General features: G+C 61.7%; 53 protein-coding genes (1 of these 53 running past the window's edge). 20 read left to right on the forward strand and 33 right to left on the reverse strand.

From position 1 onward, the window contains the following. From B5P46_RS13145 to B5P46_RS13170, 5 genes are all read left to right on the forward strand, one after another. Positions 1-724, forward strand: the 3' portion of a protein-coding gene (locus B5P46_RS13145; RefSeq protein ID WP_129419028.1) for an ABC transporter ATP-binding protein. Its footprint begins 263 nt before the window's first position; the window shows 724 of its 987 coding nt (coding positions 264-987); the start codon falls outside the window, past its left edge; the stop codon is at positions 722-724. Then, entirely contained in the window at positions 721-1,683 is a 963-nt protein-coding gene (locus B5P46_RS13150) for an ABC transporter permease (protein WP_129419029.1), read from the forward strand. The genes B5P46_RS13145 and B5P46_RS13150 overlap by 4 nt, the downstream gene beginning before the upstream one ends. Then, on the forward strand, positions 1,673-2,485 hold the full coding sequence (locus B5P46_RS13155) for an ABC transporter permease (RefSeq protein WP_063475283.1): 813 nt from the start codon (positions 1,673-1,675) through the stop codon (positions 2,483-2,485). The genes B5P46_RS13150 and B5P46_RS13155 overlap by 11 nt, the downstream gene beginning before the upstream one ends. A gap of 12 nt (positions 2,486-2,497) precedes the next feature. Further along, positions 2,498-3,925, forward strand: a complete 1,428-nt coding sequence (locus tag B5P46_RS13160) for a gamma-aminobutyraldehyde dehydrogenase (protein ID WP_129419030.1) — start codon at positions 2,498-2,500, stop codon at positions 3,923-3,925. A 410-nt stretch (positions 3,926-4,335) separates the two neighbouring features. Next, positions 4,336-4,509: a DUF1328 domain-containing protein gene (locus B5P46_RS13170; RefSeq protein ID WP_003552965.1), complete on the forward strand. Its 174-nt coding sequence runs from the start codon at positions 4,336-4,338 to the stop codon at positions 4,507-4,509. A 113-nt stretch (positions 4,510-4,622) separates the two neighbouring features. Here the strand turns inward: B5P46_RS13170 and B5P46_RS13175 are convergent, their stop codons facing one another. The 3 genes from B5P46_RS13175 to tal all read right to left on the reverse strand — a co-directional run bounded on the left by B5P46_RS13175 (position 4,623) and on the right by tal (position 6,923). Beyond that, a complete protein-coding gene (locus B5P46_RS13175) occupies positions 4,623-5,072 on the reverse strand; it encodes a DoxX family protein (protein WP_206735347.1) in 450 nt (149 codons plus the stop codon). A gap of 124 nt (positions 5,073-5,196) precedes the next feature. After that, positions 5,197-5,865 (reverse strand): DUF1345 domain-containing protein, encoded by a 669-nt coding sequence (locus B5P46_RS13180; RefSeq protein WP_129419032.1) that lies wholly within the window; start codon positions 5,863-5,865, stop codon positions 5,197-5,199. A 92-nt stretch (positions 5,866-5,957) separates the two neighbouring features. Then, on the reverse strand, positions 5,958-6,923 hold the full coding sequence (tal, locus tag B5P46_RS13185; protein WP_129419033.1) for a transaldolase: 966 nt from the start codon (positions 6,921-6,923) through the stop codon (positions 5,958-5,960). A 425-nt stretch (positions 6,924-7,348) separates the two neighbouring features. On the opposite strand from tal, the gene B5P46_RS13190 reads away from it, so the two are divergent. Continuing rightward, positions 7,349-8,374 carry a sugar-binding transcriptional regulator gene (locus tag B5P46_RS13190; RefSeq protein ID WP_017962183.1) on the forward strand — a complete coding sequence of 342 codons (1,026 nt, stop codon included), beginning with the start codon at positions 7,349-7,351 and terminating at the stop codon, positions 8,372-8,374. A 35-nt stretch (positions 8,375-8,409) separates the two neighbouring features. Here B5P46_RS13190 and B5P46_RS13195 read toward each other — a convergent pair whose 3' ends face one another. Further along, the gene (locus B5P46_RS13195) at positions 8,410-9,282 is read right to left on the reverse strand and encodes a methylated-DNA--[protein]-cysteine S-methyltransferase (RefSeq protein WP_129419034.1); all 873 of its coding nucleotides are present in this window, start codon (positions 9,280-9,282) and stop codon (positions 8,410-8,412) included. A 79-nt stretch (positions 9,283-9,361) separates the two neighbouring features. Then, positions 9,362-9,859 (reverse strand): DUF2244 domain-containing protein, encoded by a 498-nt coding sequence (locus B5P46_RS13200; protein WP_129419035.1) that lies wholly within the window; start codon positions 9,857-9,859, stop codon positions 9,362-9,364. Here B5P46_RS13200 and nth point away from each other — a divergent pair. Then, positions 9,858-10,664, forward strand: coding sequence for an endonuclease III (gene nth / locus B5P46_RS13205; protein WP_206735348.1), 807 nt, complete (start codon positions 9,858-9,860; stop codon positions 10,662-10,664). The two genes, B5P46_RS13200 and nth, sit on opposite strands and share 2 nt — an antisense overlap. On the opposite strand, the gene B5P46_RS13210 is transcribed toward nth, so the two are convergent. After that, positions 10,629-11,207, reverse strand: coding sequence for a TetR/AcrR family transcriptional regulator (locus tag B5P46_RS13210; protein WP_129419037.1), 579 nt, complete (start codon positions 11,205-11,207; stop codon positions 10,629-10,631). The two genes, nth and B5P46_RS13210, sit on opposite strands and share 36 nt — an antisense overlap. Positions 11,208-11,292: 85 nt before the next feature. Here B5P46_RS13210 and B5P46_RS13215 point away from each other — a divergent pair, with 85 nt between their 5' ends. Continuing rightward, positions 11,293-11,718, forward strand: coding sequence for a VOC family protein (locus tag B5P46_RS13215; RefSeq protein ID WP_129419038.1), 426 nt, complete (start codon positions 11,293-11,295; stop codon positions 11,716-11,718). A gap of 3 nt (positions 11,719-11,721) precedes the next feature. Here B5P46_RS13215 and B5P46_RS13220 read toward each other — a convergent pair whose 3' ends face one another. Next, the gene (locus B5P46_RS13220; RefSeq protein WP_129419039.1) at positions 11,722-12,435 is read right to left on the reverse strand and encodes a sulfate transporter family protein; all 714 of its coding nucleotides are present in this window, start codon (positions 12,433-12,435) and stop codon (positions 11,722-11,724) included. 234 nt (positions 12,436-12,669) lie between these two features. On the opposite strand from B5P46_RS13220, the gene B5P46_RS13225 reads away from it, so the two are divergent. Beyond that, positions 12,670-13,524: a MurR/RpiR family transcriptional regulator gene (locus tag B5P46_RS13225; RefSeq protein WP_129419040.1), complete on the forward strand. Its 855-nt coding sequence runs from the start codon at positions 12,670-12,672 to the stop codon at positions 13,522-13,524. Positions 13,525-13,597: 73 nt separating this feature from the next. Here the strand turns inward: B5P46_RS13225 and B5P46_RS13230 are convergent, their stop codons facing one another. The 9 genes from B5P46_RS13230 to B5P46_RS13270 form a co-directional block, all read right to left on the reverse strand. Beyond that, positions 13,598-15,181 carry an FGGY-family carbohydrate kinase gene (locus B5P46_RS13230; RefSeq protein WP_129419041.1) on the reverse strand — a complete coding sequence of 528 codons (1,584 nt, stop codon included), beginning with the start codon at positions 15,179-15,181 and terminating at the stop codon, positions 13,598-13,600. Further along, on the reverse strand, positions 15,181-15,870 hold the full coding sequence (locus B5P46_RS13235; RefSeq protein WP_129419042.1) for an HAD family hydrolase: 690 nt from the start codon (positions 15,868-15,870) through the stop codon (positions 15,181-15,183). The genes B5P46_RS13230 and B5P46_RS13235 overlap by 1 nt, the downstream gene beginning before the upstream one ends. Positions 15,871-15,969: 99 nt before the next feature. After that, a complete protein-coding gene (locus B5P46_RS13240; protein ID WP_129419043.1) occupies positions 15,970-17,451 on the reverse strand; it encodes a mannitol dehydrogenase family protein in 1,482 nt (493 codons plus the stop codon). A gap of 84 nt (positions 17,452-17,535) precedes the next feature. After that, positions 17,536-18,534, reverse strand: a complete 999-nt coding sequence (locus B5P46_RS13245; protein ID WP_129419044.1) for an ABC transporter ATP-binding protein — start codon at positions 18,532-18,534, stop codon at positions 17,536-17,538. Between the two features lie 18 nt (positions 18,535-18,552). Continuing rightward, on the reverse strand, positions 18,553-19,383 hold the full coding sequence (locus B5P46_RS13250; RefSeq protein WP_017989488.1) for a carbohydrate ABC transporter permease: 831 nt from the start codon (positions 19,381-19,383) through the stop codon (positions 18,553-18,555). Between the two features lies 1 nt (position 19,384). Further along, positions 19,385-20,257: a carbohydrate ABC transporter permease gene (locus B5P46_RS13255; RefSeq protein WP_129419045.1), complete on the reverse strand. Its 873-nt coding sequence runs from the start codon at positions 20,255-20,257 to the stop codon at positions 19,385-19,387. Positions 20,258-20,398: 141 nt separating this feature from the next. Next, positions 20,399-21,709: an ABC transporter substrate-binding protein gene (locus B5P46_RS13260; RefSeq protein ID WP_129419046.1), complete on the reverse strand. Its 1,311-nt coding sequence runs from the start codon at positions 21,707-21,709 to the stop codon at positions 20,399-20,401. 146 nt (positions 21,710-21,855) lie between these two features. Further along, entirely contained in the window at positions 21,856-22,809 is a 954-nt protein-coding gene (locus B5P46_RS13265) for a sugar-binding transcriptional regulator (protein WP_129419047.1), read from the reverse strand. 150 nt (positions 22,810-22,959) lie between these two features. Then, a complete protein-coding gene (locus tag B5P46_RS13270; RefSeq protein WP_245274032.1) occupies positions 22,960-23,529 on the reverse strand; it encodes an exopolysaccharide biosynthesis protein in 570 nt (189 codons plus the stop codon). A 411-nt stretch (positions 23,530-23,940) separates the two neighbouring features. Between B5P46_RS13270 and B5P46_RS13275 the strand changes: the two genes are divergently transcribed. Beyond that, entirely contained in the window at positions 23,941-24,858 is a 918-nt protein-coding gene (locus B5P46_RS13275; protein WP_129419049.1) for an ROK family protein, read from the forward strand. Here B5P46_RS13275 and B5P46_RS13280 read toward each other — a convergent pair. From B5P46_RS13280 to B5P46_RS13325, 10 genes are all read right to left on the reverse strand, one after another. Continuing rightward, on the reverse strand, positions 24,855-26,765 hold the full coding sequence (locus B5P46_RS13280; RefSeq protein WP_129419050.1) for a beta-N-acetylhexosaminidase: 1,911 nt from the start codon (positions 26,763-26,765) through the stop codon (positions 24,855-24,857). The genes B5P46_RS13275 and B5P46_RS13280 overlap by 4 nt on opposite strands. 228 nt (positions 26,766-26,993) lie before the next feature. Continuing rightward, positions 26,994-30,137: an efflux RND transporter permease subunit gene (locus B5P46_RS13285; RefSeq protein ID WP_129419051.1), complete on the reverse strand. Its 3,144-nt coding sequence runs from the start codon at positions 30,135-30,137 to the stop codon at positions 26,994-26,996. Between the two features lie 29 nt (positions 30,138-30,166). Beyond that, positions 30,167-31,306 (reverse strand): efflux RND transporter periplasmic adaptor subunit, encoded by a 1,140-nt coding sequence (locus tag B5P46_RS13290; RefSeq protein ID WP_129419052.1) that lies wholly within the window; start codon positions 31,304-31,306, stop codon positions 30,167-30,169. 50 nt (positions 31,307-31,356) lie between these two features. Continuing rightward, entirely contained in the window at positions 31,357-31,965 is a 609-nt protein-coding gene (locus B5P46_RS13295; protein ID WP_129419053.1) for a TetR family transcriptional regulator, read from the reverse strand. A gap of 260 nt (positions 31,966-32,225) precedes the next feature. After that, positions 32,226-32,657, reverse strand: a complete 432-nt coding sequence (locus B5P46_RS13300) for an OsmC family protein (protein ID WP_027668652.1) — start codon at positions 32,655-32,657, stop codon at positions 32,226-32,228. Positions 32,658-32,807: 150 nt separating this feature from the next. Continuing rightward, on the reverse strand, positions 32,808-33,587 hold the full coding sequence (locus B5P46_RS13305) for an SDR family oxidoreductase (RefSeq protein ID WP_129419054.1): 780 nt from the start codon (positions 33,585-33,587) through the stop codon (positions 32,808-32,810). Then, positions 33,588-34,478: an aldose 1-epimerase gene (locus B5P46_RS13310; RefSeq protein ID WP_129419055.1), complete on the reverse strand. Its 891-nt coding sequence runs from the start codon at positions 34,476-34,478 to the stop codon at positions 33,588-33,590. Then, positions 34,475-35,425: an L-arabinose ABC transporter permease AraH gene (araH, locus tag B5P46_RS13315; protein WP_077979412.1), complete on the reverse strand. Its 951-nt coding sequence runs from the start codon at positions 35,423-35,425 to the stop codon at positions 34,475-34,477. The genes B5P46_RS13310 and araH overlap by 4 nt, the downstream gene beginning before the upstream one ends. Before the next feature lie 121 nt (positions 35,426-35,546). Further along, positions 35,547-37,052, reverse strand: a complete 1,506-nt coding sequence (gene araG / locus B5P46_RS13320) for an L-arabinose ABC transporter ATP-binding protein AraG (protein ID WP_129419077.1) — start codon at positions 37,050-37,052, stop codon at positions 35,547-35,549. A 70-nt stretch (positions 37,053-37,122) separates the two neighbouring features. Next, positions 37,123-38,106 (reverse strand): arabinose ABC transporter substrate-binding protein, encoded by a 984-nt coding sequence (locus B5P46_RS13325; RefSeq protein ID WP_129419056.1) that lies wholly within the window; start codon positions 38,104-38,106, stop codon positions 37,123-37,125. Between the two features lie 211 nt (positions 38,107-38,317). Between B5P46_RS13325 and B5P46_RS13330 the strand changes: the two genes are divergently transcribed. The 4 genes from B5P46_RS13330 to B5P46_RS13345 all read left to right on the forward strand — a co-directional run bounded on the left by B5P46_RS13330 (position 38,318) and on the right by B5P46_RS13345 (position 41,642). Continuing rightward, positions 38,318-39,073, forward strand: coding sequence for a FadR/GntR family transcriptional regulator (locus tag B5P46_RS13330; protein ID WP_129419057.1), 756 nt, complete (start codon positions 38,318-38,320; stop codon positions 39,071-39,073). Between the two features lie 66 nt (positions 39,074-39,139). Beyond that, a complete protein-coding gene (dgoD, locus tag B5P46_RS13335; RefSeq protein ID WP_129419058.1) occupies positions 39,140-40,288 on the forward strand; it encodes a galactonate dehydratase in 1,149 nt (382 codons plus the stop codon). A gap of 95 nt (positions 40,289-40,383) precedes the next feature. Further along, positions 40,384-40,785, forward strand: coding sequence for a DoxX family protein (locus B5P46_RS13340; protein WP_129419059.1), 402 nt, complete (start codon positions 40,384-40,386; stop codon positions 40,783-40,785). A 77-nt stretch (positions 40,786-40,862) separates the two neighbouring features. Next, positions 40,863-41,642: an SDR family oxidoreductase gene (locus B5P46_RS13345; RefSeq protein ID WP_129419060.1), complete on the forward strand. Its 780-nt coding sequence runs from the start codon at positions 40,863-40,865 to the stop codon at positions 41,640-41,642. A gap of 16 nt (positions 41,643-41,658) precedes the next feature. On the opposite strand, the gene B5P46_RS13350 is transcribed toward B5P46_RS13345, so the two are convergent. Both B5P46_RS13350 and B5P46_RS13355 read right to left on the reverse strand, forming a co-directional pair. Further along, a complete protein-coding gene (locus tag B5P46_RS13350) occupies positions 41,659-42,876 on the reverse strand; it encodes an adenylate/guanylate cyclase domain-containing protein (protein WP_129419061.1) in 1,218 nt (405 codons plus the stop codon). Between the two features lie 64 nt (positions 42,877-42,940). Beyond that, positions 42,941-43,966 carry a LacI family DNA-binding transcriptional regulator gene (locus B5P46_RS13355; protein WP_129419062.1) on the reverse strand — a complete coding sequence of 342 codons (1,026 nt, stop codon included), beginning with the start codon at positions 43,964-43,966 and terminating at the stop codon, positions 42,941-42,943. A gap of 94 nt (positions 43,967-44,060) precedes the next feature. Here B5P46_RS13355 and B5P46_RS13360 point away from each other — a divergent pair, with 94 nt between their 5' ends. The 3 genes from B5P46_RS13360 (at position 44,061) to B5P46_RS13370 (ending at position 47,170) form a co-directional block, all read left to right on the forward strand. Then, positions 44,061-45,248, forward strand: a complete 1,188-nt coding sequence (locus B5P46_RS13360; RefSeq protein ID WP_129419063.1) for a phytanoyl-CoA dioxygenase family protein — start codon at positions 44,061-44,063, stop codon at positions 45,246-45,248. A gap of 93 nt (positions 45,249-45,341) precedes the next feature. Next, positions 45,342-46,163 (forward strand): SDR family oxidoreductase, encoded by an 822-nt coding sequence (locus B5P46_RS13365; RefSeq protein WP_129419064.1) that lies wholly within the window; start codon positions 45,342-45,344, stop codon positions 46,161-46,163. A 95-nt stretch (positions 46,164-46,258) separates the two neighbouring features. After that, a complete protein-coding gene (locus B5P46_RS13370; protein WP_129419065.1) occupies positions 46,259-47,170 on the forward strand; it encodes an SMP-30/gluconolactonase/LRE family protein in 912 nt (303 codons plus the stop codon). A 1-nt stretch (position 47,171) separates the two neighbouring features. Here the strand turns inward: B5P46_RS13370 and B5P46_RS13375 are convergent, their stop codons facing one another. The 5 genes from B5P46_RS13375 to B5P46_RS13395 all read right to left on the reverse strand — a co-directional run bounded on the left by B5P46_RS13375 (position 47,172) and on the right by B5P46_RS13395 (position 52,269). After that, positions 47,172-47,921 carry a ThuA domain-containing protein gene (locus B5P46_RS13375; protein WP_129419066.1) on the reverse strand — a complete coding sequence of 250 codons (750 nt, stop codon included), beginning with the start codon at positions 47,919-47,921 and terminating at the stop codon, positions 47,172-47,174. 57 nt (positions 47,922-47,978) lie between these two features. Then, positions 47,979-49,061, reverse strand: coding sequence for an ABC transporter ATP-binding protein (locus B5P46_RS13380; RefSeq protein WP_129419067.1), 1,083 nt, complete (start codon positions 49,059-49,061; stop codon positions 47,979-47,981). Between the two features lie 19 nt (positions 49,062-49,080). Further along, entirely contained in the window at positions 49,081-49,992 is a 912-nt protein-coding gene (locus tag B5P46_RS13385; RefSeq protein ID WP_003543164.1) for a carbohydrate ABC transporter permease, read from the reverse strand. 1 nt (position 49,993) lies between these two features. After that, positions 49,994-50,881 (reverse strand): carbohydrate ABC transporter permease, encoded by an 888-nt coding sequence (locus tag B5P46_RS13390; RefSeq protein WP_129419068.1) that lies wholly within the window; start codon positions 50,879-50,881, stop codon positions 49,994-49,996. A 95-nt stretch (positions 50,882-50,976) separates the two neighbouring features. Further along, the gene (locus B5P46_RS13395; protein WP_129419069.1) at positions 50,977-52,269 is read right to left on the reverse strand and encodes an ABC transporter substrate-binding protein; all 1,293 of its coding nucleotides are present in this window, start codon (positions 52,267-52,269) and stop codon (positions 50,977-50,979) included. A gap of 203 nt (positions 52,270-52,472) precedes the next feature. On the opposite strand from B5P46_RS13395, the gene B5P46_RS13400 reads away from it, so the two are divergent. From B5P46_RS13400 to B5P46_RS13410, 3 genes are all read left to right on the forward strand, one after another. Continuing rightward, entirely contained in the window at positions 52,473-53,477 is a 1,005-nt protein-coding gene (locus tag B5P46_RS13400; protein WP_129419070.1) for a Gfo/Idh/MocA family protein, read from the forward strand. A gap of 12 nt (positions 53,478-53,489) precedes the next feature. Then, positions 53,490-54,488: a LacI family DNA-binding transcriptional regulator gene (locus B5P46_RS13405; RefSeq protein ID WP_129419071.1), complete on the forward strand. Its 999-nt coding sequence runs from the start codon at positions 53,490-53,492 to the stop codon at positions 54,486-54,488. A 101-nt stretch (positions 54,489-54,589) separates the two neighbouring features. Next, positions 54,590-56,833 (forward strand): glycoside hydrolase family 2 protein, encoded by a 2,244-nt coding sequence (locus tag B5P46_RS13410; protein ID WP_129419072.1) that lies wholly within the window; start codon positions 54,590-54,592, stop codon positions 56,831-56,833. Positions 56,834-56,843: the final 10 nt, after the last annotated feature.

Raw genomic sequence — 56,843 nt, forward strand, 5'->3', positions numbered from 1 at the left:
TCCGCATCTGAACATCCTCGACAATGTTGCCTATGGGCTGATGGTCAAGGGCGTCGGCAAGGCGGAGCGGATGAAGGCGGCAGGCGATGCCCTCGAGCTCGTCAAGCTGCCGGGCTACGGCGCCCGCCGTCCCGGCCAGTTGTCCGGCGGCCAGCGGCAGCGCGTGGCGCTCGCCCGCGCGCTCGTCAATAAGCCGAAGGTGCTGCTGCTCGACGAGCCGCTCGGCGCGCTCGACCTGAAGCTGCGCGAACAGATGCAGGAGGAATTGAAGAGCCTGCAGCGCGCGCTCGGCATCACCTTCGTCTTCGTTACCCACGATCAGGGCGAGGCGCTGTCCATGGCCGACCGCGTCGCCGTCTTCAACGATGGCAATATCGTCCAGCAAGGCACGCCGCAGGATATCTACCGCTGCCCGAAGACCCGCTTCGTCGCCAATTTCGTCGGCTCGTCGAACGTCATTGCGCCTGAGCTGATGGCCTTGCTCGGCGGCGAGAAACGCTGGGCGAGCCTGCGCCCCGAGGCGATCCGGCTGGCAAGCGATGGCGTCGAGGCGAAAGTTGAAAATGCAAGCTTCCTCGGCGCCGCCACCCGTCTCAGCGTCGATCTCAACGGCAGCCGGCTGCATGTCATGCTGCCGGCGGGCGCGCCTGTGCCGGATCTCGGCGCCGGTATCCGCCTCGCCTGGCAGCCGGCCGATATCCACTACATGGATGATGCGGCATGACGGCGCTCACCATGTCAGGCGGCAAGACTTCGATCCTTCCGGGCCGCGGCGGTTTCTTCGGCCAACTGTCGGATACCTTCTGGCGGCACCCGAAGCTGCTGCTCTTCCTGATGCTGACGCCGCCGCTGCTGTGGCTCGGCATCATCTATATCGGCTCACTGATCGCCCTACTTCTGCAGAGCTTCTTCTCGATCGACGATTTCTCCGGGCTGGTGAATACCGAATTCACCCTCTCGACCTATGCCCAACTGCTGAATCCTGCGAATTTCGACATCATCATCCGTACCCTGGTGATGTCGGCGCTGGTCACCCTCGCTGCCGCCCTGATCGGCTTCCCGATCGCCTATTATGCGGCGCGTTATGCGCAAGGCAAATGGAAGGCGCTCTTCTATCTCGGCGTCATGCTGCCGCTTTGGTCGAGCTATCTCGTCAAGATCTACGCCTGGAAGCTGATCCTCGCCAAGGAGGGCATCCTCACCTGGATCTTTGAGAAGCTCCATCTCTCCTGGCTGCTCGATGCCATCCTGAACCTGCCCGTCATCGGCGGAAACTCGCTGTCGGTGAGCTACCTCGGCACCTTCATCGTCTTCGTCTATATCTGGCTTCCCTATATGATCCTGCCGACGCAGGCGGCCCTTGAGCGTGTGCCCGGCAACCTGATCGAGGCCTCGGCGGATCTCGGCGCCACGCCGCGCCAGACCTTCCGTACTGTGCTCCTGCCCTTAGCGCTCCCCGGCATCGTCGCTGGTTCGATCTTCACCTTCTCGCTGACATTGGGTGATTACATCATCCCGCAGATCATCGGCTCGTCCAGGCTCTTCATCGGCCAGGCGGTCTATGCCCAGCAGGGAACGGCCGGCAACGTGCCGCTCGCCGCCGCCTTCTCCGTCGTGCCGATCGTCATCATGGCGCTTTACCTGTCGCTCGCCAAGAAGATGGGGGCCTTCGATGCGCTCTGACCTCAAGACATCGCCGCTGGCTTTGAAGATCGCCGCAGCCGTCGGACTGCTCTTCCTGCACCTGCCGATCCTCTTGATCTTCGTCTATGCCTTCACGACCGAGGAAAAAAGCTATCAATGGCCGCCGCCGGGGCTGACGCTGCAATGGTTCCCCGTTGCCTGGAACCGGCCGGACGTCTGGTCGGCGCTCAGCCTTTCCGTGCAGGTCGCCGTCATCGCCACGGCGATCGCGCTGGTCCTCGGCACGCTCTGTGCGGCAGCCGTCAGCCAGACGAAGTTCTTCGGCCGCGAGGCGATCTCGCTGCTGGTAATCCTGCCGATCGCCCTTCCCGGCATCATCACCGGCATTGCGCTCCGCTCCGCCTTCAGCCTGTTCGATATTCCGTTTTCGGTCTGGACGATCGTGCTCGGCCACGCCACGTTCTGCGTGGTCGTCGTCTACAACAATGCGGTCGCCCGCTTCCGCCGCACCTCCGGCTCGCTGATCGAGGCCTCGATGGATCTCGGCGCCGATGGCTTCCAGACCTTCCGCCATGTCATCCTGCCGAATATCGGCACCGCCCTTCTTGCCGGCGGCATGCTTGCCTTCGCGCTGTCCTTCGACGAGGTCATCGTCACCACCTTCACCGGCGGCCAGCAATCGACCTTGCCGATCTGGATGCTCGAAGAACTCATCCGCCCGCGCCAGCGCCCCGTCACCAATGTGGTCGCCATGGTCGTCGTGCTCGTCACCTTCCTGCCGATCCTGGCAGCCTATTACCTCACCCGCGATGGCGACCAGATCGCCGGCGCCGGCAAATAAAGGGAGAACATCATGGATATCCAAATGCTGATCGGTTCCCGCTTCGAAAAAGGCACGGAGACGGAAGAGCACATCTTGAACCCGAAGACGGGCGAGACGGTGATCGACCTTGCCGAAGCCTCCCTTACCCAGGTCGACGCCGCCGTCGATGCCGCCGAAAAAGCCTTCGCAAGCTGGTCGCAGACGACGCCGGGCGAACGTTCCGGCTACCTATTGAAGATCGCCGATGCGATCGAGAAGGACGCCACAGGCTTCGCTACATTGGAGGCTTTGAACTGCGGCAAGCCTATCAATGCCGTGCTGAACGACGAGATCCCGGCGATCGTCGATTGTTATCGCTTCTTCGCCGGCGCCGTGCGCAACCTGCACGCACCGGCGGCGGGCGAATATCTGCCCGGCCACACCTCGATGATCCGCCGCGATCCGATCGGCATCGTCGGCTCGATCGCACCGTGGAACTATCCGCTGATGATGATGGCCTGGAAGCTGGCGCCGGCGATCGCCGGCGGCAATACCGTCGTCTTCAAGCCTTCGGAGCAGACGCCGCTGACGTCGCTGAAGATGGCGAAGCTGCTCTCCGAAATCCTTCCCGAAGGCGTCGTCAACGTCATCCTCGGCCGTGGTGAAAGTGTCGGCAACGCCCTGATCAACAATGCCAAGGTCGGGATGGTCTCGATCACCGGCGATATCGCCACCGGCAAGAAGGTGCTGCAGGCCGCGGCCAAGACGGTCAAGCGCACCCACCTGGAACTCGGCGGCAAGGCGCCGGTCATCGTCTTCGACGATGCCGATATTGATGCCGTCGTCGCAGGCATCCGCACCTTCGGCTATTACAATGCCGGTCAGGATTGCACCGCCGCCTGCCGCATCTATGCCGATGCCAGGGTCTACGACAATTTCGTCGCCGATCTCTCCTCGGCCGTCTCGAGCATCCGCTTCAACCAGGCCGACGATACCGAAAACGAGATCGGCCCGCTGATCTCCAGGCGCCAGCGCGACCGCGTCGAAAGCTTCGTCGCCCGCGCTTCCGAACACAAGCATATGGAGATCACCGCCGGCGGCGAGGTCTCCGGCGACAAGGGCTTCTTCTTCACGCCGACTGTCATCGCGGGCGCTTTGCAAGACGACGAGATCGTCCGCCGCGAGGTCTTCGGCCCGGTCGTCTCGGTCACCCGCTTTACCGATGCCGACGAAGCCGTTGCCTGGGCAAACGATAGCGACTACGGCCTGGCCTCCTCCGTCTGGACCAAAGATATCGGCCGCGGCATGAAGACAGCCGCCCGCCTGCAATATGGCTGCACCTGGATCAACACACATTTCATGCTGGTCAACGAGATGCCGCATGGCGGCCTCAAACAGTCGGGCTACGGCAAGGACATGTCGGTCTACGCGCTGGAGGACTACACCGCCGTACGCCACGTGATGATCAATCACGGCTGATTGGTAAAAAGAGCAAGGATCTGGGAGGCGCGTCTATAGCAACCAGACGCCCCTTGTTGCAGCAAAACAATAGATACGGATGACGGCGGCGGCCGCGATACCGACGCCGATTGCCTTGCCGTGCAGCTCGCTGACGCGGCCGGCCGCGGCCATGCCGATGACGGCGACATTGTCTCTCCCGGCAACAGGAGATTGATCATGATGATCTCGAAGTAAGCGAAATTGTATGCCCGGCAAAGTTGGCGTGATGATCGGGCTTCACCGATGGGGCAAATCGATCGCCCCTGGAAATAGATCATACAGGCTTTGAAAAGGCCGCTTTCTCCAAGGAGAATGCCATCCCATTCCAACGAACTGGAACAATTTCCAGGTTGCTGCGTCATTCCCAGGCAAAAGCAAAGGATGATGTCATGCTGAAATGGGCTCTGATATTTTTCGTGATTTCCATCATCGCTGGCTTCTTCGGTTTTTCCGGAGTCTCCGCGGCCACCGCGACGATTGCCCGCGTTCTCTTCGGGATTGCACTGGTGATCTTCCTGATCTTCCTGGTCCTCGCGCTGATGGCCGGCCAAGCGATCTTGTGAGCAGAAACGCAGCCCCTCCGTCACCTGGTTCCTAATGACGGGGCGCGGTGGGCGTCTGGGGCGGCGTCCCTTTAGCACGTGGTCTTTCAAGATGATATCGCTTCGGCGCATGCTTACGACAATACTGCCCTGAGCCAAGGATGCATTCTGTTCGTTCGCTTTCTCAGCAGCTTGTCGATCGATATCGATCCCGCACCCGAAGCTGAGAGCACGAACATGCCGCCGGCAATCGCCAGGTCTTTCTCGAAATGCAGCAGTTCGTTCTGGCTCGCAAAATTCGTGTGAAAGAGCAAGGCGGTCGCCAGGCAGAAGAGTGCCAGCGCCAATGCGCCAAACCGGCTGAGGAAGCCTGTCGCAACCGAAAGGCCGGCGCCGATCTGAAGGGCGATGGTGGCAAGTGCCAACGGCGCCGATAGCCCCAGTTTTGCGAAAATGTCGATGGTCGCCGGGATATCTGCCGCGAGCGTCCAACCTTCGTGCAGGAAGATCAGCGACAGCAGAAGCCTGCCGAGGAGAAGAATGAGATCGGCCAGTTGGGGCCGGCTTGAGGCGCTTTCCATCACACCCTCCAATTTGAAGAGCAGGCGGTCCGCCCGCCCCGCTCGTGCGCTCAGATCCAATACTGCCGCTGGACCTGATGGCTCTTGACAGCTCCTCAGATCCTCGCACGCACTCTGGCAAGATGCATTATAGCAGGCTCGCCCCGACATTGATCGCAAGCGCCAGGATCGTCGTATTGAACAGGAACGACAGCACGGCATGCAACAGCGTCAGCTTGCGCATGCTGGTCGAACTGACCGCGACATCCGCCGTCTGTGCGGCAACACCGATGGTGAAGGAGAAATAGAGGAAATCCCAGTAGCCGGGCTCTTCGATCCCGTCGGGAAACTTCAGCCCGCCTTCCTCGTCCGCCCCGCCATAGAAATAATGGGCATAGTGGATGGTGAAGAGCGTATGCAGGAAGATCCAGGAGATCAGGATCGTCAGAACCGCAACACCTGCCCGCGCCAGCGCGACGTCAGGTGCGGCCTCCTTGATCGAATGAAGCTCGAGGCCGATCCCGGCAATGCTGGCAAGTGCGGCACCGATTGAAAGAGCCAACAGGACGGTGTCGGAGAAGTCGAGATCCGCCGAGCGTTTCCGGATGCTTTCAACCGTCGCCCGCAGCATCTTGCGCCAACTGAGCACGACAAAAACGCCGGCGCTGACATTCCAGCCGAACAGGATGTTGCCGGCGCTGACTTCGCGGGAGGTCAGAGCCAAGAAGACCGCCAGTCCGGCAACAACGGCGATGATGAAGCTCGCATGCTTATAGGCAAATGCGGCAAGCGAATTTGCCCGTTCCTCACCCGCCATATCGGTCTCCGACAGCATATGCCCTTGATAACAGCATGAAAAAGGCGCGCCTGCCAGCCGGCAGCCGCGCCTCCGATTGTGGCCGGGCCCTATCAGGCGGCGGCGAGCTGCAGTTCCTTCTGCACCATGGTGCGCAACGTTCCGAGATCCTTGGCGAAGGCGCGGATGCCTTCGGCGAGTTTTTCCGTCGCCATCGCGTCTTCGTTCATCATCCAGCGGAAGGTCTTCTCGTCGACGGAGACCTTCGGATCCGGCTTGCGGCTCTCCGGCGAGAGCTTGCGCTCCAGCTTGCCGTCATCCTTGGCGAGTTCGTCGAGCAGGTTCGGGCTGATGGTCAGGCGGTCGCAGCCGGCAAGGGCTTCGATTTCGCCGGCGCTGCGGAAGGAGGCGCCCATAACGATCGTCTTGATGTCGTTCGCCTTGTAGTAGTTGTAGATTTCACGGACGGAGATGACGCCCGGATCTTCTTCGGCAGTGTAGTCCTTGCCGGTCGACTTCTTGTACCAGTCGAGGATGCGGCCGACGAAGGGCGAGATCAGGAACACTTTGGCGTCGGCGCAAGCGATCGCCTGGGCTTTGCTGAAAAGAAGCGTCAGGTTGCAGTCGATGCCTTCCTTCTGCAGCACTTCCGCGGCGCGGATGCCTTCCCAGGTGGAAGCGAGCTTGATGAGGATGCGGTCCTGGTCGATGCCGCGATCCTTGTAAGCGGCGATGATTGCGCGCGCCTTTGCAAGCGAAGCCTCGGTATCGAAGGAAAGATCGGCATCGACTTCGGTCGAGACGCGGCCCGGGACGAGCTTCACCAGGGCTGCGCCGACGGAGATGGCGAGACGATCGGCGACGGCGGAAGAAACGGCTTCGGAATTGCCGCCCTGCTTCTTGCCCCAGGCGACGGCTTCCTTGATGGCGTCGGCGAACATCGGCGTGCCGAGAGCCTTGAGCACGATGCTTGGGTTCGTCGTGCAATCGACCGGCTTCAGGCGGGCGACGGCCTCGATGTCGCCGGTATCGGCGACCACGGTGGTAATCTCGCGGAGTTGGTCAAGCTTGGATGTCATGGTCAATAATCCTTGTTGAACTTGGGCTGCGACCGGCGCGAGTTCCGCCGGGCAAAGGTGATCTACCGACAGGTTGTTTGTATGCTGCAGGCGAAAATGCGCGCATCCGTCACGGATGATTCATAAACGTGAAGGACAGTGGCCGTGTTCCGGCCGCAAACGAACGGCTGCTCAAACGCAAGCGATACCGCTTGCAGCTGGAAGGCCGGTCGTGACTTTCGGCAAGCCCGCACTATGTCCTCCTCGGACGGACAAGAACGACGTGGTCACCCGGACTATCGCCATTCGCCTTGCGAAAAGTCAAGGACATTTGTGCATTTCAATTGACATAAGTGTCACACCCGTCATTATCCCCGGCAACAAAAGCGTGGCTAAGGCCTTTCATCCCATGAGGGATCTAGGGCAGGAAATCGTGCGGAGGAGATGTGGTCAAGCTCAAACGCGGCACGCACACGGCCTATTCGGAGGCATCCTCGCTGCGGCTAAGGGCGGCATGGCTCTATTACAACGAGGGTCTGACCCAGAAGGACGTCGCCGAACAGCTCGGCATCAGCCGCACCACGGTGATCCGTCTGCTCGACGAGGCGATGAAGCGCAGCGAAGTCCAGATCTGGATCAACGATTCGATCGGCGACTGCGTTGAACTTTCGGTGAAGCTGGAACGCGCCTACGGCCTCGACGAGGCGATCGTCGTCCCTGCGCCGGTCAATGGTGACGTCAATTCGCTGGCTAAAAATGTCGGCCTGGCGCTTGGCCAGTTCCTCTCCGAGGCCATCCCCGACGACTATACCATCGGCGTCGGCTGGGGCCGCACCATGACCGCCTCGCTGTCGAGCTTCCGGCCGCCGCGCCGCGCCAATTGCAAAGTCGTCTCGCTCTTGGGCGGCATCGTCGCCGTGCATCAGACGAACCCGATCGATTACACATGGCGGCTGGCAAACCAACTCGGCGCCGAATGCTACATGTTCCTGGCGCCGCTCCTCGTCGATTCCATCGAGACCAAGCGCAATCTGATCGAGAAATGCGGACTGGACACGATTTATCGTCTCGCCGAAAACCTCGATCTGGCGATCGTCAGCTGCGGCGATATCGGTCCGCATTCGACCTCGCTGTCGGAGGGCTGGATCTCGAAGGCCGAGCTGCAGGAACTGATCGATGCCGGCTGCGTCTGCGATACCATGTTCAACTTCCTCGACAAGGACGGCAATTCGGTCGATCACTCGATCAATCGGCGCGTGATGTCCGTCGATCTCGATACGCTGAAAGAGGCGAAGCATATCGTGCTCTCCTCCGGTGGCGCCCATCGGGCCGTGGCGATCCGTGCGACGATCAAGCGCATCGGCTGCAACACGCTGATCACCGATGAAAGTGCTGCACGGGCGTTGCTGGGCCTGGCCGAGACATCACTGCCAGCTTCTTCTCCCCAGCGGGGAGAAGTGCCGGAGCGATGAGCGGCGACACACGCCGCTCCGTCCGGGAAACCCCCTCAGGCGTGCGCCGATTCCCAGCCGAGCATCGCCCGCTTGCGGGTGAGGCCCCAATGGTAGCCCGTCAGCGCACCGTTTTTGCCGAGCGCCCGATGGCAGGGCACCACGAAGGAGATCGGGTTTGCCCCGACCGCAGCACCCACGGCGCGCTGCGCCGTCGGGCTACCGATATCGTTGGCGATATCGGAATAGGTGACGGCCTTGCCGAACGGGATTTTCAGCAGGCTCTGCCAGACGCGCACCTGGAAGTCCGTGCCGATCAGCACGACACGCAGCGGCTGGTCCGAGGACCATTTGCCGGGCTCGAAGATGCGGGCGGCATAGGGGACCGTCGCCTGCAGGTCTTCGACATATTCGGCGTTGGGCCAGCGGCAGGTCATATCCTCGAGGCAAGCCCTCTCGTCGCCGGAATCGCTGAAGGCAAGGCCGGCAAGGCCGCGATCGGTCACCATGATCAGCGCCACGCCGAAAGGGCAGATGTGGAAGCCGTAGCGGATGATGAGACCACCGCCCTTGGCCTTCCATTCGCCGGGCGACATCGCCTCATGGGTGACGAAAAGGTCGTGCAGGCGGCTCGGCCCGGAAAGGCCGACCTCGATCGAGGTCTCGAGCAGCGGCATGTCTTCCTTGCGCAGCAGCCGCTTGGCGTGATCCAGCGTCACCGCTTGCAGGAAGCCCTTGGGCGACAGCCCGGCCCAGCGCGTGAAGGTCTTCTGCAGCTGGGACGGCGACTGGTTGAGCTGCGCCGCGATCGCCTCCAGCGAAGGCTGGTCGCGGTAATCCTCGGTGATGAGTTCGATCACCCGACGGACAATGTCATAATCAGGGCCGTCAGGCGTGATGTCTGTCTGCAGGTTGGCAATCATATTCATCGTCTTTCTCCTTGTTACAAGGAGATAGTCAATAGGGGGTGAGCAAACCACCCGATTCTTGCGCATCCGCCGGATAGGCTCAGATCCGCTGCTTGACCGTCGCCAGCGCTCCCTTGAAGGCCTTGGCGAAGCTTTCGCGATCATCGGGATTGAGGAAGGAGCCGATATCCGTGCGTCGGCCCTCGCCGAAGATATGCATGGAAAGGATGCCGATCTCCTGGTGCCGGCGAACGAGGAAGCGCGTCCAGAACGGATTGAAATGATGCTCCACCATCCGTCCCGAGGGCGCAAACTTGCGCACCGACACATCCGTGCGCGATACCGTCACCTGTTCGCGCGCTTTCCCGGAGCGGTAATTCAGCCAGAAGGCGCCGTAGAGAAGCAGAAAATCCACTCCGAGGAACAAGCCGATCGGCCAGGCCCCCGTCGCGATGAAGAACGTGCCGTAAAGCAAGCAGACGGCACCGGATAGGGCAAGCAGCACCTTGAAGCCCCGGCGGCCGAGCGACCGGTGGGGAAAGAGCTCGGCAGCGAAAACAGGCTGCTCATTGAAGCTGTCGGCGTTGCTTTCCGTCATGGCTGCTGATTATAGAGTTTCCATGGCGAATCCGAAACTCAAATCCGTTACCAAGACGCCGCAGGGCGCGAATGTGATCGCCCGCCGCAAGCCAGCGGCCGCGGTGCGCACGGCCTATTCGCTGGCCGAGCGCGAGGAGATCTTCCGCCGCTTCTCGGTGCAGCGGCCGGAACCGAGAGGCGAGCTCGAGCACACCAACCCCTTCACGCTCGTCGTCGCCGTCGCGCTTTCGGCGCAAGCGACCGATGTTGGCGTCAACAAGGCGACGCGCGCGCTCTTCAAGATTGCCGATACGCCGGAAAAGATGCTCGATCTCGGCGAAGAGCGGCTGCGCGACCACATCAGGACGATCGGCCTCTACCGCAACAAGGCGAAAAACGTCATCGCGCTCTCGCAGATGCTGGTCGACCAGTTCGACGGCAAGGTGCCGGAGACGCGCGACGAACTGGTGAGATTGCCGGGCGTCGGCCGCAAGACCGCCAATGTCGTGCTTTCCATGGCCTTCGGCCAGGCGACGATGGCCGTCGACACGCACATCTTCCGCATCGCCAATCGCATCAGGCTCGCCCCCGGCAAGACACCTGACGAGGTCGAGGAACGCCTGATGAAGGTGATCCCGAAACATTACCTCTATCATGCGCATCACTGGCTGATCCTGCACGGCCGCTATACCTGCAAGGCGCGCCGGCCCGAATGCGAGCGCTGCGTCATCGCCGATCTCTGTAAATCGCCGGAGAAGAGCTGGGATGTGCCGGCGCCGCTCGTCGAGCTACCGCCGCAGGTGATCGGCGAGGCCGTCGAGTAGGACAGCGATCGTCTGCTCGTAATACCGCCTTTCGGCGCCCGACTCGATCGCGATCGCCGCGCGATCGAAGGCCGCCGATAGCAGCGACGTCAGCGGTTCGAGCATAGCGCCGGCTTCTGGAAGCATCGCGGCAAGCCCTGCCCGCAGCGTCTCTTCCGCATTCTCTGCATCGATCGCCGCACTCGCCAGCGGGCCGAGAACGGCAGGTGCCTCGATCAGCAGCAGCCGCGTACGCCCTTCTGCCCTCATCGCATCGAAATAGGCCGAGGCACCGGCGATCAGCATGGCACGCGGCGCGTCGTAGGACGCCGAGCGCGCCTCGATCGCCGCGGCCACCGCGCGCGCCTCGCATTCGATAACTGCCCGAAAAAGCGCCTTCTTGTCTTCATAATGATGGTAGAGCGCGCCACGCGTCACTCCCGCCGCCGTGACGATCTCCGGCGTCGCGGTTTCGGCATAACCTTTCTCGACGAAAAGACGTCGACCGGCATCGATCAGTGCCTGTCTCGTCTGCTCAGTTCTCTCGCGATTGCTGCGGCTCATGCGCACCTCTTTACATACAAACAGAATGTATGTTAATAGGTAAAAACATACAGATTGTATGTAAACAAAAAAGGAGGAAAAAGAGATGAAATCGACGAGCTATTATCCTGTCATCATGACCGACGACGTTGCCGGCACCGCCAGCTTCTATTGCACGCATTTCGGCTTCAAAGCTCTGTTCGAAAGCGACTGGTATGTTCACCTGCAATCGGCAGAGGAGGAGCATATCGCGCTTGCCATCCTTGACGGCAGCCACGAGACCATCCCGGCCATAGCCCGCGGCAGGGTGTCCGGCCTGCTCCTCAATTTCGAGGTCACCGATGTCGATGCGATTTATGCAGCCTGCCGGAACGCCGGACTGCCAATTCTCAGAGAAATCCGCGACGAGGATTTCGGCCAGCGGCATTTCATCACCGCCGATCCGAACGGCGTGCTGATCGACATCATCAAGCCGATCCCGCCGAGCGCCGAATTCGCGGCGATGTACGACACCTCCGCCCTGCCTGGTTGAGCCTCAGGCGCGCAAACCGGGATCCTTAGCGGAAACCAGCTTGTGCAGATGCACCATCATGCCGGCGGCAAAAAGCGGCGTCAGAAGATTGACGATCGGGATCGCCAGAAAAAGGGCGATCATCAGCCCGCCGAGAAAGACGGTGGAGGCATGCTTGGCGCGGAAGAGCCGTGCCTCATCAGGCGAACGGGAGCGCATAGCCGCGAATTCGAAGAATTCCCGTCCGAGCAGATAGCCGTTCACCAGAAAGAACGCGACCAGATTGACGCCGGGTATGAACAGCAGCAGCAATGCCACGATATTGCCGAGAATCACCACACCGAGGAACTTGATCGAGCTTGCCATCGCCGGACCGAGCGGCATGGCGGTGCCCGGCACGTCCTTGGGATAGTCGCGCTTTTCGATGACATCAGCGACGTCGTCGAGAAACAGGCCGGCGATCAGCGCCGTCACCGGCGACAGCAGCAATGCCAGCATGAGGGCAAGGCCGATACCGGCTAGAATTGCGAAGATGAGAGCGAACCACCCCGCCCAATCCGGCATATCGGGAAAGAAGCTCGTGAGCCAGGGAAAGAGAAAGGCCATGAACGCTCCGCGCAGCGTGAACCAAAGGCCGACGAGCACGAGAACCGTCAGGCCCAGCACCTTCCAGAAGACAGAACGCGTTTCCGACGCGAACAGATTGGCGAGCGAAAGTCGAGCGGCGTCAAGAATCATGTCTCAGGCGTCTCCGGTTGCGCCGAAGATGTAGGAAAGATGCAGGTCACCGACAAGAGAGAATAAAATTGCATTCAGTAATAGAAAACTTGTCGAAAACTAAATACTAATATAATATTGTGACATATATGAAATACGCACGGGCCTGAGAAGCAGCTTCCGAAATAGTTGCAAAGACAAGGGGTCGCAACAGCGCATCCACGGAACGCCTCTGAGGAAGACGGGGAGGCTGACGTGGAAGACTTTGTGCAAAAACTCAGGCAATACGCAAAAACCGGCACGCCAGCCGAGCGCCGTATCGCGAAATATTTCACCGAACACCTCAACGACCTGCCGTTCGAGACGGCTGCGTCCGTTGCCGACAGGCTGGATCTCTCGCCGATGACCGTCGGGCGCTTCCTGCGCTCGCTCGGTTATCAGGGATTGGACAGCGTCAAGGTGGAGATTCGCGAGACCGTGACGACATCGCCGGCGCAATTGCAGAGCGCCATGAGCGAGCTGCATGCCGACGCCGCGGAGGGCAAACCGCTGGCCGTGCTGGTTGCCGAACAGATCCAGGCCCTCCATCATATCTATCATCTGACGGCGCAGCCGCACTGGTCCGAAGCCGTCGGCTTGATCAGCACTGCCCGCGAAGTGTCGATCGCCACGCATGCGCGGCTTGCGAGCCTCGCCCATCATTTCTGTCAGCGGCTGACGCAAGCCCGCGACGGCGTACGCACACTCGACGCCGCCGACAACCGTTTCGCCGAACTCTTCGCCCGCCCGGCGGTCGACGACGCGCTGCTTGTCATCATTGACTGTCGCCGCTTCGCCAAGGCGCGGCTGCTTGCTCGGACGGCGCGGCGCTACGGCTATAAGGTCGTGCTCATTTCGCCGCAGCAAGCGGACTGGATGGCGGACCAGTCGAACGTCATGCTGCCTCTGCCGCCCGCTCGCGCCCCCGATCTCGACAATCTTCCGCCGCTGATCGCGCTGCTCGATTGCCTGTCGGAATCCGTCATCCTCCAAGTTGGAGAGGAGGCGGCCCTTCGCCGCCGCCGCATGATGGAGTTCGCGACCGTCCTCGGCGAGACGGCGAACCACTAATTTAAAGGGATTATGCGCAGATTCAAAATGATAGAGCGCCCAGCCTGTTCTAGCGAGTCTGAGACGCGGCGCTCTATTGCATCGTTTCCAATTCGGCGCGGTGCCGGTGCATGGCGAGAAGACGGCGGTAGTCGCGGTCGTAGAGCGCCTGCTTCGCCTTGTCAGGAAACCGTTCGTCGGCGCCCGGATACATCGCTTCGCCGGCCGCCGCCAGATCCTTGTACAAGCCGCAGGCGACGGATGCTGCGATCGCCGTGCCGAGCAGCACAGCCTCGTTCATCTTCGGCACCACGACCTTGCAGCCGGTCGCATCGCTATAAAGCTCCATCAGCACCGGATTTTTCACGTGTCCGCCGGCGATATGCAGCGTATCGGTCATGTAGCCGTATTCCTTCATCATTTCCAGGATATGGCGGATGCCGAGCGCAATCCCCACCGCAGAGCGCCAATAAAGCGCGCAGAGCCCGTCGAAGGACGTATCGAGTGTCAGCCCGCTGACCACGCCGACCGCATGCGGATCGGCGAGCGGCGAGCGGTTGCCATGGAAATCCGGCAGCACGAAGATCCGCGCACCGAAGGCATCGCCCTCCTCGGCACGCAATTCGGCGATCCGCGCGACGATCCTCTGATGCAGCGCCGCCGTCGGCTCACCGCCGGCCGCATGCATGCGCACGATGTGGTCGAGCAGCGCGCCGGTCGCCGATTGCCCGGCCTCCACCAGCCAGGATTGCGGGAAGACTGCCTCGTAATAGGGACCCCACATGCCATGGCTCGGCTTGCGCTCCCGCGAGAAGGTCACGATGCAGCTCGACGTTCCGGCAATCAGCGCCAGTTGATGCTCGCGTTTGACAGGATCTGCGGCATAGCCGCCGAGCGCGCCGAGTGCGCCGGCATAGGCGTCGATCATCCCGGCAGCGACACGGCAGTCCACAGTCAGCCCCAGCGCTTCAGCCGCTTGCTCGGTCAGCCGGCCGACGCTGTCTCCGACAGGCGTGGTCTCATCCGGCAGGTGGCCGCGCGCCTGAAGGTCCTCGAGGCCGATCCGCTCCAGGAAGTCCTGCTGCCAGCCCTTTTCGAGATGGGCGAGATAATTCCATTTCGCCGTCAGCGTGCAGCGCGAACGGGCGGGCGATCCGGTCGATTTCCACGTCATGAAATCGGCGAGGTCGAAGAAGTAGCCGGCCTTTTCCCATGTGGCGGACAGCTTTTTCTTCAGCCACATCAGCTTCGGCATTTCCATTTCCGGCGACATCACGTGGCCGGAATGTTCGAGCACCCGGTGCCCCGTCGCCGTGCAGAAATCGGCTTCCGTCAGAGCCCGGTGATCGAGCCAGACGATCGTGTCGAAACGCCTCTCGCCGCCTGTGGAAACGCTGAGCTGCCGGCCCTCGATGTCACGGACGACGAGCGAACAGGTGGCGTCGAAGCCGATCGCTCCGACTGAGGCGGCGGCGACGCCGGATTGCTCCATCGCCCTGCGCACTGCCGTGCAGGCGGCCGACCAGATGTCTTCGGAATCGTGCTCGGCATGGTTTTCGCGCGGCCGGTTCATCACGATCGGATGCTCGGCTTTGGCGAGCAGACGGCCGCGTGCATCGAAGACGCCGGCGCGCGCGCTGCCCGTGCCGATATCCACCGCAACCACATGATCACGCATCAAGTCTTGGTCCCGTCCAGCTTATGGTTGCGGACAAGGTGTATCAAATCCGGCATGGCGTCAAACACCACTTCCGGCGAAAGGCGGTCGAGTTCGGCACGATATCCGGGGAAATTGGCGTGCGATCCGCCGGTGAAGGCAAAGACCGTCATGCCTGCCGCCTTAGCGGCGGCTATACCGGCCGGGCTGTCTTCGACGACAAGGCAGTGAGCCGGCGCCACCTGCATTTCACGCGCCGCATGCAGGAAGAGATCGGGCGCCGGCTTGCCGCGTTTGACCATGGTTGCGCTGAAGATGTCGGGCAGCTTATCGAGAAGCCCGGTCACCGACAGCGACAACCGAATTCGTTCCATCTGGCTGGACGAGGCAACGCAGCAGCGAACGCCAAGCCCGTCGATCGCCGCAGCGATACCGTCGATCGGCTTCAATTCGGTACGAAAACGGGCATAGAGTTCGATGCGGATACGCTCGAGGAATTCCTCGTCGGCATGGACGTTGAATTCGGCTTCCAGCGTATCGATGAGGGTCGACAGGCTGCGGCCGAGAAAACGCTCATAGGCCTGGTCCTCGGTGATCGAGACCCCGAGATCGTTCATTGCTCCGACGAGCACGTTGATCGAGATCGGCTCGCTGTCGACGAGTACGCCATCGCAATCGAAGATGACCAGCCGTGTTTCAGCATCAGCCATGCAAGACCCAACCTGAGTTCAATTCGGACGCGTTACCGTCCCGCTTTCACTCGCAAGGCCGGATGAATGGCGGCAGTAGAGACCGCCATCCCGGATACCTTACACTGCGAGCTTGCCGTCGAGATAGAGCTGCAGCGTCTCCCGCGTGCCCTTTTCCCACAGGGTTTTGAGAGCATGTGCGAAACGCTTGCGGAAAAGTTCGGACTTCGCCACTTCGCCGAAAATATCGTCAAAGACAAGGAAGGCCGACGGATCGTCCTTAGCTTTCAGCGCCGCCGCATGCAGGCGCTCTGCGCTCGCGTCGTTGAAGACGATCTCGTTGCCGCTGTCGGTCTTGCCGGCGAAATAACGGCACCAGAGTGCCGAAACCAGCGCCAGGCCGACGACGTCCCTGCCCTGACGCAGATTGTCGAGCGTCGAAGGCAGGATGAATTTCGGTTGGCGGTTCGAGCCGTCCTGCGCCAGCCGCGGAATGGTGTCGGCAATCTTCGGATTGAGCAGGCGATGTTCGATCAGGGCGAAATAATCCGTCAGCGACGTGTTCGGCACCGGCGGCACGATCGGGATGATCTCGTCTTTCTCTAGCTTGGCGAGAAAGGCGCGGATCAACGGGTCTTCCATGGAATCATGCACGAAATGAATGTCCATCAGCGCCGCCGGATAGGCGATCGCGGCATGCCCGCCGTTGAGGATGCGGATCTTCATATGCTCGTACGGCGTAACATCGGCAACGAAGGTGACGCCGACCTTTTCCAGCGCCGGCCGGCCGGCGGTGAACTTATCCTCGAGCACCCATTGCTTGAATTCCTCGCAATAGACCGGCCAACTGTCCTCGATCTGGAAATTGTCCCTGAGGAAATCGATCTCGCGCTGGCTGGTCGCCGGCGTGATGCGGTCGACCATGGCGTTCGGGAAGGCGACATTCGCCCGGATCCAGTCGGCAAAGCCAGGGTCCGAAAGTGCCGCCGTGCCGACGACGGCATTGGCGGTGACGATGCCATTATGGGGAATGTTGTCGCAGGACATGACGGTGAAGGGGCCGATGCCCTTGTCCTTGCGTGCCTTCAGGCCGGCAACGATCAGGCCGAACACCGTCTTCGGCGCGTTGGGGTTCTCTCCGTCTGCGGCGATCGCCGGATGGGCCGGATTGAACGTGCCTGATGCATCGATGAAATAGCCACCCTCGGTGATCGTCATCGAAACGATGCGGATTTCGGGATCGGCAAGCCTGGCGATGATCGCAGCGGCATCGCCGACCGGCAGGATGTCGATCATCGGTGCGGTGACCCGCGCCGCCGTCTTGTTGTTGTCCTGTTCGACCACCGTCGTCAGGAAATCCTGCGCCGCAAGCTTTTCGCGCATCGCGGCATCCGACGGCAGCACGCCGGCGCCGACGATCGCCCAGTCGTGATCCGTGCCTGCGTTGAAGAGATCGTCGAGATAGATCGCCTGATGGGCACGGTGGAAATTGCCGACGCCGAAGTGCACGATGCCGGCTTTCAGCGACGCCCTGTCATATCCAGGGATGGCAGCAGTGCGCGCCACATCCGAAAGCGTTGCCAGCGATAGTTTGCACGTCATGTTTCAGTCCTCTTGAAGGTCTTGCCGAGACGGCCGGGCGCCATCGTCCGGCTCGCATGCCTGCCCCCAGCCCGGCAGCCCGTTTCAGATGGCAAGGCCGCCCTCGTTGAATTTGTGAATACGCGAACGGTCCGGCGTCAGGAAGACCGTATCGCCCGCTTTGGCGGCGAAATCGCCGCTTCCGCGCGCCGTCAGCATGCCGATGCCATCGGCATCGATATGCAGGAAGGTGTCGGAACCGAGATGTTCGGCGACCACGACCCTGCCCTTCCAGTCGCCGCTCTCCATCGACAGCAGCACATGCTCGGGACGAATGCCAATGGTATGAGCATTCAGCGCAGCGGCATGTTGGCCTGTGATGAAGTTCATCTTCGGCGATCCGATGAAGCCGGCGACGAAGAGGTTGCGGGGGCGGCTGTAGAGTTCGAGCGGCGATCCGACCTGCTCGATATTGCCCCTGTTCAGGACGACGATCTTGTCGGCCATGGTCATCGCCTCGACCTGGTCATGGGTGACGTAGACCATCGTCGTCTTCAGCTGCTGATGCAACTCGCTGATTTCGAGGCGCATGTTGACGCGTAGCGCCGCATCGAGGTTCGACAGCGGTTCGTCGAACAGGAAGGCCGAAGGCTGGCGCACGATGGCGCGGCCGATCGCGACACGCTGGCGCTGGCCGCCGGACAGCTGGCGCGGCTTGCGCTCGAGATAGTCGGTGAGATTAAGCACCCGGGCCGCATCGCTCACCTTGCGGTCGATCTCGGCCTTGTCGATCCCTGCCATCTTCAGCGGGAAGGCGATGTTGTTGCGCACGCTCATATGCGGATAAAGCGCATAGGACTGGAACACCATGGCAAGGCCGCGCTCAGACGGCGCCTTTTCGGTGGCGTCCCTGCCGTCGATGACGATCTTGCCGCCGGAGACGTCCTCAAGACCAGCGATCAGCCGGAGCAGCGTGGACTTGCCGCAGCCCGACGGGCCGACGAAGACGACGAACTCGCCGTCCTTGATGTCGAGATCGATCGAAGGGATGACCTTGGCTTCGCCGAAGACCTTGGAAACCTTCTGAAGGGTAATGCTGCCCATGTTTCTCTCCCTTTTATGTTATTTCACAGCGCCGAAGGTCAGGCCGCGGACGAGTTGTTTCTGGCTGAACCAGCCAAGGATCAGGATCGGCGCGATCGCCATCGTCGATGCCGCCGAGAGCTTGGCGTAGAACAGGCCCTCGGGGCTGGAATAGGAGGCGATGAAGGCCGTCAGCGGCGCCGCTTTCGAGGCGGTGAGGTTGAGCGTCCAGAACGCCTCGTTCCAGGCAAGGATGATGTTCAAAAGCAGCGTCGAGGCAATGCCTGGCACCGCCATCGGCGTCAGCACGTAGACGATCTCCTTCATCAGCGACGCCCCGTCCATGCGCGCCGCCTCGAGGATCTCGCCGGGGATTTCCTTGAAGTAGGTGTAGAGCATCCAGACGATGATCGGCAGGTTGATCAGCGTCAGCACGATCACCAGGCCGGTGCGTGTGTCGAGCAGGCCAAAATTGCGGAACATCAGATAGATTGGGATCAGCGCGCCGACCGGCGGCATCATCTTGGTCGACAGCATCCACATCAGCACGTCCTTGGTCCGCTTGGTCGGTGAAAACGCCATCGCCCAGGCGGCCGGAATGGCGATGATCAGGCCGATCAGTGTCGAGCCGAAGGAGATGATCACCGAGTTCATGAAGTGGCCGAGATAGTTCGACCGGCTCTGCACCTCCGCATAGTTCTCCGTCGTCCAGTGGAAGAACAGGAACTGTGGCGGCGAGGCGATGGCGTCGGCTTCCGACTTGAAGCTGGTCAAGAAGGTCCAGAGAATCGGGAAGAAGATCAGGATGCCGAGCGTCCAGGCGATCGCGGTGACGATGAGCTTGCGCTTGGTTGTGACTTTTCTGGCCATCTCAAGCCTCCAGATTCTTGCCGACGAGGCGCACGAGGAAGATCGCAACGATATTGGCGAGGATGACAGCCACGATGCCGCCGGCCGATGCCCCGCCGATATCGAACTGGAGAAGCGCCTGGGCATAGACGAGATAGGTGAGGTTGGTGCTGTCGGTGCCCGGCCCGCCATTGGTGGTGACGAGGATTTCGGCAAAGACCGAAAGCAGGAAGATCGTCTGGATCAGGATCACCACGGTGATGGCGCGCGCCATGTGCGGCAGGATGATGTAGATGAATTTCGAGATCGGCCCGGCGCCGTCCATCTCGGAGGCTTCCTTCTGCTCCTCGTCGAGCGACTGCAGCGCCGTCAGCATGATGAGGGTGGCAAATGGCAGCCACTGCCAGGCGACGATCAGAATGACGGAAAACAATGGCACATTCGCCAGCCAGTCGATCGGCTGCAGGCCGAGCGCCTTGGCAAGATGGGCAAACAACCCGTTGACCGGGTTCATGAACATGTTCTTCCAGACGAGTGCTGCCACCGTCGGCATGACGAAGAACGGCGCAATCACCAGGATGCGCACGATGCCCTGGCCGTACATCGGCTGGTCGAGCAGCAGCGCAAAAGCGATGCCGCCGATGACGGTGATCAACAACACGCCGGCGACGAGCAGCAGCGTGTTGATCAGCGCTGCGAAGAAGGCCGGATCCGTCAGGAAGTACTGATAGTTCAGAAATCCGACGAAGCTTTCCATGCCGGGGCTGAGCAGATTGTAGTTCAGCAGCGAGAAGTAGATCGTCATCGCCAGCGGGACGATCATCCACGCAAAAAGCAGCAGCACGGAGGGCGCAATCATCAGGCGCGCGGAGGAGCGGGTATGTAACGTTGCCATGGCAATCACCGATCTGGACTGAAGCGGGGAGCGGCCGCAAGGCAGCTTTGTCTTGAAAAAAAGCGGCCGCCGATGCAGTTCGGGCAATCGGCGGCCCAGAGAGGCGGATTGTCAAGGATCCGCCTCTTGCTCGGGAGGTTGTTATTTGATGTAGCCGGCCTTGGTCATTTCGCGGGTGGCCAGCTGCTGTGCACTCTGCAACGCCTGGTCGACCGAAAGCTGGCCGGCGAGGGCTGCCGAGAACTGCTGACCGATCGCCGTGCCGATGCCCTGGAATTCCGGGATCGCCACGAACTGGACGCCGACATAAGGGACCGGCTTGACGGTCGGCTTGCTCGGATCGGCCGAGTTGATCGAGTCGATCGTCGTCTTGGCGAAGGGAGCCGCCTTCTGGTACTCGGCATTCGCATAGAGCGAGGCGCGGGTGCCCGGAGGTGCATTCAGCCAGCCGTCCTTCTCGGCAACGAGGTTGGTGTAATCCTTGCTCGTGGCCCAGGCGACGAACTTCTCGGCGGCTTCGGCCTTCTGCGAACCTGCCGGGATGGCAAGGCTCCAGGCCCACAGCCAGTTGCCGCGTTTGCCGAGACCCTTGTCGGGAGCCAGCGCAAAGCCGACCTTGTCGGCGACGGTGGATTCCTTCGGGTTGCTGACGAAGGATGCGGCAACGGTTGCGTCGATCCACATGCCGCACTTGCCGGTCTGGAAGAGCGCCAGGTTCTCATTGAAGCCGTTGGAGGAAGCGCCCGGAGGGCCTGCATCCTTCATCAGCTTGACGTAGAAGTCGAGCGTGTCCTTCCATTCGGGCTGATCGAACTGCGGCTTCCAGCTTTCATCGAACCAGCGGGCGCCGAAGGAGTTCGACATGGCCGTCAGAAAGGCCATGTTCTCGCCCCAGCCGGCCTTGCCGCGCAGGCAGATGCCGTAGACTTCCTTGTCCTTGTTGGTGATCTTGCGGGCAGCGTCGGCAATGAAGTCCCAGGTCGGGGCGTCCGGCATCTTCAGGCCGGCAGCGTCGAACAGGTCCTTGCGGTACATGACCATCGAGCTTTCGCCGTAAAACGGCGCCGCATAGAGCTTGCCGTCCATGGTCAGGCCGCTGCGGATCGCCGGCAGCAGGTCGTCGACGTCGTAATTGGCGCCGAGATTGTCGAGCGGCACCAGCCAGCCCTGCTTTGCCCAGATCGGAACTTCATAGGTGCCGATCGTCAAGACGTCGTACTGGCCACCCTTGGTCGCGATGTCGGTCGTGACCTTCTGGCGCAGTACGTTCTCTTCCAGGGTGACCCATTCAAGGTCGATACCGGGATTCTTCGCCTTGAAATCATCCGTCAGCTTCTGCATCCGGATCATGTCGCCGTTGTTCACGGTCGCAATCGTCAGCGTTTCGGCCGAAGCCATACCGGCAAACGCCAGTGCTGAGCAGGCGCCCAGCAGAAAAGTTTTCAATGTCATAATCTTCCTCCCAGAAGATGGGGTGTGAGCATTCGCTTCGCTCATGGGCAATTACTCAACAAACGATAAAGAATGTCAATCGGCAATCGTTGCTGCGATGCCGAAGAGGGTAGTCATCCAACTGATTTAATTATGATATTTTTTGCTCAATTCCTGAGCAAAAACTCAGCAGTCTCTTCATCGGTGATCAAAGCATTGATTTGATGGCCGACAACGGCAGCCCTGATCGCCTTGAATTTACGCTTGCCCTTGGCCAGCCCAATGACCATCGATGCGTCGCGGGACGGGATCGGCGCCGACGCGACGCGCTCGTTGATCGGGTTGTCGATCAACCTGCCGTCGACATCGAAGATCCAGCCGCAGATTTCGCCGACAGCACCCCCGCGCATCAGCTCCATCATCTCGTCCTTCTCGAGAAAACCGTCGACGCAGAGCGGCCCATCGATGCCGAGCTCGCCGATGCCGACGAAGGTGACATCGGCTTGCGCGCTCATATTAAGCGTCGAGCGCACCAGCTGTTGGCCATGCAGCAACTCCCGCTCCTCGGCCGAGGTGACGAGCACCGGCAACGGCATCGGATAATGCCGCGCCTTTACCGCATCGGCCATGCTGAAGATGACGTTGTAATAGGCGGCCGATCCGTCCGGGGCGATATTGCCGGTCAGCGAAACGATGCGGTGATTGGGACATTCGATCGCCGGAAGCTGGTCGACGGCCGCCTTCAGCGTGCGGCCGGTCCCGATGGCGAGGACGATCGGCTCCGGCCGCTTCAGCCACCGCTCGATCTCGGCCGCCGCCGCCTCGGCGATACCGACCGTCGTCGACGACGACGCGGGATCGCTCGGCACCACCTCCACATGTTTCAGCCCGAATTTCTGCCGCAGCTGACTGCCGAGCTCCAGGCAGGCGGCGATCGGATGATCGAGCCGCACCTTGATCAGGCGCTCGGCAACCGCCAGCGACACCAGCCGCTGCGCCGATTGCCGCGAGATGCCCATCGCAGCGGCGATTTCATCCTGCGTACGCCCGGCGACGTAATAGAGCCAGCCGGCACGCGCCGCATCGTCGAGCCGTGCAGGGGTCTCGGATCTTTTTACCATCTAATGCCTACCGCGCAATATGAGCCGGCGTGCCGTCGCCGAACATGATTTGAGTCTGTATCGCGCCAGATCAAAACAAAATTCCGGCAAATGTCGAGCCTGTTGCAAGGAGCCTCGCCAAATAACCGCCGTCACTCGGGCAAACTCCGTTTAGGCAAACCATTGCACGACGAGATATATCGCCGCCTTCACCAGACCGTAAATCACCCCGCCGGCAACGACGAGCGACACGGCCGTCATTACGAAGCCGATGAGCGCGAAGAGCCCGTCACGGCCCAAGATCCCGAAAGCGAAGACCGAGATCGTGACCGCCGGCAGGATGTTGCCGAGCGGGACCGGCAGCAGCAGCACGATCGACAGCAGCAGGCATGCCGCCCCGGCAAGATATTCCGCCGGCGGTTCGGCGAAGATCGCAAGCCTCGGCTTCAGCATGCGCTCCGCCCAGGCGAGCCAGCGGTGGATGCGGCCGACAATGGTCTCGAAATCCTCCCGCCGCATCGAACGGTTGGCAATCACCTTCGGTAGCCAGGGTTTCAGCCCGAAGGTCAGTTGCGCTGCCAGGAAGACCAAGGGCGCCCCGAGCACCGCCGAGGTGCCCGGCGGAGTGGGAAAGGCGTTCGGAAGCGCGAAGATCAGCATCAACGCGCTGATCGCCCTGTCACCCATCGTGTCGAACAGATCGCCGATCGAGATCCGTTCGCGGCTCTGATCGGCGGCCATCTGCCGCAAAATGGATGAGAGGCGGCGGCCTTTGGGACGTGCTCTTCGGATGGTACTGTTTTCTCTCGTATCGATGGTCGTGGGTCCGGCAGTTGATGAAAGTGTAGGGCCGGATTCTGGCGATGCAATATGCCAATTGAATGACTTGCGGGGTTAGAAATTGCGGCTGCGATCGGAGCCGATGGCTTGGGCTCACCAGATTTCTGCAACGTCTTGCCATGACGGAATGGAAGATGGAAACCCGTCCCGCCTATCCGATCTCCCAACCTGTGGGAGAGATGTCCGGCAGAACAGAAAGGGTGGCACACGGCACGACCATAAAGCCGGCGATACCGCCGCCGAATGAACGCTTGAAATTCCCCGCCAACAATGCAAGCAGACACCGGAGACCAGAGAAACGGAAGAGTGGCAATGATCATTTCATTCGACATCGGTGGCACCGCCATCAAGGGTGGCATCGCTCGTTCCGAGACAGACATCCTTCCCCTCGGCCGCCGCCCGACGCCCAGGGATGATTTTGCCGCTTTCGTCGAGACCCTGCGCGGCATCATCGCCGAGACCGGCGAACAGCCGAGCCGCATCGCCCTTTCCATCGCCGGCGTCGTCGATCCCGATACACAGCGCCTGATCTGCGCCAACATTCCCTGTATCCACGACCGCACGCTCGCAGCCGACCTCGAAGCCGAGCTCGGCCTGCCGGTGCTGATCGCCAACGATGCCGACTCTTTCGCTATTGCCGAAGCCGGTCTCGGCGCCGGCCGCGGCCACCGCATCGTCTTCGGCGCCATCCTCGGCACCGGCGTCGGCGGCGGCCTGGTTGCCGACGGGCGTCTCGTCAACGAGGCCGGCGGCTTTGCCGGCGAATGGGGTCACGGGCCGATCATCGCAACTGCGGCCGGCAATCCGCCCGTCGCCATTCCCGCCTATGCCTGCGGCTGCGGCCAGAGGGGCTGCGTCGACACCGTCGGCGGCGCCCGCGGCCTGGAGCGCCTGCACAAGACGCTGCACGATCTCGACCTTGCCAGCGAGGAGATCATCGCTCAATGGCGCCATGGAGAGGAGAAGGCGACACGGACGATCGACGTCTATGTCGATCTCGTCGCCTCGCCCTTGGCGCTGACGATCAACATCACCGGCGCGACCATCGTGCCGGTCGGTGGCGGGCTTTCCAATGTCGAGCCGCTGCTTGCCGAGCTCGACCACGCCGTGCGCGCCCGTATCCTGCGCAAGTTCGATCGCCCGCTGGTGGTGCGCAGCGAATGCCGCATCGAACCCGGCCTGATCGGCGCGGCACTGCTGGGACTGAAGGCGGAAGCAGCGGCGGCTTAAAGCACCGGCCACATCGGCACGATCGCTGCGAACCGATCCCAGTCCTTGCGTGCAGAAGGTGTCCAGGCAGCCTCGGCGATTGCCGGGAGCCGCGGAAAAACCAGCCGGTTGAAATAGGCGCGGGAGAGGAAGTTCTCGGTCCAGATGCAGGCCTGGATGCCGCGCATCTTCTCCTGCAGCGCCTCCGGCAGCTCACCCCCGGCCTCGTAAGCGTAGGTGTGTTCCGGCGGGCTGAACCCCGCCCAGGCCGCGCCAGGCTCGGCCCAGGCTTCGGCCTGCGCCATATCGAGATAATAGGCCTGGCCCGGCGTCATCACCACGTCGTAGCCTTGTTGCGCGAGCTCGATGCCGACGGCGGGCTTTTCCCAGGCCATCAGCAGCGTGCCGTCGCGGTCAACGCCGCCGCCATGCGAGACCTCGTTCCAACCGACGAGTTTCCTGCCGCGCTCCGACAGCATGGCTTTGATACGTTTCAGGAAATAGGATTGCAGCTCGGCGGTGCCGGCAAGTTTCTCCCGCTCCATCAGCGCCTTGCAGAGCGGCGAGGAAAGCCAGGAGCCACGCGCCACTTCGTCGCCGCCGATATGAAGGTACTCGCCGGGAAACAGCGTCACCATCTCGTCGAACACCTTGCCGAGAAACTCATAGGTGAATTCGACCGCCGGATTGAGGGCGTTGTTCGGATAACCCTGCACCGAGCGATAACTGTCCGGCGCCTCCTGCCCGTCGACAAGCTCGGGCAGTGAGAACAGCGTCGCCATGCTGTGGCCTGGAATATCGATTTCCGGCACCACTTCGATATGCAGCGAGGCGGCCTGCGCAACGATCCGCCTGACATCGTCCTGAGTGTAATGGCCGGAGCGCGTTTGCGCCCCGTCGCCGAGCTGCGGCACGAGGACTTCGTCCGGCCCGCGCCGGGCGCCGATCTCCGTCAGCGCGGGATAGGCTTTGATCTCCAGCCGCCACGCTTCGTCATCGGTCAGATGCCAGTGGAAGATGTTGAGCTTGTTCCAAGCCAGAATATCGATCAGCCGCACGACGTCTGCCACCGGATAAAACTGCCTGGACACATCGAGATGGCAGCCGCGCCAGTCATAACGCGGCTGGTCGGCGACCGTACCGAAACTGGGGAATTTGAAGCGCTCGGGATCGGCGCGGGCGCCGTGCAGCAGTTGCGCCAGGCTGATCAGCCCGTAATGCCGCCCGGCATCGTCCGCACTCGAAAGCAAGATCTCATGCGCGGTAAAACGCAATTCGTAGGCAAAGGCGGCGATCGACGATTCGGTGACGAAACGAATGGCCCGCCCGCCTTCGACGGCACTGAGGGAAAACGGCACGTTGTCGGCCGGATAGAGCCGCTGGTAGAGCGTGAGAACCAGCGAGAGCGCCTTGACCGCATCGGGCCGCGTCCGCTCGGCCGGATAAAGGACGACCGGCAGCTCTCCCGCCTTCAGCCCGAGCGCCAGCGGCCAGGGCAGCAGCGAATAAGGTTCCTCGGCCCGGCCCGGCGACAGAAGCGGCGGCGCCACGCCGCCATCCCGGCCTTCGAGCATGAGATCGCCGAAACCAACAGGAACGTGGCGTCCGTCGCCAAGTGTCAGATAGGCCGATTTGACGCCTGATGTCATATGTTTCGGCTCCCTGGTCAGCCCCTCGACGGTGAACCGCCAGCGCCCGCCAGGCGGCACGCTGAGCTCTTCGGGCGGCAGGAATTCGTGGAAATGCGCGACCTGCCGCTTCAGGCTGCCGCCGTCGCAGACATGTTTGTCGGCAACCCGCGTCTCTGACGTATAGGCGAGCGAGAAGCCGGACAGCGGCTCGGTCGAAAGATTGAAAAGCGTGAAGGTGAGGCGCCCGAAACTGCCCTCGATCGGGCTCCAGCTTGCGTCCAGATGGTAATCGGCCATGGTCGTGCCCTGCCTCGTCGCTGAGTGGCCGGATCGCGGTTGGTCTCCCGGCATGCTTTCGCAGCTTAGCTTTTTCGAGGCGGCAATGAAATCGGCGCCCGGGTCCGGGGCGGAGCGGACAGCGATGACCCGCTCAAAGGCCGCCTGTCGAGCCGAGGCTAAGCAGCGGCGTTTTGACGAGAACCTGTGACCTGCAAGGAAAACGGCGCGGCTTTTGCCGCGCCGTCCTCACTCTGCTGCCAACGCCGGCGGATGTCTGTCATCCGCCTCTTCCTGGATGGCGTCGGCATGCTGGCCTGGCTCGTCCTTTGTCTTCGGCTCCCGGCCGAAGAAAAGGGCGTAACCGGCGGGCAGAACCAGAATGGTGAGCACGGTCGCAACCAGGATGCCGCCCATCATCGCGTAGGCGAGCGGACCCCAGAAGACACCGCGCGAGATCGGGATCAGCGCCAGCACGGCGGTCAGCGCCGTCAGCATAATCGGCCGGAAACGCCGTACGGCCGCGCCGACGATCGCCTCCTGCCGGTGCATGCCGGCCTTGATATCCTGGTCGATCTGATCGACCAGGATGATCGAGTTGCGCATGATGATGCCGAGCAGCGCGATGACGCCGAGGATCGCCACGAAGCCGAAGGGCGCGCCGCTGATCAGCAATGCGGCAGCAGCACCGATGATCCCGAGCGGACCGGTTGCGAGCACCAGCATCGCCTTGCCGAAATGCTGCAGCTGTATCATCAACAGCACGATGATGACGGCGAGCATGATCGGCGCCTTGGCGGCGATCGACATCTGGCTTTCCGCCGCATCTTCGGCGCCGCCCTGAATCTCCACATTGTAGCCGGCAGGCAGGCTATCGCGCAGGTCCTTCATGTCGGCATACATCTTCATCACCACGTCGTTCGCCTGCACATCGTCAGGCAGCGTGGCGCGCACGGTGATCGTCGGCAGGCGGTTGCGCCGCCATTCGATGCCCTGCTCCATGACGGGCACGACCTTGGCGACCTGCGAGACAGGCACGAAGCCGCCGAAATCCGTCGGCACATAGACCGAGTTGACCGCCGACAGCAGCGAGCGGCTGGCATCCGGCTCGCGGGCGACGATCGAGACCGTCTCCTCACCATCGCGGAAATCGTCGAGCGCAGCCCCCGACATGGCGGTCTGCAGCATCTGGCGCACGCGCTGCGACGTGACGCCGAGTGCTCGGGCGCGGTCCTGGTCGATCACCAGCTTCATTCCCGGCACCTCTTCCAGCCAGTCGTCATGGATGGCGCCGAGCATGGGATTGGCCTGGAAGCGTGCCTTTACCTGATCGGCGATCTCCCTGACTTCCTGGCGGTCGGGGCCCATGACGCGCATCTGCACTGGCCAGCCGGTCGGCGGACCGAGGAAGAGGCGGTCGACCTTGCCGCGAATATCGGGGAAGTCTTCCGCAAGGATCGTCCGCAGCTTGACGATGAGCCGCTCGCGTGCCGGTTCGTCATTGGCCATGACGAGCAGTTGGGCGAAGTTCGGATTACGCAACTGCTGGTCGAGCGGCAGGAAGAAGCGTGGCGCGCCTTCGCCGATATAGGTGGCGATGAACCGCTTGTCGGGATCATCCATCATCTTGGCTTCGAGCGCCTTTGCCTGCACCTCGACTTCCTTGATGCTGGTGCCCTCGGGCAGCCAGAGATCAACGAGAATTTCCGGCCGCGAAGATTGCGGGAAGAAATTCTGCGGAATGAACTGGAAGGCCCAGAGGCTGGTGACGAAGGTGCCGAGCGTCAGCAGCAGCACAATGACGCGGTGGCGCACCGCCCAGCCGATCGTGCCGCGCAGTCGACGGTAGAAGCCGGTATCGAAGGCGTCGTGATGCTTGCCGGCGTGATGGCGCTGCTTGAGGATCATATAGCCAAGCCACGGCGTGAAGTAGACCGCAACGAACCACGAGGTGACAAGCGCGATGCCGACGACGTAGAACAGCGACCGCACATATTCGCCGGCCGTCGAGGCGGCGAAGCCGACGGGAATGAAGCCGGCCGTGGTGATCAGCGTACCCGTCAGCATCGGGAAGGCGGTCGAGGAATAAGCAAAGCTTGCCGCCTCGATCTTGACGAGCCCTTCCTCCAGCTTTCGCTCCATCATCTCGACGACGATCATCGCATCGTCGACGAGCAGGCCGAGCGCGATGATCAGCGCGCCGAGCGAGATGCGCTGCAGGTCGATGCCGAGTTCGTACATCAGCGCAAAGGTGGCGGCGAGCACCAGCGGAATGGCGATGGCGATGACGAGCCCCGATCGCCAGCCGATCGATACGAACGAGACGACGAGCACGATGATGAGAGCTTCGCCGAGCGCATGCATGAATTCGCTGACCGCATCCGTCACCACGTCGGGCTGGTTGGCGATCTGATCGACGGCGACGCCGTAGGGCAGCGCCTCTTCGAAATGTTGATAGGTCGCCTCCACGCCCTTGCCGACATCGGTCACATTGAAGCCCTTGGCCATCACGACGCCGACCTGAACGCTGTCGTGGCCGTTGAAACGGTACTTGCGCTGGTAGGGATCTTCGAGCCCGGAACTGACGGTGGCGATATCGCCGAGGCGCGTTACCTGGCCGCCGGCGCGAAGGCGTAGCTCGCGGATATCGGCCGCCTTCTTCACGTCGCCTTCGACCGATATGCGCACCGAGCGCAGGCCGGTATCGACCGAGCCTGCCGGATCGACATTGTTTTGGCCCTTGATGGCGTTCTGCAGATCGAGGATCGTCAGGCCGCGCTCGGAGAGCGCCTTGGATGAGACGTCGATATAGATCTTCTCAGGCTGGTCGCCGATGATGACGGCCTTTTCGACGCCCGGCGTCGTCAACAGCATGTCACGCGCCTGGATCGCGAATTTCTTCAGTTCCGGATAGGAATAGCCGTCGCCGCTGATCGAATGCAGCGTGATGAAAGTATCGCCGAACTCGTCGTTGAAATAGGGGCCGAGCAGGCCCTGCGGCAGCTCGTTGGAGATGTCGCCGACCTTCTTGCGCACCTGGTAGAAGGCATCCGCCACCTCTTGCGAATTCGTGTCGCCCTTGACCTGCAGGGTGATGATCGCACTGCCCGCCCGCGTATAGGACTTGACCCAGTCGATATGCGGCGTTTCCTGCAGCTTGCGCTCGATCTTGTTGACGACCTGGTCTTCCATTTCCTGGATGGAAGCACCTGGCCAGAGCGCCTGAACGACCATGACGCGGAAGGTGAATTCAGGATCCTCGCGCTGACCCATGCGCATCAGGCCGAGCACGCCGGTGATGATGATCAGCCCGAAAAGGAAGCGGGCGATGCTTGGATGTCCGATCGCCCAGCGCGATAGATTGAAGGGCCGCTTCTCGGTGGTGGCGTCCATGGTCTTGTTCCCTATATCCTATGGCGCGATCAGCGGACGGTCTGGTCCGTGGCGGCCAGGGCCGACTGCTGGTCCGGCACCTTCACCTTCAGGTTCTCGCTCATGAACTGCGTGCCGGCCGAAACGACGAGGTCACCGGTATCGAGGCCCTCGGTCACATGCACGCCGTCGCCGGTGAAGTCGGCGACCTTGATGTCGCGGCCATGCACGGTCGCCGTGTCGCGGTCGACGGTCCAGACCATCTGCTTGCCGTCCTTTTCAGCCAGTGCGCTGAGTGGGATCGAGACATAGCTGTTGCCGTTGCTGACATCGGCCTCGATCGTTGCCGTCATGCCGAGCAACACCTGCGGATCGTTCGGCAGGCTCACCCGGACCGCAAAGGTGCGCGACTGCTGGTCGGCGCTTCCGGAAACCTCCCGCACCTTGCCGTCGAGCACCAGTCTGTCGTCAGCCCAGAAGCTGGCCTTGACTGTTTTGCCCGGCTTGAATTCGGCAATGTCATTTTCCGGAACGGCGATCTGCACTTCCTTTTCGCCGTCGACGGCAACGGCGACGACGGGAGTGCCCGACGCAACGACCTGGCCGACATCGGCATTGATCGTCGTGACAATCCCGTTGTGGTCGGCCTTCAGCTCCGCATAACTCACCTGGTTCTTCGCCTGATCGAGCGCCGAGACGGCGGCATCGCGGCTTGAAACGGCCTGATCGTAACTGAGCGACGCTTGCTCGAGTTGGGATTTCGGCGAAACATTCTTGTCGAAGAGCTGCTGATTGCGCTTGTTCACGAGATCGGCGGTTTCGACGCCTTTTTCAGCGGCTGCGAGATTGGCTTCCGCCGTCTTGACCGCCAGCTGGTAATCGGTGGAGTCCATCCGAGCGAGCACGTCGCCCGGCTTCACCTTGTCGCCGATATCGACGAGGCGTTCGGTGATCTTGCCGGCGACGCGGAAGCCAAGGTTCATCTCCGTGCGCGCCTTGACCGAGCCGGAATAGTCGAGCTTGCGCGTGTCGCCGGCCTTGGCGATCTCGACGACCTTCACCGGCCGGATGACTTCCTTGACCTCAGCCTTCTCTTCCGAGCAGGCGGAAACGCCGATGCCGATGGCGCCGAAGAGCACGAGACTGGCGACGGACGGCATGCGATGGCTGAGGGTCTTGAGCGAAAACATCTTCCGCACTCCTGGATCGTTTCGGGGTTTCGGCGGCGGGCTGCCGTCCATTATTTCTTCAGCGCCCTGATCACGTAGTCGATCAGTTCGTCGACGCTCGCGCGGTTCGTTTTCGCAAGACATTGCGCCACCATTTGCGGATGGCAGAGCGTGTTCGTCGCAGCGCCGAAGCAGCGCGAGGCAACGACCGGGTCCTGCTCGGCGAATTCTCCGGCTGCAATGCCTTCGGCGATGATTTCGGCAATGAGATCATGGACTCGGTCGATATGTTTTTCGATGACGTGCCAGTCGCGCTCGATCGCGACGATGATCATCTCATGCACCTTCATCTCGTCGAGCATCAGATCCAGCGTCAACTGATGCTGGGTCTCGACATAGCGGCGCAGCCGCTCGCTGGCGCTGATCGGCTGATGGCGGACGTCGTAGGCGATTTGATAGGCAGTCGCGAGCATGCGCCCGCAGAGCGCCTGGTGGATTTCCACCTTGGAGGCGAAGAAACGATAAATATTGGCGGGCGACATGCCGAGATCGCGGGCGATGTCGGCCACCGTCGTCTTGCTGTAGCCATAATGCCGAAACAGCCGCTCGGCCGCATCGAGAATGCGCGTGACATTCTCCTGCCGCGCGATGTCCAGCGTATTTTCCGCGATGTCGTTCATAAGTTTCGGGACCTGAATTACGACTGACGATTTTCGAATTTCGTCAGTCGTAAAATATCAGGCGTTACTTGTCAATATGCTGTGGGACGAGCGTGATCCGGCGGAAGCGATAACTCAAGACGATCGATGACCGGTGAAAAGGCCTGGCCTGCACGCGTGATGCCGGCAGCCGATGAATAGGCTGACCCCGACAAATGGGCACAGCAAATAGAAAGTGCCGCGGCAAGAAGCGCGCGGCACGTCGTCAATGGGGTGACGGGTCAGACGATCTGGACGTCGAGTGTGATCGGAACGGAGGCGAGAGCCTTGGAAACCGGGCAGCCGGCTTTCGCCTTGTTGGCGAGTTCGGTGAAGGTCGCCTCATCGGCACCGGGAATACGGCCGGAGAGCGAGAGATGGATGGCAGTGATGGCAAAGCCGCCCTCGACGCTTTCGAGCGTCACCTTGGCGGAGGTTTCCATATGCTCGGCGGTAAAGCCGGCTTCACCGAGGATCAACGACAGCGCCATCGTGAAGCAGCCGGCATGGGCGGCACCGATCAGTTCTTCCGGGTTGGTGCCGGGGATGCCTTCGAAGCGGCTTGCAAAGCCGTAGGGATAGTCCTTCAGGGCGCCGCTCTGCGTCGAGATCAGGCCTTTGCCGTCCTTGAGGCCACCGGTCCAATGGGCCGAAGCCGTGCGATTGATCTGCATGCCGTCCTCCTGTTTTCGATTGTGCTTTCAGAAAGCGGCAGGGCGCCGCTCTGTGCCTGCGGGAGATCAGATAGCCTTCCCGATGGGCAATATAATGCTCTATGCCGAGAAGACGACAGGCATGTAAAAATTGCGGGCGTCGAAGCCCGTTCAAACGGGATGCTGCAGGACGCTGAGGCCGCCGTCGATTGTCAGGCAGGTGGCATTGATGAACGGGCACTCGTCGGAAATCATGAAAACGGCCGCCATGGCGATCTCCTCCGGTGTCGCGATGCGCCCGCCGGGATGCAGTTTCATCGTCTCGGCCTTTGCCACCTTCGGATCAGGGAAGCCGTTCCAGTAATCGATCACCTTCTGCGTCGAGACGTAGCCCGGCGCCAACGCGTTCACGCGGACATTGCGGGCGGCATATTCCAGCCCTAAGGATTTCGTCATTCCGAGCAGGGCGTGTTTGGCCAACGGATAGGGAAATGTGTGCGGGATGATAGTGAAAGCGTGCGTCGAGGCGATGTTGAGGATGACACCACCGCCCTGCTCGATGAGGCCCGGCAATACCGCCTTGCAGCAGTTCCATGCGCCCTTCAGATTGATGTCGAAGCAGCGGTTCCATTCCTCGTCCGTCGTGTCGAGCGGTTCGGCGAAGACATTGACCCCGGCATTGTTGACGAGCGCGTTCAGCTGTCCGATTTCTTCATTCGCCTGAGCGACCAATGTCGTGATCGTCCCGGTATCGGTAATATCGGCCGGCAGATAACCAAGACGGCCGCCGCTGCGCTGGAGCTCTTTCGCCGCCCGCGCCAGCAGCGCCGCATCGCGATCGACGAGAAAGACCGCGGCATCCTCCCGCATGAAAGCCTTTGCGATCGCAAGGCCGATACCCTGCGCAGCACCTGTTATCAGGATGTTCTTGCCTTGCAGGCGGCCGCTCATCTATCCCTCCTCCGACCGAACCGGCAGCGCCGAAATCAGGATCGTCACTGTGCCGGCAAGAGCCTCCCCCGGCGCAAGTGGCGCGAGCCCACCGAAATCAGGAAGGTGATGGCCGTTCGGCAGGTGGCTCATCGGCTCGAGGCAGAAGAAGTCGCTCCGGTTGACAGGCATATACAGCATGAAGCGATCGAGCGCACCATCGGCTTCCAGCGCCGCCTGAATTCCGAGTTCCGGCCAGACGATCGCAGCTCGCCCATTCCAACCCTCGAAGGCATTGTTCATCCATCTCTGCGGCAAAAGCTTTTCGGATCTGAAATCGAAATAGTCCGGCACAGGGCCAGGCATCTCCGGAAGATGGTCCGCCCGCTCGCTCCAATAGCGATCGGCCGCAACCGTCAGTCGCGTCTTTGGCGTGCGCGCGAAGAAGGGATGCTGACCGAGCCCGAAGGGAAGAGCCGCTTCGCCGCGGTTTTCCACGGAAAGCCTCAGCACCAGAGCATCGGGGGTGAGACGGATCTCCTGCCGGGTGAAATAGGCATAGGGTGAAACGCTGTCGGCACTGCGGGAAAAGGAGAAGCACGCATGCTCCGCACTGGCGTCTTCAAGCTGCCAGAGGCTGAGCCAGCCGTCGCCATGGAGATAGAGCGGATCGGAAGCATTCGCTTGGAAGGCATGGACTTGTCCGGCAAAAGACATGATATTGCCTTCCACGCGGTTGCCGAACGGCACCATCGCGAAATTCGCCATCGCGCCATCCGGCCCGCCGGCGGCCACGAGAAAGGAAATGCCTCGATAGGTCGCGGCGGTGACGGCAGCACCCCGACGGCTGACCCGGACGGCGAGATCGCCGTGCCTCAGTTCGATGTCATCGCCGGCTTGTCTCTGGTTCATCCGCGCCGTCCCGCAGCCGAAGACCTCAAATTGTCGAGCAACACTGCGATCAGCAGGATCAGCCCGCGGACCACATACTGATAGAACGCCTGGATATTCAGGAGGTTCATGACGTTTTCGGCGATGCCCATGATCAGCACGCCGACAATGACGCCGCTCATCGCCGCCCGGCCGCCGGCCAGCGAAACGCCACCGAGAACGCAGGCCGAAATCACCGAAAGCTCAAGCCCTGTCGCCGCATTCGGCTGGCCGGAGGTGATGCGTGAGGCAAGCAGAATGCCGGCAATGCCGCAGACAAGCCCCTGCAGCGCAAAGATCCAGACCCGCATGTTGACGACATTGACGCCGGCAAGCCGCGAGGCCTCGGGGTTGCCGCCGATTGCCAGGGTGTTCTTGCCGAAGACGGTGCGGTTGAGCACGAAACCGAAGAGGATGAAAAGGATCAGCATGATCCAGATCGGTGTCGGCACGGTGAGAAATCGCGACAGGGCAAGCTGGTAGAAATCGGGATCATTGATGCCGACGGCGCGGCCATCGGACGCGATCAGCGCCAGCCCGCGCACGATCTGCATGGTCGCAAGCGTTGTGATCAGCGCATTGATGCGAAACCGCGCAATGACGATACCATTGACGAAACCAACGACCGCGCCGCACAGCAGGGCGGCGAGCAGCCCGACGGGAATGGAGCCCGTCGCATTCGAGACCATCACCGCGATCATGCCGGAGAAGGCGACGATCGATCCAACCGAAAGATCGAAATCGCGCGATGCCAGGCAGAACATCATCGTGCAGGCGACGATTCCGATCGTGACGACCGACTGCAGCAGCCCCAGCATGTTTCGCTCGGTCAGGAAGTTCGGAACAAAGAGCGAGACGATCACGAAGGCGGCAGCGAAGATCACCACCAGTCCCTGCTCGCCAAGAAGAATTTTTTTCAACGAATTCATCGTCCGTATATTCCTGGTCCTAGAGCAATTCCAGGAAAAGTGCGAAGCGGTTTTCCGTCCGGAATTGCGTAAAAACAAAAAGTTAGAGCGGTTCTGCATTTCCATGAAAAGCTGAACCGCTCTAAATGGTGCCTGCGGCGTTCTTGTCAGGAAGTGCTGCCGTCAGGATGTTGCGCTCGTCGAAATCCTGGCGAGCGACATTGGCCGCCACCTTGCCCTGGCACATCACCATGATGCGATCGGAAATGCCCATGACTTCAGGCAGCTCGCTGGAGATCACCACGATCGCCATGCCACCGGCCGCAAGCTCGTAGAGGATTTCGTAGATTTCCGATTTCGCCCCCACATCGATGCCGCGCGTCGGCTCGTCGATGACGAGGACCTTTATACCCTGCTCGGACAGCCAGCGGCCGAGAATGACCTTCTGCTGGTTGCCGCCCGAGAGATTGATGATGTCTTGTTTGCGCGACGGCGTCCGCACCCGAAGCTTGGCGATGAACCGGTCCGCCAGCGCCGCCTCTCGTCTCGGGCTCAGAATGCCGAAAGGCGAAAAATGCCGGCGCGACGAGATCGCGATATTTTCTTCGATCGATCGCCCTTGGATGATGCCGTCGAACTTGCGGTCCTCGGGGCAGAGCACCATGCCGGCATTGATCGCCGCCTTCGGATTGTTCGGCGAGACGGCAACGCCGTCGATCGTCACCTGGCCCTGATGCCTGGTGTCGGCGCCGTAAAGCAGCCGCGCCATCTCGCTACGGCCGGCGCCGATCAGGCCGAAGAAACCGAGAATCTCGCCCTGGCGGACGGAAAAGCTGATCGGATGGCGTAGCCTCGGTCCCGACAGGCCCTTGACCTCCAGACGTATGCCGCCGAGCGGACGTTCGCGCCAGCCCCAGACATTGCTGATCTCGCGCCCGACCATTTCCGAGATGATCTGCTCTCGCGTGGTTTCAGCGATGTCAGGATGGTGGGCGGCAAGTTTGCCGTCGCGCAGCACCGTCAGGCTGTCGCAAAGACGGAAGATCTCGTCGAGACGATGCGAGACGTAGAGGATGACCGTTCCTTTCGCCTTCAGCCTGTCGATGAGTGAAAACAGGATTTCGCTTTCACGCGAGGAAAGCGAGGAGGTTGGTTCGTCCAACGCGATCACCCGCGCATCGAGCATGACTGCCTTGGCGATCTCGACCATCTGCCGCGCACCGATCGAAAGGGCGGCGACCTTGGTCTGCGGATCGACATCGATGCCGATCTCCTCGAGCTTCGAGCGCACCGTCTCGATCAGCGTCTTAGAATGGATGACGCCGCCCTTGGCCGGGAAGCGTCCGAGCCAGAGATTTTCAGCGACCGTCAACTCCGGAACGAGTTGCAGTTCCTGATGGATGACGATGACACCGGCATGGAAGGCGTCGCGGACGGACCCGTATCTCTGCTCCTCGCCGTCGATGAGGATGTTGCCGCCATCGGCGGCCTGATCGCCGGACAGCACCCGAATCAACGTCGATTTACCGGCACCGTTCTCGCCCATCAGGCCGTGGACGGCGCCCTTCTCGACAGTAAAGGAAACACTCGCCAGCGCCTGCACGCCGGGATAACCCTTGGAGATATTGTTGAATTCGAGGAAAGCCATCATCGCTCCGCCGAGAAGGAACCGGCGGCACTCTAGGCGACCGCCGGACGATATCATCTTGGAAGGACGATCACTCGATGCCAAGATCCTTGCGGACCTTTTCATAATCGTCGCGCAGCGCTAGGGAACCGGAAGTCAGCGTCAGCTTTTCCGGCTCCTTGTCGTTGGCGATCCAGTCGTACATGTTGAGCGCCGTCTCGTAGCCGTGACGCTTCGGCGAGATGATGACGGTGCCGAAGAAGCCAGTCGCCGCCGGCTTCTTGAACTCGTTGATCGCCGATTCCGCGCCGCCGATGCCGACACCGATGACGTTGGCCGCCGGAATGCCGACCGATTCGGAAGCACGGACGGCGCCGAGGACGGCTTCGTCGTTGAGGCCGAAGGCGACCCAGTATTTCACGTCGGCATGCTTGTTGAGAACGGTGGTTGCCGCGTTGAGCGCCGCTTCCGTATCCGTCTTCGCCTGTGGCGCATCATAGATGTTTTCGGCCGGGAAGCCGGCGGACTTCAGCACCGACATCGCGCCTTCGACGCGGTCGACGGCCGTCGGCAGCTGGTCATAGGAGACCCGCACGGCGCCGACATTCTTCATGTCCCAACCGCGCTCTTTGATTTCGTCGACGATCGCCTGGCCGACGGTCTCGCCGATCTTGGTGGCCGAAATGCCCATATGCGGCACGTCTTCCAGCGGCTTGCCGTCGGCGCTGACGAGGCGGTCGTCGACCGTCATCAGCTTCAGCTGGTTGGCTTCGGCCTTGGCGACGATGCCCGGGCCGAGCTTGACGTCGGGCGTGCAGATGATGAAGCCCTGCGCACCCTGGGCGCCGAGATTGTCGATCGCCGACTGGACCTTTTCCCCGTCTTCGGCGCCGATCTTGACGACGGTGAAGCCTTTTTCCTTGGCGGCCTGGTCGGCGAACTTCCATTCGTCCTGGAACCACGGTTCCTCGGGCTGCTTGACGATGAACCCTATCTTGACGTCCGCGGAAAATGCCGAGCCGGCCGCCAGAATGGCGAAAGTGCCAGCCAGAACGGCTGCTTTGAACAAGCGCATGTCTCTCTCCCTAACTTTCAAAAACCGAGCAGCTGCCTCCCAGGCAACGTCCACTGAATTATGATAAATCATCATACCAGTCAATTGCCAATGTATGATGATTGGAATACTAGGATTGTTGACGAGGTGCCGGGAGGAAGCGTCGCAAAGCGGATCGAATCGGATAATCAGGTTCGGTTGCCTAGCACGCGAGACAGAGCGGAGAGGTGAGTTGGAAACAATCGAGCGACAGAGCGGGGCCGAAAGCCGCCGCATCGAGCGCCGCCCGCGCGTACGCCGTAACGTCACGGCGGCAATCGCTCAGGATATCTGTGCGGACCGCTATCCCGCGGGCTCGCCGCTGCCGCGCGAAAACGATCTCTGCGAACTCCACGGCGTCAGCCGCACCGTCATTCGCGAATCGCTGAAAGTGCTGGAATCGAAAGGTCTCGTCCGCGGCAAGCCGCGCATCGGAACCACCGTCTGCGACAAGGACGACTGGAATATCCTGGACGCCGACGTGCTTGAATGGATGGGTCCCTATATCAAGGACTTCGACCTGCTCGGCTGCATTCTCGAGGCCCGCCGCACCATCGAGCCGGCAGCCGCCGAATATGCCGCCGAGCGCGCCAGCGCTCAGGAGATCGCCGATCTCGACAATGCCTGGCGGCAGATGCGCGACAGCGCCCGCGACCCGGAAAGCTTCACCGATGCCGACGTCATGTTCCATACGGTACTGCTCACCGCCAGCCACAACCAGGTCTTCCGCCGCCTGTCGAGCGCCATTCACGCGGCGCTGAAATATGCGCTGCATGCCTCCAATATCGGCGTCGAAAATCGCGAGGATGCGGTGCTCGTTCACGGTCAGTTGGTCGAGGCGCTGCGCATGCGCGACAAGGCTGGCGCCCGTGAATGCGCCAACCGCATGCTCGATCTTGCGGTGCGCGATCTAGCCGCCGCCGAAAAAGCGATCGGCAGAACGCGATGACCTATCACGACAAATCTACGGACGTGCCGCCGATCGCAAACCCGGGAAGAGACTGAAAGAACAGCGATGAAGATCACCAAACTCACCACCTATATCGTTCCCCCGCGCTGGCTGTTTTTGAAGGTCGAGACCGACGAGGGCATCGTCGGCTGGGGCGAGCCGGTCGTCGAAGGCCGCGCACTCACCGTTCAGGCCGCCGTCCATGAGCTGGAAGACTACCTGATCGGCAAGGATCCCTTCCTGATCGAGGACCACTGGACCGTGATGTATCGCGGCGGCTTCTATCGCGGCGGCGCCACCCACATGAGCGCGATCTCGGGCATCGACCAGGCGCTGTGGGACATCAAGGGCAAGGCGCTCGGTCAGCCGATCCATTCCCTGCTCGGCGGCCAGCTTCGTGATCGTATCAAGGTCTACTCCTGGATCGGCGGCGACCGTCCCTCGGATGTCGCCAACAATGCCAAGGAGGTGGTTGCCCGCGGCTTCAAGGCGATCAAGCTCAATGGCTGCGAGGAAATGCAGATCGTCGACACCAATGAGAAGGTGGAAAAGGCGGTCGAGACCATCGCCATCATCCGCGAGGCGATCGGCCCGCATATCGGCATCGGCGTCGATTTCCACGGGCGCGTCCACAAACCGATGGCGAAGGTTCTCGCCAAGGAGCTCGATCCCTACAAATTGATGTTCATCGAAGAGCCGGTGCTGTCCGAAAACAAGGAAGCCCTGCGCGATATCGTCAACCACACCTCGACGCCGATTGCGCTGGGCGAACGGCTCTTTTCGCGCTGGGATTTCAAGCAGGTTCTGTCCGACGGCTACGTCGACATCATTCAGCCGGATCTCTCCCATGCCGGCGGCATCACCGAATGCCGCAAGATCGCGGCCATGGCCGAAGCCTATGACGTGGCGCTGGCGCCGCATTGCCCGCTGGGTCCGATCGCGCTTGCCGCCTGCCTGCAGGTCGATGCCGTCAGCTACAATGCATTCATCCAGGAACAGAGCCTCGGCATCCACTACAACAAGGGCAACGACATCCTTGACTACATCTCCAACAAGGAGGTGTTCCAGTATGCCGATGGTTTCGTCTCGATCCCGCAGGGTCCAGGGCTCGGCATCGAGGTCGACGAGGCCTATGTCATCGAACGCGCCAGGGAGGGCCACCGCTGGCGCAACCCGATCTGGCGGCACGCCGACGGCAGCTTTGCCGAGTGGTGAAGGCAAGGGTCGCGCAAGCGGCCCTTTTTCATTCGCGGTGTCGGATATCAGCCATCTCCTGCGTCATAGAGGAAGCTCACGGAGGAGGAATTGACATGGCCAGAGCAATCGCAATCATCGTCGCCCGCATCATCTTCAGCTTTATTTTCTTCATGGCAGCCGGCTTCAAGTTCGCTGATATCGGCGCAACGGCGGGCTATATCACCGCTGCCGGCTTTCCGATGGCGACATTCCTTACCTGGATCGCCGCCTTCTTCGAGATCGCGCTGGCGCTCGCTTTCATATCAGGGGCTTTCTTCACCGAGGCCAGCCTGCTCGCAGCCGTCTATGTGATCTTCCTCGCTTTCGCCTTCCACGGCCCATCCCATTGGCAGCAGAACCAGGCCGAGTTCGGCTTCTTCATCGATCACTTCACGTTCCTCGCCGGCCTGCTCTTTGCCGTCGTCCACGGACCGGAGAAATGGACACTGCAACACAGCCTGCTCAGGAGGAGCTAACGATCCGCTCTCCCTTCGGAACCAACTGCCGCGCCGAACAGTTGGCATGTCGGCAAAACGGCAAGGAGAGCCCACCCATGGAGCTGAAGGAAAAGATCGCATTGGTAACAGGCGCCGGTTCAGGCATCGGCAAAGCGGCCGCGTTGCGGCTCGCTGCCGAGGGTGCAAAGGTCGCAGCATTGAGCCGCACCTCCGACGAGGTCGAAAGGACCTGCGCCGAAATCAAGGCCGCCGGCGGCGAGTCGATCGCGTTGACCGCAGATACCAGCGATGAAGCTCAAATGCGGAGCGCCGTTGCGCAGCTGACCGACACCTTCGGCGGCCTCGACATCGTTGTCGCCAATGCTGGGATCAACGGCGTCTGGGCGCCGATCGACGATCTGAAGCCGGAAGAATGGGACAAGACCATCGCCGTCAATTTGCGCGGCACCTATCTGACCCTGCATCTGACGGTTCCGCATCTGAAGCGCCATGGCGGTTCGATCGTCGTCGTCTCCTCGATCAACGGCACCCGCACCTTCACCACGCCGGGCGCCACCGCCTACACCGCAACCAAGGCCGGCCAGGTCGCAATGGTCCAGCAGCTCGCCCTCGAGCTCGGCCGACACGGCATCCGCGTCAATGCCGTCTGCCCCGGCGAGATCGAGACCAATATCGGCGCCAATACCGACAGCCGCCATCGCGAGAAGACGGAGGTTCCCGTTATCTGGCCGGAGGGCGATATCCCGATCGCCGGCGGCAAGGCAGGCAAGAGCGAGGACGTCGCCGAAACCATCCTTTTCCTCGCCTCCGACCGCGCACGGCACATCACCGGTACGCCGATCTGGATCGACGGCGGCCAGGGCCTGTTGCGATAGCCTTGCAGTCAGGAACTCATCCGTTCAGCCGGGCGCTGTCGAGGGTATACAGTTCCTGTGCGCGCTGCACGCCGCGCAACGCATAGCGTCCGACGCAGGCGAGTGGGGTACGCTGCTGCTCCGGTATCGCCGCGGCGAAATCGGAGGAGATCAACAGGTTGAGATCGACGGAACGACACATGGAGGCGATCCGGCTGACCTCGTTGACGGCAGGTCCGATGACGGTGAAGTCCAACCGGTCCTGGCTCCCGATATTGCCGTAGAAGACATCGCCGATATGCAGGCCGATATAGACGTCGGTCGTCGCCCGGCCGTCGGCCGCACGCGCGGCATTCAGCTTGGTGAGCTTTTCCCGCAGCAACGATTCGGCGCTCAGCGCCGCACGACATGTCTCCGCCGGCACCTCGCCCTTAAAGATGGCGAGCACACCGTCGCCGATCAGCTTCAGCACGTTGCCGCCGGACTCGTGGATCGCCGTGATCACCGCCTCGCTATAGTCGTTGAGCAGCGGGATGATCTCCTCCGGCGGCACGCTGTCGGAGATCTTGGTGTAGTTCAGCAGGTCGGAAAACCAGAGTGCCGCGGAAATCCGCTCCGATTTGCCGCGGCTGATCTTGCCTTCCATCACCTGGCGCGCGGCGTCCTCGCCGAGGTAGACCTCGGCGATGGTGCGGGCGATACGCCCGAGCGCGATGCATTTGATCGCCAGCCCCAATACAGGCACCAGCTTGCGCAGGATGGCGAGGTCGTGATCGGAAAAGCCCTCAGGATGTTTCGTCGCGAAATGCGAGAAGAAGCAATCCATCTCGCCGATCGTGCCGGCCTCGGAAAAACGATGCATCATCGCCACGAAATCTGTGTGGCCGGCTTCAGCGATCGTATCGAGCATGGAGAAATCGATCGGATCGCCGAAGCCGAGACGCCGGCGTATCTCCCGCTCGTTGCGAGACCAAAGATGATAGAAGGCCGAACGCTGCCAGTTCGACGCCGCCTCCCCCGAGATCGTCGGACCATATTCGAACTCGGTCTGGATTTCCTCGATGCTGTCCCAGCGGAAGGCGCGGCCCTCATGCACCGGATGCAGCGTATCCATCAGCGCCAGACCGCGGTCGAGCGGCAGGCCGGCATTACGGCAGGCCGCGCAGAAACCGGTCATGAGCTCGGCTTCGGAAACACCCTTCAGTCCCTGCTCGGTCACCCAGGCTGCAATCGTGCTGACGTCGCTGTAATCCATGTTCTCACCTTCACTCGTGCTAAAGCTGTAGCTCGAATTCGGCATGGAAGGAAAGCCAATTGGCTCAATCGCCCGCGGGCATATTGTAGGGCGTGACGATTTCGACTGATGAAAGCGAAGGCGGAACCGGTCGCCCTTTCGCGGAGGCCCGGCTCATGATCGCCCTGAAGGCCGAGCGCGCATCGGTTCTGAGATCGTGGTGCAGCACGAAGCTGATCCGGCGCGCGGCAAGCAGGGCGTGATTATCCGCGTCGAGATCATGGGCGACGAAAACGCGGACGGGGCGTTTGGCCGCGTCGAAGGCCGCAAGCACCGCCCGGTTGCCGCCGCCGATCGAATAGACGGCGTTGATGGCGGGATCGGCCGCAAGCGCTACCGCGGCAAGCGTTCCCGTCGCAGGATCGGTGCCGTGGCCCTCGCTGATCTCGGTAATGCCGATGTCGGGATAGCGGGCGCGGATGACGCGGCGAAAGCCGATTTCTCGCTCCTCCTCGCCGCGGAACCGTCCGCTCGACAGCGTTACCAGCACCTTGCCACCATCACTCCCGAGGAATTCGCCGATCAGATAGGCGGCGGTCTCTCCCGCCGCCCGGTTGTCGGCGCCGGCATAGGCGATGCGGGCCGAATTCGGCAGATCGGTCACCAGCGTCACGACGGGAATGCCGGCCGCGTCCGCCCGCGCGACGGCGGCAGCCACCTCGGCGACGTCAGGCGCCTTGAGCACGATGCCATGCGTGCCGCGCAGCCGGATGCGATCGAGAAGCTGCACCAGTTCGGCCGGCTTCATCACCTCGGCGAAATGGAACCGGCAGCGGAAGACGCCGGGCAGAAAGGTCGCCATCTCCGCTTCGAAGGCGGCGCGCACCGCATCGCTGAAACGCTGCGGCGTCTCCATGACGATATCGATCGCCAGCATGCGGCCGCTGCCCATCGCCCCGGCCTGCTGCTTCTCCAACTCCGCGATCGCCGCCTTCACCCGCATCTCGGTCTGCCGGCGCACGCCCGGCCTGCTGTTCAGCACCCGGTCGACGGTCGCAGTGCTGAGCCCGGCCTGGAAGGCAATGTCCTTGACGAGAAAGAGATGTGCCATGCGATCGGCCTGATGGTTTTTTGATGGATTTCTGATCTATATCACCCGGCATCGCGGCGTATAGTGCCTCCACTGGAAAGAGGGAGGAGCCGCTATGAAAACCGACAATCAGCAGAAACTGCGCGCCGACCGCGTCTGGCTGAGGGAAGACGCCTGCGATCTCGATGAGTTTCGCGCCCTTGCGGAAAAGACGACCGCGCTTGCCGATTACCCCTCGGCGTCTGCGGTCGAAAAAAACGTCCTGATCTATGACAGCCGCAAGGTGATGGCGGCGGCCGCAACGCCGGAAGGCCGACGCGCCGTGCTGGCGGAAGTCTGCGACGCCTTCGGCGAGGGTCCTGGTGTCGTCGTGTTCAAGCGCGCTTACGAAGACACCGGCATCATCGACCGCGCCAGCACGATCTTCGATGCGATCATCGAGGAACAGCACCGCACCTCGACCGGCGGCGGCGATCACTTCGCCAAGCCTGGCGCCAACGACCGTATCTGGAACTCGCTGGAAAAACACTGCCTCGCCGATCCGGCAAATTTCGCCGAATATTACGGCAACGCCATCATCGCTCTGGCAAGCGAAGCCTGGCTCGGCCCGAGCTACCAGATGACGGCGCAGGTCAACCGCGTCAATCCGGGCGGTTCGGCGCAGTCGGCGCATCGCGACTACCATCTCGGCTTTCAATCCTCAAAGGTGATCGAGCAGTTCCCGGCACATGTGCATCGGCTCTCGCCGGTGCTGACGCTGCAGGGTGCGGTCGCCCATTGTGACATGCCGCTCGAAAGCGGCCCGACGCTCTTCCTGCCGCACAGCCAGACCTATGTGCCGGGCTATCTTGCGCTGAAGCGGCAGGCGTTCCGGGATTATTTCGAGACCAACCATGTCCAGCTGCCGCTCGAAAAAGGCGACGTCGTCTTCTTCAATCCCGCGCTCTTCCATGCCGCCGGCACCAACCGCTCGGCCGACATCAAGCGTGTGGCCAACCTCCTGCAGGTCTCCTCCGCCTTCGGCCGGGCAATGGAAACCGTCAATCGCGAGAGGATGAGCGCCAGGCTGTTTCCCGCCTTGAAGGCCTTTCAAGGCAGGCTCTCGCCTGACGAAATCGCCAACGCCGTCGCTGCCTGCGCCGAAGGCTACTCCTTCCCGACCAACCTCGACCGCGACCCGCCACTCGGCGGACTGGCGCCGAAGACACAGGCGCAGCTGATGCATGAGGCGCTGAAGGAAGGCTGGAGCGATGCAGCCTTTACGACAGCACTTGCCGAGCAAGCGCAGAAGAAGTTGAGCTGACGGGCAACGGGAGCAAGCTGCCTTTCCACACCGATAAAGGCCTTCCGCACCGGCGGGAGGCCGTTCGTACGTCATCACAAAGGAGGAAACCAAATGAGCACAGACCACGGCCGCCTCGACGGCAAGATCGCCATCGTCACCGGCGGCACGCAAGGGCTGGGAGCAACCATCGCCCGTCTCTTCGCCGAACGCGGCGCGGAAGGCATCGTCATCTGCGGCCGCAACGAAGCCAAGGGCAAGGCGAAGACGGCGGAGATTTCGGCTGCGACCGGCGCCAGGATCGTCTACGTCAAGGCCGACCTCGGCAAGGTCGAGGATGCACAGAATGTCGTGCGCGCCTGTGACGAGACCTTCGGCCGCGTCGACGCGCTGGTCAATGCCGCCGCCATCACCGATCGCGGCACCATTCTCGACACCAGTCCGGAGCTCTTCGACGCCATGTTCGCCGTCAATGTTCGCGCGCCGTTTTTCCTGATGCAGGAGGCGGTGAAGGTCATGCGCCGCGAAAAGATCGAGGGTACGGTCGTCAATATCGGCTCGATGTCGGCCAAAGCCGGCCAGCCCTTCATCGCCGCCTATTGCGCCTCCAAAGGCGCGCTGGAAACGCTGACGAAGAACACCGCCTACGCGCTCCTTCGCAACCGCATTCGCGTCAATGGTCTGAACATCGGCTGGATGGCCTCCGAGGGCGAGGACCGGATCCAGCGCGAATATCACGAGGCACCCGCCGACTGGCTGGAGAAGGCGGCGGCAAGCCAGCCCTTCGGCCGTCTCGTCGATCCGCACGAGGTGGCGCGCGCCTGCGCTTACCTGTCGTCTTCCGAATCCGGCCTGATGACCGGCTCGGTCATCTGCTTCGACCAGTCGATCTGGGGCGCTTATGACGGCTCGCCGCATCCGGTCGCGGCCCTCTGAAAAAGCCGAAGCCCGGCATTTCCATCGCCGGGCTCTGGCACCACCAGCTTTTTGCCGCTAGGAAAAGAACGGCAGCATTCAGGGAGGAAACTGGCATGGGCGACAATCCGATTTATGAGATTCGCGACGACCGCTTCGGTGCAATGGTCGTCGGCAGCGCCGCCCTCGAGGAGCTTTATTCCGGCTGCCGCTGGACGGAAGGCCCGGTCTGGTTTTCCGACCTGAACTGCCTTCTCTGGAGCGATATCCCGAATGAACGTATGATGCGCTGGACACCGGATGGGACGGTCTCCGTCTTCCGCTCACCCTCCAACTACGTCAACGGCAACACCCGCGACCGGCAGGGCCGGCTGGTCTCCTGCGAACATGGCGGCCGCCGCGTCACCCGCACCGAGACGGACGGCACCATCACCGTTCTCGCCGACAGCTACCAGGGCAAGCGGCTGAACTCGCCGAATGATGTCGTCGTCCACTCCGACGGCGGGGTCTGGTTCACCGATCCGACCTACGGCATCCTGTCGGATTACGAGGGCCACAAGGCCGAGCCCGAGCAGCCGACGCGCAACGTCTACCGGATCGATCCGGCAAGCGGAGCGATCGACGCCGTCGTCGAAGATTTCATCCAGCCGAACGGCCTTGCCTTCTCGCCCGATGAGACGAAGCTTTATATTGCCGATTCCGGCTCCGCAAAACATGACGTGCCGCGCCATATCCGCGTTTTCGACGTCATCGACGGCAGGGCGCTTGCCAACAGCCGCTATTTCTGCAGCCTCGATTTCGGCCATCCCGACGGTTTCCGTTTCGATGTCGCCGGCAATCTCTGGACGAGTGCCTCCGACGGCGTGCACTGCTTCTCGCCCGATGGAACGCTGCTCGGCAAGATCAGGGTGCCGCAGACGGTGTCCAACCTCACCTTCGGCGGCCCCAAGAAAAACCGGCTCTTCATCACCGCGACGCGTTCGGTCTATTCGATTTATATCAAGACGACCGGCGCACAATATCCATAGATCAGGCCTTCACCTTATCGGGGCGGCCGTGTAGCGGCTCGGCCCGATGCCAGTTTTCTAGGATGCGGCCATCTGTGTGTTTCTGCCGCGCCCAGCGGATACCGTTCGAGATCACCTTATGCACGGTCTTGTCGTGATAGATCGGGTAGGTCTCGTGGCCGGGGCTGAAGAAGAAGATGCGCCCGCGCCCGCGCTGGAAGGTGCAGCCGCTGCGGAACACCTCGCCACCGGAATACCAGGAGATGAACACAAGCTCGTCCGGCTGCGGAATGTCGAAGGGCTCGCCGTACATTTCCGAGGCATTAACCTCGAAATAGGGCGGCAGCCCCTCGGCGATCGGATGCGAGGGGTTGACCACCCAGACACGCTCGAGATCGCCATCCGGCGTCTCGCGCCAGGAGAGGTTGGCATTGGTGCCCATCAGCCGGCGGAAGAGCTTGGAATGATGGCCGGAATGCAGGACCAGCAGACCCATGCCCTTCAGCACGCGCTGCTGCACGCGATCGATCAGCCCGTCGCTGACCTCCTCATGCGCCATATGCCCCCACCAGAGCAGCACGTCGGTGTCATCGAGCACGCTGTCCGGCAAGCCTTCATGGGGATCATCGAGCGTGCCGCGGCGGATTTCGAAATCCGGATGGGCAATGCCGGCAGCGATCGCTCCGTCGATACGATCGGGGTAGATCTCCTGAACCTCTTTGTGGAGCTGCTCGTGGCGTCCCTCGTTCCAGATGGTGACCTTGATTGTCATGGCATTCCTCGATGTATAGGCCTCGATGTTTAGGCCTTGATGTTTCGGGGGAAATTGTCAGGCGGTTGCCGGACGGATGACCCGGCCGGCGGAATCGAACAGATGGCAGGCGGCGGGATCGGCCGTCAGCGCCACGCGGTCGCCCGGCCGCACGGCGATATCGCCTTCGGCGCGCACCACGATCGGCTGCTGCTGCGAGCCGACGGTCATGTAGGTCTCGACGCCGAGCCGCTCGACGATGACGACCTCGGCGGTGAAATGGCCCTGGCCCTCGGCTGCGATCTTCAGATGCTCCGGCCGGATGCCGAGCTTGGCTTCGCCCTGCGGCACCGCGCCGTTTGCATCAGCCAGATCGAGCGAAAGTCCGATCGGGCTGTCGAGGTGCAGCCTGCCGGCCATGGGCCGCGTCGCGGTGACGGGAATGATGTTCATCTTCGGCGAGCCGATGAAGGTCGCGACGAATTCATTGTCCGGCTGATGGTAGAGCGCCATCGGCGCTCCTGCTTGCGCCACCACACCCTTGTTCAGCACGACGATGCGGTCGGCCATCGTCATCGCCTCCACCTGGTCGTGGGTGACGTAGACGACGGTCGCCTTCAACTCGCGGTGCAGGCGCTGCAGCTCGGCGCGCATCTGCACCCGCAGCGCCGAATCGAGGTTCGACAACGGCTCGTCAAACAGGATCAGCGCCGGTTTCTTGATGATGGCCCGGCCGATCGCCACGCGCTGGCGCTGGCCGCCGGAGAGGGCGGCCGGGCGGCGGTCGAGGTAATCGGTGAGCTGCAGAATTTCAGCGACAGCTTCCACCTGCCGGCGGATCTCCGCCTCCGGCACTTTCTTCAGGCTGAGCGAGAAGCCAATATTTTCGGCAACGCTCATATGCGGATAGAGCGCATAGGACTGGAACACCATGGCGATGCCGCGCTTGTCGGGCGGCACGTCGTTGATGCGTTTGCCGTTGAGGATGAGGTCGCCCTCGTCGATGCCTTCGAGGCCGGCGATCATGCGCAGCAGCGTCGACTTGCCGCAGCCGGACGGGCCGACGAAGACCGCGAATTCGCCGTCTTCCACGGTGATGTCGACGCCTTTGATGACCTCGAGCGCGCCGTAGAATTTGCGAACGTTTCTGAGATTGATCATCTGTTTCTCTTTCTTGATCTCAGCCCTTCACGCCGCCCGAAAACGTCTGGACGAGGAAGCGCCGCGCAAAGCCGAAGGCAACGACGGCAGGCAGCAGATAGATGAAGGCCAAAGCCGTCAGCAGGCCGTAATCGATCTCGTTGATGCGCAGGAAGGCGCGGAAAAGACCGAGTGGCAGCGTCTGCAGCTCCGGCGACGACAGGAAGATCAGCGGCAGCAGGAAATCGCCCCAGGCTGACATGAAGGCGAAGAGCCCGGCGGCGGCCAGCCCAGGCAGCGCCAGCGGGATCAGCACCCGGCGAATGCGCTGGATGAGAGTCGCCCCATCCATCAGCGCTGCCTCCTCGTAGTCCCTCGGCAGCCCGTCGAAGAAGGTCTTCATGATCCAGAGCGCCAGCGGCAATTGCATCGTCGCAAGCACCAGGATCAGCCCGAGATAACCGTCGATGAAACCGGTCCAGCGCATGATGTCACGGGCATAACTGCCGAAGATCGGCCTGAGCACCGCCGCTTCCGCATTGTTCAGCGTCAGCAGGAATTTGTAGAGCGGCACGACGAGCGCCGTCGGCGGCAACACGCGAATGAGCAGGATCGCGTAGAGGAAGGGCAGCTTCCACCAGGCCCGGGTGCGCGACAGCGCATAACCGCCGAGCCCCGAAAGCACCATGACGAGCAGCGTCGCGCTAGCGACCACGAAGAGCGAATTGAACAGCCACTTCGCCCCGTCCTCCTTGGTGAAGACTCTTACATAGTTGGCGAAAGTCCACTGTTCCGGCCAGTGCAGGAAAAGCTGCGCATTGCCATCGAGAGAGGCAAGCAGCACCCAGAAGAAGGGCACGGCGCAGAAGATCGAGATCAGCGACAGTGTCGCATAGGCAATGAGGTCGGAGCGACCCTTGTTTGCAGTTTCGCTCGGGGAAACGACGGCCATGTCAGACCTCCACCTTCATGGCCCGGACATAGGCGATACCGAGGACCAGCGAGATGACGAGTGCGACGACGGCGACTGCGGCGCCATAGCCCAACTGGAAGGACGTAAAGGACTGATTGTAGATATAGATGCTGACGACCTCGGTCGCCCCGCCCGGCCCGCCGCGCGTCAGCGCATAGACGAGGCCGAAGACGGCGATGGTGGAGACGGCCGAGATCAGCATATAGAGCAGGATCGTCGGCATCATCAGCGGCAGGGTGATGCGGCGGAACATCTGCGACGGGGTGGCGCCGTCCATGCGCGCCGCCTCGTAGATCTCCGCCGGGATGGTGCTGAGGCCCGCGGTCAGGAGGATCATCGCCGTGGCGATGCCGCGCCAGGTATTGACGACGATGATCATCGACAGTGGGAAGACCTGCAGCCAGTCGGCCGGCGTGATGCCGAAAAGACTGACGATGCGGCTGAGTGTGGCATTGTCGCCGCCTGCCAGCATCGAGATCCACATGAAACCGGCGACGACCTCAGGGGCTGCATTCGGCAACAGAATGATCGACGAAAACAGCCGCCGGAAGCGGATCGGGCGGCGCAGCGCAATTGCCGAGATCAGGCCGAGCACGAATTGGCCGATCACCGCCGAACCGATGACGAAGACGAAGGTGACGAACAGCGAATTCCAGAACTTCGCGTCGTTGAAGAGCCGCGTGTAATTCCTGAGACCGACGAAGCGGGGCCGCAGCGCCGCGGCCCCGGTCAGCGCCTCATTGGTGAAGCTCAGATAGATAGAATAGAGGGCCGGATAGATGACAAAGGCCAGAAGCAGCACCAGCGAGGGCAGCAGGATCAGCAACCATTGGCGCTCGGCACGCTTTTCATGAGAGTTTCGGGCCATGGAAGCTCACAACCTTATCGGCTTATCAAATGAAGGCGGGAAGACGCGGGCGTCGGCGCCGCGTCCCCGTCCTGGCGGAAGAGACGATCCGGAGCTTACTTGACCATGTCGTCGCCGAGCGTTTCCTTGACGTAGTCGACAAGGATCTTCTGGGCGCCGGCGGCATCGGTTTCCTTGCGCAGCAGCGCTTCGGTGGCGCGCGCGACACCTTCCGAGACCGTGCCGAAACCGGAGGCCTGCTTCAGGAACACGCCGTTTCCGGCCGCGGCATGGATCGGAACCAGTTCCGTCAGCTTCTGGAACTCGGCATTGTCAGCCGCATCCTTGCTGGCCGGGATGTTGCCGATGCGGGCAGCGTAGGAAACCTGCGTCTCGATCGAACCGATCTCCATCAGCGCCTTGATCGCCAGCTCCGTATTGGCCGACTTGGAATTGACGGCCCATGGCGCGGCGAGATTGGCCAGGACATATTGGCCACTGCTCTGGCCGGGAACCGTCCAGGTACCGACCACCTTCGTCACGTCAGGGATCGGGTTCTTGCTTTCGCGACCCCAGTCGAAAATGTAGCACCAGGAGCCGCAGGTGGTGGCGACAAGCTTGCCTTCCGGGAACATCTGGTATTTCGGCACGACCCAGGGCTCGGGCCCGAGCAGCGGCTGCGTCGGCATCAGATCCTTGTCGATCAGTTCCTTGTAGACGTTGAAGACGTCCTTGATGCCTTCGCCATTGAGGTCGAGCTTGCCGTCGGCATCGACGAGCTGCGGCGTCTTGGAACCGACGAGCAGATGCTGGAAGCCTTCGTCGAAGGCGCCGCTTCCCCAGGAGACGCCAGCCGGAAAGAGCAGGCCGTAGGCGCCGGTCTTCTGCTTGATCTCGGCCGCGCGGTCGAGAAGTTCCTGCCAGGTCTTCGGCTGTTCGGTGGAGATGCCGGCTTTTTCGAGAACGTCCTTGCGGTAATAGATTTCCTGAATGCCGAGCATGAACGGCATCACATAGGTTTCGCCATCCGGGCTGACAGCAAGCTCCTTGGCGACGTCATAGAGGTTGGCGTAGCCGTCCCAGGCCTTGAACTCCTTGGTAACAGGCGCGAGGTAACCGGCTTCCACCATGTCGGAAACGGCAGCCGTCGTCGGGACGGAGAACAGGTCGGGCGCGTTGCCGGCGCCGAGCTCCGTCAGGAGCTTGGTAAGATAATCCTTGTCGGGTGCCGGATATTCGATGACCTCGACGGTGACGCCATATTTCTTTTCGATCCGCTCGACCGTCGACTTCATCGCGTCGATGCCGGCCTGACCATGATTTGCAATTCGGATTGTTTCTGCCTGCGCCAGCGTCGAAACCGCGCTCAGCAGAACGGCGCATAGGCCGCCAAGAACCATCTTCTTCAACGGAAGTCCTCCCTTTTGTAGAGACACGGCGCCCTCCAGCACCGGTCGTGAAAATGTACACGCATTCCAAATGCTGGCAAGACGGTTTCTGAAAAGATTTTAACTCGAGTTTTAATACACTGATATTACTTGTTTATTTAGATATTGCCATCGCCATACCGTTTGTGTAATCGTGTGCACAATCTATCCAAGGAGGAGTTTTCATGTCTGAGAAATTGCGTCTCGGCGTCATCGGTGCCGGCTTGAAGGCGGCGGAATATGCCGAGAGCTGGGTCAAGATGTCGGAGATCGAATTTGCTGCACTCGCCGACACCACGGCGGCTTCGCGCCAGCGCTTGATCGACGTCTGCCTCGCCGCCGGCGCACCCGAGCCGAAGGGCTTCGAGGATTATCGTCAGATGCTCGCCGAATGCCGGGGCGAACTCGACATCGTCTACGTCTCCACCCCGCATGCCTTCCATGCCGAGCAGGCAACCGCCGTCGCCGAGGCCGGCCTCGACCTCTTCCTGGAAAAGCCAATGGTGACGACAGTCACTGAAGCCGAGAAGCTGATCGCCGCGCAGAAAAAGAGTGGCGTCACGATCGTCACCGCCTTCCAGGGCGGCCTGTCGCCGCTGGTGCTCGACACGCGCCGGCGGGCCCTCGCCGGCGAGTTCGGCGAGCTGATCGCCATATCGGGCATGATCTGGGAAAGCTGGTCGTCCAATTACCACGGCCACTGGAAGCAACGGCCTGACATCTCCGGCGGCGGCTTCATGTTCGATACCGGTGCCCATATGATGAACACGGTCTGCCTGCTCGCCAATTCCGATTTCGACAGCGTCTCGGCCTACATGAACAATCACGGCAGACAGGTGGATATCGCCACCGCCGTCTCCGCCCGGCTGAAGAACGGCGCGTTGGCGACATTGACGGCCGCCGGCGAAGGCCCTCCGGGCTGCGCCTCCTACATCACCTTCTTCTATTCGAAGGCGATCGTGCGCATCGACGCCTGGGGCGGCTGGCGCGAGATCAGTGTCGGCCGCACCGCCGAGCCGCGCGAGGAGGCTGAGATTCTCGGCAATCCGATGAAGAATTTCCTCGCCATTCGCGAGGGAAAGATGGAAAACTCCGGCTCCGTTGAAATGGGCCTCAGATTCGCTAGGCTATGGGATGCAATTAAGGAATCGGCAGCGGCCGACGGCGCTTCCGTCAGGATCGTCGCCTAACAGGCGCTGAAGATGAGCGGTATGAGCAGACGGCGGATCACCTCGAAGGAACTGGCGAAACTCGCCGGCGTCTCCTCCGCCACCATTTCCCGCGCCTTTTCGCCGGATTCGCGCATCGGCAGCGCGACGCGCGACCGCATCCTCGCCGTCGCCCGTGAACATGGCTATCAGCCGAACGCAATCGCCCGCTCGCTGAACAATCAGCGCTCGCGCCTCGTCGCCCTGGTCGTCAATGCGATCGGCAACCCTTGCGAGGCTGAGGAACAACAGCTTCTCGTCCACCGCCTGCAGGCAAGACAATTGCTGCCGATCATCCTCTGCTGCGCCGATCATTCCGACCGGCTGCAATTGATGCGCCTTGCCTCCACCTATCAGGTCGATCACGTCGTCGTCTTCTCCGACATGGTGTCGATGCAGGATGCTGTGGACATCTTCCACACGACCAAGCCGATCATCGTCTCATTCGAGCCGCTCGACAACGAAAACGTCTCCAGCATCCGCATCGACGGCGCGCAGGCCGCCGACGAGATCATCGACAAGATCGTCCGCGACGGCAAGAAGCGTTTCGCCTACCTCTCCGGCACCAGTTCAAGCTGGATCGACAAGCTCAGGCGCAAATGGTTCGCCGATGCGCTGACCAAGCGCGGCCTCTCTTTCGAAGCGCAGGCATTCGGTGACTACTCCTATGATTCCGGCTTCAAGGAAGCCGTGCTCCTGCTGCACCGGGATAAAGTCGACGCCATCATCTGTGGCAACGATGTCATGGCGATCGGTGCGCGCGATGCCGCCCGCCGGGTGCTCGGCAAGAACACCCCTGATGATATCGCCATCGTCGGCCAGGACGGCATCGCCATGGCCGCCTGGGATTGCAACGACCTGACCACGCTGAGCCTCGACCACGTCGCCTTCATTGATGCCGTCGTCGAACTGATCGAACGCCATGACGCCGAGGTCGAAGGCCCGCACAGCATCACGCTCACCTGCACCGCCCGCTGGGGCTCGACCGCCTAACAGCTTGCATACCCATTGCATCAAGGAGGAATAGTATGACTCAATTTTCACGCGCCGAAAGGCGCCGCACCGTCCCTGATGCCGTAACCGGGAGAGCCTGAATGCGTTCCGTCGTTTCCTTCAACGAAGGCTGGAGTTTCCATGAGGGCTTCGGCCAGCGTTTGCTCGAAGCTTTCGATGCGGCCAAGTCGGTCAGCCTGCCGCATACCGCCGTCGAACTGCCCTTCAGCTATTTCGACGAGATCAGCTATCAGCGCGCCTTCACCTATCAGAAGGTGCTGCGCTGGCTGCCGGAATTCGAGGGCCGCGAAGTTTCGCTCGTCTTCGACGCCGCCATGGCCGACAGCGTCGTCTATCTGAACGGCGAAGAGATCATTACCCATAAGGACGGTTATACCCCCTTCGAGGCCCGCCTCACCGGCAAGCTCGTCAAGGGCGAGAACCTCGTCACCGTCAAGATCGACGGCAGCGAAAACCCTGACATTCCGCCTTTCGGCGGCCGCATCGATTATCTGACCTATGCCGGCATCTACCGCGACGTCTGGCTGAAGGTCACCAACCCGGTCTCTATCCGCAATCTCAAGATCGAAACCACTGACGTTCTTCGCCCGGAGAAATCGGCGACCATACGCGTCGACATCGCCAACCCCGAGGGCCGCAACTTCTCGGCGACGGTCACCGCCACGCTGAATCAGGCCGACGGCACGGTGGTCGCCACTGCCGCGACCGAAACGATCGGCAGCCGCACCACGCTCTCCTTTGGCGGCCTCACCGGTATCGCCCTCTGGGACATCACCGATCCCACGCTCTATGACGTCACCGTCGAGCTCAGGACCGAACACGGCTCCGACCGTCTTTCCACACGGTTCGGCTTCCGCACCGCCGAATTCACGCCGGAAGGTTTCCTCTTGAACGGCAAGCCGCTGAAGCTGCGCGGCCTCAATCGCCACCAGGCCTTCCCCTATGTCGGTTATGCCGCCGGCCGTTCCGCCCAGGAGCGCGACGCCGACATCATGAAGACGGTGCTGAAGTGCAACATCGTCCGCACCTCGCATTATCCGCAGTCGAAATGGTTCCTCGACCGATGCGACGCAATCGGCCTGCTGGTTTTCGAGGAGATCCCCGGCTGGCAGCATATCGGCGATGCCGACTGGCAGCAGGAATCGATCGAGAACGTCCGGCGCATGATCGAGCGCGACTGGAACCATCCCTCGATCATCATCTGGGGCGTGCGCATCAACGAGTCGCAGGATAATCACGATTTCTACGCCGAGACCAATCGCCTCGCCCGTGAACTCGACAGTACCCGCCAAACCGGCGGCGTGCGTTATCTCACCGAGAGTGAGCTGCTCGAAGACGTCTACACGATGAACGACTTCATCCTCGGCAATGAAGAGCTGCCGGGCGCCAACCGCCCGCGCACGGCCCTTCGCGCCCAGCAGGAAAATACCGGACTGTCGCACAAGGTGCCGTACCTCATTACCGAATTCAACGGCCACATGCACCCGACGAAGATCTATGACCAGGAGCAGCGCCAGGCCGAGCATGTGCGCCGTCACCTGGAGGTGCTGAATGCCGCCTGTGGCGATCCTGATATCTCCGGCGCCATCGGTTGGTGCATGTTCGATTACAACACCCACAAGGATTTCGGCTCCGGCGACCGCATCTGCTATCACGGCGTCATGGACATGTTCCGCGAGCCGAAATTCGCGGCCTATGCCTATATCAGCCAGTGCGACCCTTCCGAGGAGATCGTCATGAAGCCGGTGACCTTCTGGGCGCGCGGCGAACGTAATATCGGCGGCGTGCTGCCGCTGATCATCCTGACCAACTGCGACGAGGTGGAGCTGCAATATGGTGCGCTCAGCAAGCGCATCGGTCCGGACCGCGAGAACTACCCGCACCTGCCGCATCCGCCCGTCGTGCTCGACCATCGGCATTTCACCCCCGACGAGCTCGGCACCTGGGGTCTCGAATGGATCGATGGCACCTTCACCGGCTATATCGGCGGTGAGCCGGTAGCCAGCCTGACCCTGGCGGCCGATCCATTGCCGACGACGCTGGAAGTGGTTGCCGACAGCCCGACGCTGAAGGCCCGAGAACGAGACAGCACGCGGGTCATCATCCGCGCCCTCGACCAGCGCGGCCAGCGCCTGCCTTTCATGAACGACAGCATTTCGCTGAAGGTGCACGGCCCGGCGAGGATCGTCGGCCCGACCAATGTGCCACTGCAGGGCGGCACCGCCGGTTTCTGGCTGGAGGCGACGGGGTTCACTGGCGAGATCACCGTCGAAGCGGTTTCCACGCGTTTCGCGCCGGTGACGCTCGGCGTGACGGCTGCCTAGCGCATAACCC

It is taken from the genome of Rhizobium leguminosarum (assembly GCF_004123835.1).
GTDB classification, from domain to species: Bacteria; Pseudomonadota; Alphaproteobacteria; order Rhizobiales; family Rhizobiaceae; genus Rhizobium; species Rhizobium leguminosarum_M.

Coding starts and splice junctions, on each gene's coding strand:
- B5P46_RS13150 (WP_129419029.1), top strand. CDS start 721: ATGACGGCGCTCACCATGTCAGGCGGCAAGACTTCGATCCTTCCGGGC.
- B5P46_RS13155 (WP_063475283.1), top strand. CDS start 1,673: ATGCGCTCTGACCTCAAGACATCGCCGCTGGCTTTGAAGATCGCCGCA.
- B5P46_RS13160 (WP_129419030.1), top strand. CDS start 2,498: ATGGATATCCAAATGCTGATCGGTTCCCGCTTCGAAAAAGGCACGGAG.
- B5P46_RS13170 (WP_003552965.1), top strand. CDS start 4,336: ATGCTGAAATGGGCTCTGATATTTTTCGTGATTTCCATCATCGCTGGC.
- B5P46_RS13180 (WP_129419032.1), bottom strand. CDS start 5,865: ATGGCGGGTGAGGAACGGGCAAATTCGCTTGCCGCATTTGCCTATAAG.
- tal (WP_129419033.1), bottom strand. CDS start 6,923: ATGACATCCAAGCTTGACCAACTCCGCGAGATTACCACCGTGGTCGCC.
- B5P46_RS13195 (WP_129419034.1), bottom strand. CDS start 9,282: ATGAATATGATTGCCAACCTGCAGACAGACATCACGCCTGACGGCCCT.
- nth (WP_206735348.1), top strand. CDS start 9,858: ATGGCTGCTGATTATAGAGTTTCCATGGCGAATCCGAAACTCAAATCC.
- B5P46_RS13200 (WP_129419035.1), bottom strand. CDS start 9,859: ATGACGGAAAGCAACGCCGACAGCTTCAATGAGCAGCCTGTTTTCGCT.
- B5P46_RS13210 (WP_129419037.1), bottom strand. CDS start 11,207: ATGAGCCGCAGCAATCGCGAGAGAACTGAGCAGACGAGACAGGCACTG.
- B5P46_RS13215 (WP_129419038.1), top strand. CDS start 11,293: ATGAAATCGACGAGCTATTATCCTGTCATCATGACCGACGACGTTGCC.
- B5P46_RS13220 (WP_129419039.1), bottom strand. CDS start 12,435: ATGATTCTTGACGCCGCTCGACTTTCGCTCGCCAATCTGTTCGCGTCG.
- B5P46_RS13230 (WP_129419041.1), bottom strand. CDS start 15,181: ATGCGTGATCATGTGGTTGCGGTGGATATCGGCACGGGCAGCGCGCGC.
- B5P46_RS13235 (WP_129419042.1), bottom strand. CDS start 15,870: ATGGCTGATGCTGAAACACGGCTGGTCATCTTCGATTGCGATGGCGTA.
- B5P46_RS13240 (WP_129419043.1), bottom strand. CDS start 17,451: ATGACGTGCAAACTATCGCTGGCAACGCTTTCGGATGTGGCGCGCACT.
- B5P46_RS13245 (WP_129419044.1), bottom strand. CDS start 18,534: ATGGGCAGCATTACCCTTCAGAAGGTTTCCAAGGTCTTCGGCGAAGCC.
- B5P46_RS13250 (WP_017989488.1), bottom strand. CDS start 19,383: ATGGCCAGAAAAGTCACAACCAAGCGCAAGCTCATCGTCACCGCGATC.
- B5P46_RS13255 (WP_129419045.1), bottom strand. CDS start 20,257: ATGGCAACGTTACATACCCGCTCCTCCGCGCGCCTGATGATTGCGCCC.
- B5P46_RS13260 (WP_129419046.1), bottom strand. CDS start 21,709: ATGACATTGAAAACTTTTCTGCTGGGCGCCTGCTCAGCACTGGCGTTT.
- B5P46_RS13265 (WP_129419047.1), bottom strand. CDS start 22,809: ATGGTAAAAAGATCCGAGACCCCTGCACGGCTCGACGATGCGGCGCGT.
- B5P46_RS13270 (WP_245274032.1), bottom strand. CDS start 23,529: ATGGCCGCCGATCAGAGCCGCGAACGGATCTCGATCGGCGATCTGTTC.
- B5P46_RS13275 (WP_129419049.1), top strand. CDS start 23,941: ATGATCATTTCATTCGACATCGGTGGCACCGCCATCAAGGGTGGCATC.
- B5P46_RS13280 (WP_129419050.1), bottom strand. CDS start 26,765: ATGGCCGATTACCATCTGGACGCAAGCTGGAGCCCGATCGAGGGCAGT.
- B5P46_RS13285 (WP_129419051.1), bottom strand. CDS start 30,137: ATGGACGCCACCACCGAGAAGCGGCCCTTCAATCTATCGCGCTGGGCG.
- B5P46_RS13290 (WP_129419052.1), bottom strand. CDS start 31,306: ATGTTTTCGCTCAAGACCCTCAGCCATCGCATGCCGTCCGTCGCCAGT.
- B5P46_RS13295 (WP_129419053.1), bottom strand. CDS start 31,965: ATGAACGACATCGCGGAAAATACGCTGGACATCGCGCGGCAGGAGAAT.
- B5P46_RS13300 (WP_027668652.1), bottom strand. CDS start 32,657: ATGCAGATCAATCGCACGGCTTCGGCCCATTGGACCGGTGGCCTCAAG.
- B5P46_RS13305 (WP_129419054.1), bottom strand. CDS start 33,587: ATGAGCGGCCGCCTGCAAGGCAAGAACATCCTGATAACAGGTGCTGCG.
- B5P46_RS13310 (WP_129419055.1), bottom strand. CDS start 34,478: ATGAACCAGAGACAAGCCGGCGATGACATCGAACTGAGGCACGGCGAT.
- araH (WP_077979412.1), bottom strand. CDS start 35,425: ATGAATTCGTTGAAAAAAATTCTTCTTGGCGAGCAGGGACTGGTGGTG.
- araG (WP_129419077.1), bottom strand. CDS start 37,052: ATGGCTTTCCTCGAATTCAACAATATCTCCAAGGGTTATCCCGGCGTG.
- B5P46_RS13325 (WP_129419056.1), bottom strand. CDS start 38,106: ATGCGCTTGTTCAAAGCAGCCGTTCTGGCTGGCACTTTCGCCATTCTG.
- dgoD (WP_129419058.1), top strand. CDS start 39,140: ATGAAGATCACCAAACTCACCACCTATATCGTTCCCCCGCGCTGGCTG.
- B5P46_RS13340 (WP_129419059.1), top strand. CDS start 40,384: ATGGCCAGAGCAATCGCAATCATCGTCGCCCGCATCATCTTCAGCTTT.
- B5P46_RS13345 (WP_129419060.1), top strand. CDS start 40,863: ATGGAGCTGAAGGAAAAGATCGCATTGGTAACAGGCGCCGGTTCAGGC.
- B5P46_RS13350 (WP_129419061.1), bottom strand. CDS start 42,876: ATGGATTACAGCGACGTCAGCACGATTGCAGCCTGGGTGACCGAGCAG.
- B5P46_RS13355 (WP_129419062.1), bottom strand. CDS start 43,966: ATGGCACATCTCTTTCTCGTCAAGGACATTGCCTTCCAGGCCGGGCTC.
- B5P46_RS13360 (WP_129419063.1), top strand. CDS start 44,061: ATGAAAACCGACAATCAGCAGAAACTGCGCGCCGACCGCGTCTGGCTG.
- B5P46_RS13365 (WP_129419064.1), top strand. CDS start 45,342: ATGAGCACAGACCACGGCCGCCTCGACGGCAAGATCGCCATCGTCACC.
- B5P46_RS13370 (WP_129419065.1), top strand. CDS start 46,259: ATGGGCGACAATCCGATTTATGAGATTCGCGACGACCGCTTCGGTGCA.
- B5P46_RS13375 (WP_129419066.1), bottom strand. CDS start 47,921: ATGACAATCAAGGTCACCATCTGGAACGAGGGACGCCACGAGCAGCTC.
- B5P46_RS13380 (WP_129419067.1), bottom strand. CDS start 49,061: ATGATCAATCTCAGAAACGTTCGCAAATTCTACGGCGCGCTCGAGGTC.
- B5P46_RS13385 (WP_003543164.1), bottom strand. CDS start 49,992: ATGGCCGTCGTTTCCCCGAGCGAAACTGCAAACAAGGGTCGCTCCGAC.
- B5P46_RS13390 (WP_129419068.1), bottom strand. CDS start 50,881: ATGGCCCGAAACTCTCATGAAAAGCGTGCCGAGCGCCAATGGTTGCTG.
- B5P46_RS13400 (WP_129419070.1), top strand. CDS start 52,473: ATGTCTGAGAAATTGCGTCTCGGCGTCATCGGTGCCGGCTTGAAGGCG.
- B5P46_RS13405 (WP_129419071.1), top strand. CDS start 53,490: ATGAGCGGTATGAGCAGACGGCGGATCACCTCGAAGGAACTGGCGAAA.
- B5P46_RS13410 (WP_129419072.1), top strand. CDS start 54,590: ATGCGTTCCGTCGTTTCCTTCAACGAAGGCTGGAGTTTCCATGAGGGC.